Below are 54439 nucleotides of genomic sequence, written 5' to 3' on the forward strand. Positions count from 1 at the left end.
CGCGCCTATCAACGCCTTGATGGCGTCGATCTCCACAATGCTCACCGGGTTGGGGGCAGAGACTACGCGGCGGAAGCCCTTTCCCGGCTCCTCGATCACATAGTTCCCCTTCTTGCGCTCCTCGTTCGCCTCCTCGGCTGTCATGTAGCGGCCCAGCACCTTGGTGGGCGTGTAGAAGGCCTCGTCGTAGGGATCTACTGTCACCTGCGTCAGTATGGTGCTGACGGTACGGTAAATGCCCCTGTTCAGGAGCGCCTCCCGGATCGCGTTCTGAAGGTCATATCCGATATACCCCTGGCTCATGGCTGAGCACACAGACATGGGAGCCGGCGTGTAATCCTGGTGCACCTTTCCAAACTCATTCATAGCTGTGTGGATCATCCCCACCTGGGGTGCGTTGCTGTGGGTGATGGCTACCTGGTATCCCTCCTCGATCAGATCCGCGATGGATACCGCCGTCCTCCTCACGGCCTCCTTCTGCTCCGGCAGCGTGATCCCCAGCGCTCTGTGTCCTAATGCAACTACTACTCTTTTTTTCATCGCTCTTTCTCCTTTACGCCTCTATGACTTTTCAGACCTCTGTTTTGTCTGTCTTTTGTAGTAAATATAAGGAAATTATATTATTTTTTCACAGAAAATGCAATGGATTTTACACGTCAAACATAGTCTTTAGAAGTCTCTTCCCCGCCTCCGTCTCAAAAACGGCGGAAAGACCGTGTGTGAGGGCCTCCCGGGACATTTTCTCCTCGTAGCCGTTGACCAGGAAATCCGCCTCCAGAAGGATCCGGTAATCCGCGCCGTCCACCCCTGTGTAGGTGTGGTGATGTCCCACCAGATAGCAGATCCGCTCCCGGTCCGCCTCCCCGTAGCCCAGTTCGTCCAGCAGCCTCCCGGCCTCAGCCGGCCCCTCCTGCTCCTGCAGCTTTCCGTTGGAGTACCCGTACTTTTCCTTTGCCGGGCGGATGCCTATGTCGTGCACAAGAGCCGTGGATTTCAAAAGAAACAAGGTGTGTTCATCCAGTCCCTCCGCCTCACCGATCATCTCCGCAAATGCGTACACCTTCAGGAAATGCTGGATCTGCTCCGGGCATCCCCTGTAAAATTCCACCATCTTCTCCTTCAGCGCCTGTATTTTATCCAAATCCATATTCCTCTTCATATGCCTGTCCATCTCCTTTTCTTCCCGCAGCGCCGGCCCTCATCTGCCGGCCTGCCATCTTCCGCTTAAATATTGACAGAAGTATTCTATCATAAATTCATCTTGATTTCTTCCCCTGAAGTGGTATAATTTCCTTATGGGGCATTAGCGCAGTTGGGAGCGCGCCACATTCGCATTGTGGAGGCCACGGGTTCGAATCCCGTATGCTCCAGGACAAAAAACGGAGCTCCGGTATCAGACCGGCAGTTCCGTTTTTTATATTTTCTTTATTTTCCCACTTTATATCTACGATCATCCATGACTATCTGGCAGCCGGTTTTGGGCCGCCTTGTTCTGCCCCTCGCACATTCCGGCAGTCCTCCGCATAGATTAAAGCAGCGGCGCCATGCAGCCGCCTCAAAAAAACAGCGGAGGTAATCTCATGGAACAGATCGTTCAATATATCAAGCCGGAGCTTCTCATAGTATCTGTCATCCTGTATTTCATCGGCATCTGGCTCAAACAGGCGCAGACCGTCAAAGACAAGTATATCCCCCTCATTCTGGGCGGGCTTGGCATCGCTCTGTGCGCCGTTTGGGTCCTGGCCACAAGCCCTCTGCGCACCGGACCGGAGATCGCCATGGCCGCATTTACTGCCATTGTCCAAGGCGTGCTGGTAGCGGGGCTTTCCACCTACGTCAATCAGATCATCAAGCAGGCGGGAAAGTAGAGCAGACAAAATCCCAGAAGGCCCCGGCGGCCTGGGGAAGCATCTGGTATCGGCGCTTCACCATATAGAGCCGGGACTCCTTCCTGGGCTCCACAATGGTCTTGTACACGATCCCATCGCCCCCTGTAAAATACCGGGCGGAGCCGGGGCAGATGGCAATGCCCATGCCCCGCTCCACCATGGGCAGCATGGAGGCGGAGGAATTGTAGTAGCAGAGGATCTCCCTGTCCTGGGCAATCTCGTTGAACCAGTGGTTGATCTCCTCCTGGAGGGAGGCCCGGACAGGGACCATCAGCGTCTCTCCGCCGAGCCGCTCCAGGCGCACCTCGTCCCCTGCCTCCCCGGCCAGAGGATGGTTCCGGCTCATGGCCGCCACCCAGGGCTCGCTCCGCAGAAAAATCTGCTCGCACTGCTCCATATAGACCGGCGCCCTCACGATCCCCACATCCGCAAGGCCCCGCTCCAGCTTGTCCCGGACCTCGTCGCTGTTTCCGCACCAGATCTGGAAATGCACCTGGGGATATTCCCTGTGGAACGCCTCCACCATCTCCGACAGAAGCCCAATGCCGAAGGACTCCGCCGCCGCCACGGAGACAAGTCCGTGGACGGTGCCGCCAAATTTCCCGAGCTGCTCCTTCGTCTTCTCCATGAGCTCTATGATCTCCTCTGCCTGCTGCTTGAGGAACCTCCCCTCCTCTGTCAGCTGTATCTCTTTTTTTCCACGCAGAAACAAAGTGACACCCAGCTCCTCCTCCAGAAGCCGGATCTGCCTGCTCAGAGGCGGCTGGGCGATGCACAGCTTTTTTGCCGCCTGGGTAATATTTCCCTCCTGCACCACCGCAAGGTAATACTTCAAAGACTTTATATCCATCTGCCTCTCCTTTCTCCCTGCCAAACGGGCCGCACCTTTCCCATACTTTTTTTATATGTTTATTCATATATTATATGTATTTTTATATATGTATGCAATATGCTATAATACACAGGACAGCGGTTTACACCGCATTTTAGAAAATCTTTATTCAAATGGTGAACACAGATGGAAAACAAGAAAAAATATGAAACTCCCCTTCATTATATGATGGCCTTTGTAGGCGGTTTTTTCGGGGTCTATGCGATCCTGAGCTTCTGCGACCTCTTCGGAAATGCCCAGACTGCCAATATGATCTACTTTGTGACCGACCTTCTCGGCCATGATTTCGCGGACGCCTGTCTGCGGCTGGGCGGCGTGCTCCTCTTTATGGCTGCCATCGCCCTGACAGTATGGCTTCCCAGACACAGCTCCATCAACCTTCAGGTGGCCAGCATTTTCCTGGACGGGGCCGCAGCAGTCCTTATCGGACTTTTTCCCATGGACATCCACCCGGTTCTGGCTCTCTACCCCTTCTTCTTCGCCACCGCCTTCCAGTGGAACAGCTTTAAGGGGGCAAAGGGCTTTGCCAGCTCCACTTTATTTTCCACCAACAACCTGAAACAGTTCACAATGGCTGTCACGGAAGTCTTCTTAAATAAAGATAAAACCCACACGGTAAAGGCAAAGTTCTTCGGATGTACTCTGCTCTCTTTCCATGTGGGTGTGGCCTGCTCCTTTGCCGCCAGGTCGCTCATCGGGCCAAGGAGCATCTGGTGCGCCCTGCTGCCCCTGGGCATCGCTCTGTACACCGTATGCCTGGCAAATGAGTGGCTTCCTCTGGCTGTGACAGAGGGCGCAAAGGAACAGGGATAGGCAGGCAAGACGCCTTCCTTTCTCTTTCTGTCATGCCATGTCTCCATTCTACATCAGACTGGCATTTTCCCAGTGCAAAAGGCTCCCGCCACATCCGGCAGGAGCCTTTCCATTTCTTAATATAATTCTGCGATATGTTCAGTACTACAGCTGCAGCACCCCGAAGATCACCGCTGTCAGCACGACCACCGCGTTGGTCACGGTCTGGATGGGCACTGCCTTCTTGCAGAAGTGCTGTACCTCCGTCTCCGTCAGCGCGCAGCCAGTGTATGTGGATGAGTTGGTCGGCGTGGAGCTGGTAGCCAGTGACAGGTTGCAGACAAAGGGTGCGATGACTGCCACGGCCGGGATCCCAAAGCCTGCCCCGATGGAAATGAAGATCGGGTACAGTGCGTTAAAGATCTGGAAGGGGATCACGTATATGATCACCACGCACAGGAGCAGCAGGATGATGTGGATGTAGCGGAGCAGGAACTCAGGGCAGAACTGCATGAGCGCGTCTGAGATAGCTCCCACCATTCCGGTGTTGTTGAACACAGCCTGATACACGTTGATGGCGATCAGCATGATGAGGATATTCAGGTACATGGGGCCCACCTTGGCGAATATCTCGCCAAAGTTCTTCGGGTAGTTGAGCATGGCGGTCACAACCGTGGCCACGATGAACACGAAGTAGGGCGCAATGCCGAACACGCCAAGGGCCACCAGGGCGATCACAAAGATGATCAGGTTGACCCAGAAGAGCTTCGGGCGAAGGTTCGGGTTCTCCTCCTTCTTCTCCTCAGCGGTCTCCACCTCAGCCACTGCCTGGAAGGTTCCCACACGTTTCTTGTGCTGCAGGCCAAAGTAGATCCACTGGAGGATGATGGCCGGGATGAAGCACAGGCCCCAGGGCATGGAGGCTGCCGCCAGCTCATTGGCGTCCAGCCCTGCGGAGGAGGCTGTGTAGGCCATGCCGATGCCCCACGGGATGAAGCACAGGGCGGACATAGCTGTCTGGGCGATGATGAAGGCCGCCTCCCTGTCAAAATCAAATCTCTTGTACAGAGGCACAAGGATGGGGAAGGTGATCAGGTAGGCAGGTGTGAAGTTACCTGTCAGGATGCTGAAGCCGCCGATCAGGGTGGTCAGGATCATGATCACGATGACGTTCATCTTGTGTCCCAGCTTTGTCGTCACTGCCGTTACGATAGTGTCAAACACGCCCGCCTCTGTCAGCATCTGGAAATACAGAAATGCGAACAGAAGCATGAAGCCTGCCGACTGCATCATGGATGAAAGCTGCTCCACAACAAAGGTGCTGGTCTCCTCCACGCTGTGTCCCAGGATGAGGGCACAGACAATGGGCACGATGAGAAGCACAAAGTTAAAGGGAACCTTTTTCGTTATAACTGTGGCCACCACGATCAAGATCAGAATAATGGCCATTAACAATATTGTATTCATTTTCTACCGCCCCTCCTGTTTATCTGCCGGTATGTTTCCGGATAAATCCTTCCACAATATCCATATTTTTCTCTGTCCAGAAAGCAATATCCCCGTGGCCCGCGTTTTCCACAAGGTACAGGGTCACGTCCTTGCCCTCCTCCAGAAATTTCTTGTACAGCCGCACGCTCTGATTGTAGGAGACCATATCGTCCGCGATCCCGTGCATCATCAGGATCGGCGGGATCTCTTTGTCTGCCCTGACATAGTTTGTCAGGATGACCGGGCCTGAGAGCTCCGGGTGCTCGTACACATTGTTGCCGCCGATGAGCATGCCCTCCGGGCTGTCCGCCTCGCCCTGGTTGGGAGTGGTGGGGAAATCGCCCTTCTGGCAGATATCGGTCACGCCGTAGAGATCCACGATGGCCTTCACGCCGCAGGACACCTCCGGGTAGATCCCCCCGTCCAGGCAGTCGTCATCTGCGGTGAGTCCTGCTGCCAGAGCCGTGTGTCCGCCGCTTGAGTCACCCATGATCACAATGTTCTCCGGATCAATGTGGTACTCCTCTGCGTGCATCCTGAGGAAGCGCACGCCCGTCTTGGCGTCCTCCACCGGCGCCGGGTAGGAAGCCAGAGAGCTCTCTCTGTACTGGAGGATGGCCGTCACATAGCCCCGCTGGGCCAGCCTTGCCATCACACCCAGGCGCTTGTAGTTGTCCTGCTTCATCCAGGCAGATCCCTGTACATACAGGACTGCCGGGTAGGTGTAGCCTTTGTCCGGCTTCATCTCCGGCACGATCATCTGCAGAGTGCGCTGTATGCCGTCCTTTTCCATGTAGCACACATCATGCTTGTAGATACCGTATACCTCTGTGCCGTCCGCCTCCAGATAATGCACGTCCTCCATAGTGGGGAGCGCCGCCTTGAAGGCTTCAAAATCCATGCTTTTTACTTCTTCGCGCGTCATTTTCTCCATTCCTTTCTCTTCATATTTTTCTTTTCTTATGTCTCTCTTTTGTGTCGCACCTTCTTGATATTGTTAATTTTATAACTATCTCCAACTTTCATGTCAATCTGTTTTCCATTCTCATAATCTATAGAATTTCGCTTAAACCGAAAATTTTTGTTTGTATTTTCTATAATTTCACAATTTCTTCCCCTCCCTGCGTCTTGTTTTATTCACAAAAAAACACAACCTGGAAGTAACTTCCAGGTTGTGTCCTGTCCGCTCTGACCGGAAAAGGAGTCCCTATTTCTCTTCAAGAGGAATAAAGATCTTGAAATAATTCCAGTCGTTCCCGTTCTCGTCAAAGGTGATCTTCAGCCGGATCCCAAAGGCCTCCGATGGCGTGCCGGGCCAAAGCAGTCTGTAATAGCGGCCGATCTCCTCCGCCATGGTCCCGTCCGACACATAGGGGCCGGTGATCTTCAGATAGATCACAAAGGCTCTGCCTGCCGGGACATAGCGGTAGCCCTTCTTCTCCCGGATCCACTCCCGGTCCTCCCCGGGAAAGATGCCCATGCCCCAGGAGTAGCCCCTCTTTTCCCCCCGCAGGTACTCCCTCTCCATGTGCACAGTGGTCTTGCTCACAGGCAGAAGGGTGGACAGGTTGAGCCCGTCCGCCTCCAGATAGTCTCCGCCGTCATAGTCCAGCTCCTTTGTCTGGGAGCGGAAATAGAAATCTCCACACTCCTCTATATACCATTTTCCCAGGCGTCCTTCCAGCTCCCGGATCTCCCTGCGGAAAATCTCCAGCCTTCTCTTCTGCTCTGTAAGGGCACGGATCTCCTCCTCGATCTGGCTCTCCCGCTCATCCAGAAGCTCATCCAGCCGCCGGTCGCCGGCCTCCTTGACCAGCTCCTTTGTCTCCTTCAGGGGAAAGCCCATATTTCTGTATTTCACACACTCGTAGATGTCCGTACAGATCCGCATGTCGTAGGACCGGTAGTTGGAGCTCTCCTTCCGGTTGGAGGAGAGAAGTCCGATCTTCTCATAATATTTAATTGTGTGGGCGGGGATGCCGGTAAATTTTGACAGCGTCCCTATGGTCTTCTCGCTCATTTCTCTTCCCTCTTACGAAATTCCCTTCATGGTCAGCTGGATCCGCTTTTTCTTCAGGTCCACACTCATGACCTTCACATCCACAATATCCCCTACGCTGACCACCTCCAGGGGATGCTTGATAAACTTCTTGTCCGTGATCTGGGAAATATGGACCAGCCCGTCCTGGTGCACGCCAATGTCCACGAACACACCGAAGTCAATGACGTTCCTGACAGTCCCCTTCAGGACCATGCCCTCCTTCAGATCCTTCATCTCCAGCACATCCGTGCGCAGGATGGGCTTTGGCATCTCGTCCCTGGGATCCCGTCCCGGCTTCTCCAGCTCCTTCACGATGTCCCGCAGGGTAGGCTCGCCGATGCCAAGCTCCCCGGCCAGCTTCCCGTAGTCCCGGATGGTGAGGGACAGACCGGTCAGCCTTCCCCCGGCCACATCCTCCGGTGTGAAGCCCTGCCGGCTCAGCAGCTCCCCGGCCGCCTGATAGGTCTCGGGGTGGACCGCCGTTGCGTCCAGGGGATTGTCCCCTCCTGTAATACGCATAAATCCGGCGCTCTGCTCAAAGGCCTTTGGCCCCAGCTTCGGCACCTTCAAAAGCTGCCTTCTGTCCGTAAACCGGCCGTTTTCCTCCCGGTAGGCCACAATATTCTTCGCGATAGCGCCGCTGATGCCTGATATATAGGCAAGAAGCGGCGCAGAGGCCGTGTTCAGATCCACGCCCACTCTGTTCACGCAGTCCTCTACCACACCGGAGAGGGCGTCGCTCAGCTTCTTCTGGTTCATGTCGTGCTGGTACTGGCCCACGCCGATAGACCTGGGATCGATCTTCACCAGCTCCGCCAGCGGATCCTGGAGTCTCCTGGCGATGGAGGCGGCGCTCCTCTGCCCCACATCGAACCTGGGGAACTCCTCGGAGGCCAGCTTGCTGGCCGAGTACACAGAGGCGCCAGCCTCGCTGACAATGACGTACTCCACCTTCTGGGGGATTTCCTTCAGAAGCTCCACGATAAACTGCTCCGACTCCCTGGAGGCGGTGCCGTTCCCCAGGGAGATCAGGGAGATATTGTACTTGGGGATGATCTTTTTCAGCAGATCCTTGGAAGCCTTTATCTTCTGGGGCGTGGTAGGCGCCGTGGGATAGATCACCGTAGTGCCGATAACCTTGCCTGTCGGATCCACCACCGCCAGCTTGCAGCCCGTCCGAAAGGCCGGATCCCAGCCAAGCACCGTACGTCCTGCGATAGGCGGCTGCATGAGGAGCTGTTCCAGGTTCTTCCCGAACACCCGGATGGCCCCGTCCTCCGCGCTCTCTGTCAGCTCGCTTCGTATCTCCCTCTCGATAGCAGGGGCGATGAGCCTCTTATAGCTGTCCTCCACCGCTTCCCTAAGCACCGGGGAGGTGTAGGGGTTGTCCCTGTGTATGGTCTTCTTCTCCAGATACCGGAGGATGTCCTCCTGGGGCGCCTCGATCTTCACGGTGAGGAATTTTTCCTTCTCCCCCCTGTTGATGGCCAGGATCCGGTGCCCCGCCAGCTTTGTCACCGGCTCCTCGAAGTCATAGTACATCTCGTACACAGACTCCGCCTCCTCGTCCTTCGCCTTTGACACCAGCCTGCCCTTCTGCCTTGTCAGCTTCCGGATATGGCTTCTGTAGTCCGCGTCGTCAGAAATATTTTCTGCGATGATGTCCCTGGCCCCGGCGATGGCCTCCTCCGGGGAAGCCACCTCCTTTTCCGGATCCACATACTTTTGCGCCTCCCTCTCCAGAGGCTCCTTTGCGCTCTGCAGACTGATGAAGGCCGCCAGGGGCTCAAGCCCTCTCTCCTTGGCGATGATGGCCCTGGTCCTTCTCTTTGGCCGGTAGGGGCGGTACAGATCCTCCACCTCCACCATGGTCTGCGCGGAGAGGATCTGCTTTTTCAGCTCCTCCGTCAGCTTGCCCTGCTCCTCGATGGTGGACAGGACCTGCTCCTTTTTCTCCTCCAGCCCCCGCAGATACTGGAGCCTCTCGTGGAGAGTCCTAAGCTGGGTGTCGTCCAGGGTGCCGGTGGCCTCCTTTCTGTAACGCGCGATAAAAGGGATGGTGTTCCCCTCATCGATCAGCTTTACAGCGGCATCCACCTGCCATCTCTTCACTCCCAGTTCCTCTGTGATCTTCTGATTAATGTCCATTCTCCTGCTATTCCTCATTTCCTATCATATATCAGTCAAAGCTGCCCGGCGCCAGCCCCAGGGGAACCGGCCCGTCAGGCATGTATAATATGTATTATACCGGAAACAGGACAGACGCGCAACGAGAGACAAAATACCGAGTTCACTCTGTTTTCTTGAAACTGCCCCGGAAATATGCTATGATACAAAAAAGAAACAGTATCACACAAAGGGGATTTATTAATATGGGAGAAACACAGGAATTATCCAGACAGCAGCAGAAGTCAAAGGAGACAAAGGACCGGATCTTCCAGGCCGCAAAGACCATCCTTCGCAAGAAGGGCTACGAGGGGCTGTCCATCAAAAATATATGCGAGGAGGCCGGCGTGTCCAATGGCAGCTTCTACCACCACTTCAAGACAAAGGACGACCTTCTGTCCTACTACATCGAGGAGCAGCCCAGCGTGGACGCGGACTGCCTGGATCTGCCCGCCAACGCGGAGGAGGCCAAGACAGCCATCATACACGTCTATCTGAATTACGTGAAATACTGCCGGGAGCTGGGCCTGGACTTTGTGTCCAACTACTACACGCCAAAAAACCAGTCCCTGAACCCGGACATCCGGACCGAGCGCCCCTACCCCATCGTCACGGTTCAGAATTATCTGCAGCGGGCCCTGGAGGCCGGCGCGATCCAGCTGAAGTATCCTCTCGAGGCAGTCACAAGCGACATCCGCACCATTGTCATCGGCGTGGTGTTCGACTGGTGCCTGAAGATAGGGAAATCTGACTTTGAGGGCAATATGCGCCGTCTTCTCACCACCTACCTGGATGGACTTTTCTGAAATGCATAGTACATAATCCGGCCCCGGCTCCTCATGGCAGCCGGGGCTCTTGCTTTCCCCTGATCCCCGTGATATGATGGGGGCAGACGCCGGCACAGAACACGAAAAGTGCCGGGCAAAGGAGTTATCGATTATGCTGATCATCAGAACAATGGAGAAAAAAGACGAGGCAGTCATCCTGGAAATGATGAAGGACTTTTACAACAGTCCCGCCTGCCTTCACACAGTCCCGGAAGAGAACTTCCGGCGTACACTGGCAGAGGCCGTGGCAGGAAACCCCTGCGTCAGAGTCCTGATCCTGGAGGAACAGGAAGTCAATGACCCACAGGCGGAAGCTGTCACCCTGGGCTATGCCCATTTCACCGTTTCCTGGAACAACGAGGCCGGCGGAGAGCAGATCTGGTTTGACGAGCTGTATCTGAAAGCCGAGGCCAGGGGAAAGGGCTGCGGCACAAAGGTCTTCCGGTGGATCGAGGAGCACTATCCGGATGTAAAGCGTATCCGTCTGGAGGTCACAAAGGAGAACACCCGGGCTATCTCCCTGTACGAGAGGCTGGGATACGGGGAACTCCCCTACTATCAGATGTGCAAGGACTTTTAGTAACACAGGAGCAGGCGCCCTCTTTGGGGGAGGACGCCTGCTCCTTTCTGTCCCTTCCGGCAGATCTGCCACATATTAAATGTACAGCTCGCACTCCTTCCTCTCAGAGCACGTTTTTTTCAGCATAGCGCCCACGGCGGCCAGCATGACGCCGCTCACCTTCCGGGCGGAGTGAGGACAGACGGATACGCAGCGCATGCAGGAAATACAGGCCTTGCTGTCCACGTTTTTGGGGTCATTCTTATCAATGGCCTGCACCGGACATTTCGCAGCGCACAGGCCGCATTTCACGCAGTCCTTTGTGGGCTTCGGCGTCATGCCGGCTCCGCCCTCCTTCTTGTAGGGGCGATTGCCCGGAACCGCCGGCTCTGAGGCGTCTCCTGCGTCCAGCTTCTCCCGGATCTTCCCTCCAAAGCCCTGCAGCTGCTCCTTGTCCTGTGCATCCGGACGGCCCGCCGCGAACTGCCGGGCAATGGAGTGCTCCGCCACAGCGGCCACCGCGGCTGTCACGCGAAAGCCCGCCTGCTTTGCGATATCCTGCAGTTCAACCAGGGTATCCTCGTAAGCCCGGTTGCCGTACACGCAGACAAGAACCGCTCTTGCGCCATTCCCTCTGATGGCCCCAAGTCTCCCGGCCGCTGTCCCCAGCACACGTCCGCCGTAGGACGGAACTGCGATCACCGCCACATCCTCTTCCTCCAGAGAAATGCCGGAGAAATCTGCCCTGCTGTCTGTCAGATCCACGCTCTCTGTCTCTTTGGCCAGCTCTCCCGCCAGAATATCCGCTGCCTTCTTCGTTCCTCCTGTGGGGCTGAAGCAAATCTCATAAAGTTTCATCTCACATCTCCTCCTGTCAATCTCTTACACTTGCAAATCCGCTTCAAAATGTATAAAATAAGATAATGTAAATTGAACATTTACATCTTTGTACAGTATAGCACAGGCCAGATGTAAAATCAACATTTACACCCCCCCCTGTCCCTGTTACAGGAAGCTATATGAATGCCAATGAACAACACCGTTTTAATTATGGAGAGAGGATGGAAAGATGCAGATCAGCATGAAATGCTCCGTGGCAGTACACTGCCTGATTTTTATATATGAAGCGAAGGGAAAGGCCAGGGTGACAAGCACTCTGCTCTCCCAGAGCACAGGCTGCAACCCGGTGGTGATCCGCAATGTGTTCAGCGCCCTGAAGAAAGCCGGGATCATCACCGTCGCCCGGGGTGCCGGAGGCGCCGAGCTTTGCATGTCCCCCGCCGACATCACACTATACATGATCTACCAGGCTCTTGAGCCGGACGGCCTCTCCTCCCTCATCGGGATCCATCCCTGCGCGGACCGGAAATGTCCGGTCGCCCAGAACATCCACCTGGTTCTGCAGGGTCCCTACCAGGAGATTGAGGAAGCTATAAAAAAGACAATGAAGGGAATCACCCTGGAGTCCATGATCGAGGATTTTCACAGGAGGGTGGAGGAGCCGGACTCCTGATCCTCCCGCACCTCCGCTGTGATCCCCCTGTGCTCCACAGAGGTGGAGAACACGATCAGCGTCTTGGTCCGCCCAAAGCGCTGCAGCTCCCCGATAAACTGATCCAGCTCCACTGTGCTGGGGAAGAGCACCTCCAACACCATGGAATAGTCCCCGGTGACGCAGTTGCACTCGATCACATTGGGACAGGCCTTCGCAAAGGGATAAAATTCCTTTTTGTCCTCAGGCACCACCTCCAGATTGATCAGCGCCTTGATGTGATACCCCAGAGCGACCGGGTCGATCTGGGCGTGGTAGCCAGTGATAAATCCTTTTTCCTCCATCTTCTCTATTCTGGCGGACACGGCCGGCGTGGAGAGGTAGACCTTATTGGCTATCTCCTTCAGGGGCGTCTTCGCGTTCTCCTGCAGAATGTCCAAAATCACCTTGTCTATTGCGTCCAGCTTGTCATTTTTCATGCGCTCTCCTCCTGTTCTCTGTCCTGCCGTCAGCATACAGCCGGGATCTTCCCCGCAAAATAAAAAAGGCGTATCCGCACTTCCCCCGCGGACACACCCTTGCGTCTCAAATTCATGTTGCTGTCAGATTTTATATTTTTATACGCCAAGCATAGCACCGGCGCGCTCTCCTGTCAATCGGGCTTTGATTTTAAGCTCCACCTTTCAGGTTTAATTTTTTTAAGTATCAAGCGTCAGATTGTTTCAAAGTAAAACATTTTCAGTAAAAAAAGTAAATCTTTCTCGTTGTTTTCTCCCCCCATTGACTCCTGATTTTCAAAGTCTTACCATTTTTTTCAGTTGATGCGCAGCAGCAAAAAGCAGTGAAGGAGAAAAAACATGTCACATACATACGATCCCTATACCAATGTAATCGACACCATGACCAAGGCAATGGAGCTGGGACACATCGACCAGTCCATGTTTGAGATCCTGAAAAATCCCCAGCGGGAAATCAAGGTATATCTACCTGTAGAAATGGACGACGGCACGGTCCGGGTCTTCGAGGGATACCGGGTACAGCACTCCAATATCCGCGGCCCCTTTAAGGGCGGCATCCGCTATCACCAGAACTGCGATTTAAATGAGGTGAAGGCCCTGGCAACATGGATGACCCTGAAGTGCGCGGTCGCCGACATTCCCTACGGCGGCGCCAAGGGCGGCATCCAGGTGGATCCCCACACCCTCTCCAGAAGAGAGCTGAGAAACCTGACCCGGCGGTACACCTTTGCCATCGCCCCCATCATCGGGTCCGACACAGACATCCCCGCTCCCGACGTGAACACCAATCCCCAGACCATGGCCTGGCTGCTGGACACCTACAGTCAGCTGAAAGGGCATCCCTGTCCCGGCGTGGTGACCGGCAAGCCTGTGGAACTGGGCGGCTCAAAGGGAAGGAATTCCGCCACCGGCCGGGGCGTGGTCATCAGCACCAAGCTCCTCCTGGCACAGCAGGGACGCGGACTTGCCGGTACCACCGTCGCCATCCAGGGGATGGGAAATGTGGGCGCCAATGCGGCCCGCATCTTCTACCACAGGGGCGTGAAAGTGATCGCCATCAGCGACATCTCCGGCGGTCTCTACTGCGAGGATGGACTGGATATCGACACCATCTCTGTCTTTCTGGATCAGGAGGGCGCTCTTCTGAAGGATTACAGCGCGCCGGGCATCCGGCATATCTCCAACGAGGAGATCCTGACCTGCAAGTGCGATGTGCTCGTTCCCGCCGCCCTGGAAAATCAGATCACAGCGGAAAATGCCGGCAAACTGAACTGCTCCTTCATCGTGGAGGCCGCCAACGGCCCTACCACCGAGGAGGCGGACGCCATCCTGGAAAAGCGGGGCATCACCCTCATACCGGATATCTTCGCCAACAGCGGCGGCGTCATCGTCTCCTACTTTGAGTGGGTGCAGAACATCCAGGAGCTGACCTGGGACCGTGACCAGGTAAACGAAATGCTGGAAAAGCTCATGACCCGATCCTTCCAGAGCCTTCTGGACGTTGTGGATGAGTGTCACTGCACGCTCCGCATGGCGGCCTACATCGTGGCCCTGCGGAAGCTGGTCACAGCAGAAAAGATGAAGGGGATCTTTCCGTAAAAAGATCCCCTTCATCTTTACCCGTCCTGTTTATCCTTCCGCGTACTTCCTGATGCTGGACGCATTGGTCAGCTTCTCCACCCCGTTCTCTCCGATCACCACCAGAGTCGGCGCGGACATGATCCGGTACTTCTTTGCCAGGTCTTTGTGCTCCTGGGCATCCACCACCCTGTACTCGATGTGGGCCTCCTCCAGCGCCTGCTTTGCGATGGCGCAGTTGGGGCAGGTCCTGGTAGTGAAGAGCAGCTTCACAGGGGCCGCCAAAGCTTCGTAATTCTCTCCCGCTGTCGTTTTTTCTTCCATCTCTCCCTGCATCTCATCCCCCTGGTCATGGGCGTGGAAATGAGAGTGGCTCAGGTCGTAGACCTTTCTGTCCCTGAACTCCTGGGCTTTTCCGTCGTTCCAATTCTGCACCGGGCGGTAGTAGCCGGTGATGCGGCTGTAGACCTCCGTCTTCTGTCCGCACTCCGGGCAGGTGTAGTGCTCGCCCGCAATGTAGCCGTGATCCTTACAGATGGAGTAGGTGGGGGACAGTGTATAGTAGGGGAGCTTATAGTTCTCCGCAATCTTTCGCACCAGGGCCGCCGCCGACTTCCAGGAGGGAAGCTTCTCTCCCAGGAAGGCGTGGAAGACGGTTCCCGAGGTGTACAGCGTCTGCAGCTCATCCTGGATGTCCAGGGCATCGAAAATGTCCTCTGTGTACCCCACCGGCAGATGGGTGCTGTTGGTGTAGTAGGGTGTCCCGTTCCCCTCCGCCGCTGTGATGATGTCCGGGAACTGCTCCACATCATGCTTGGCAAACCGGTAGGCCGTGGACTCCGCCGGGGTGGCCTCCAGGTTGTAGAGGTCGCCGTACTCCTCCTGGTAGCTTGACAGGCGCTCCCGCATGTGGTTCAGTACCCGCTTGGAAAATTCCTGGGTCTCCGGGTGGGTCATGTCCTTTCTGATCCACCTTGCGTTCAGCCCCGCTTCGTTCATGCCCACAAGGCCAATGGTGGAAAAATGGTTCTCAAAGGTGCCCAGATACCGCTTTGTGTAGGGGTAGAGCCCTCCCTCCAGGAGCTTTGTGATAACCGTTCTCTTCACGTGGAGGGATCTGGCGGAGATATCCATCAGGTGGTCCAGCCTCTCCATGAACTCCTCCTCATTCTCCGACTGGTAGGCAAGCCGTGGCATGTTGATGGTGACCACGCCCACAGAGCCTGTGCTCTCCCCGCTGCCGAAGAAGCCGCCGGATTTCTTGCGCAGCTCCCGCAGATCCAGGCGGAGACGGCAGCACATGCTGCGCACGTCGCTTGGCTCCATGTCGCTGTTGATGTAGTTGGAGAAATAGGGTGTGCCGTACTTGGACGTCATCTCAAAGAGAAGCCGGTTGTTCTCCGTGTCAGACCAGTCAAAGTCGCTGGTGATGGAGTAGGTGGGGATGGGATACTGGAAGCCCCTCCCGTGGGCGTCCCCCTCGATCATGATCTCAATGAACGCCTTGTTAATCATGTCCATCTCCTTTTTGCAGTCCCCGTAGGTGAAATCCATCTCCTTTCCGCCCACGATGGCCGGCAGGTTCGCCAGGTCGTCCGGCACCGTCCAGTCCAGGGTGATGTTGGAAAAAGGCGCCTGGGTTCCCCAGCGAGAGGGCGTATTGACACCGTAAATAAAGGACTCTATGCACTTTTTCACACCCTCGTAGTCCAGGTGATCCGTCTTTACAAAGGGCGCAAGGTAGGTGTCAAAGGAGGAAAATGCCTGGGCTCCGGCCCACTCGTTCTGCATGATGCCGAGGAAATTCACCATCTGGTTGCACAGCACGCTTAAGTGCTTTGCCGGGGAGGAGGAGATTTTTCCCGGAATTCCTCCCAGCCCCTCCTGGATCAGCTGTTTCAGGGACCAGCCCGCGCAGTAGCCGGTCAGCATGGACAGGTCGTGGATATGGATGTCCGCGTTCCTGTGGGCCTGTCCGATTTCCTCGTCGTAGATTTCCGAAAGCCAGTAGTTGGCTGTGATAGCTCCTGAATTGCTGAGGATGAGTCCCCCCACAGAGTAGGTGACCGTGGAGTTCTCCTTCACCCTCCAGTCGTTGATATTGACATAGTTATCCACGATCTCTTTGTAGTTCAGCATGGTGGAATTCAGATTGCGGATCTTCTCCCTGTTCTTCCGGTAGAGAATGTAGGCCTTGGCCACGTCCGCGTAGCCCGCCTGGACCAGCACCCGCTCCACACTGTCCTGGATCTCCTCCACCTGGACAAGCCCCTCTCTGATCTTTGGCTCAAAATCCGCCGTCACCTTCAGCGCCAGCATATCGATGATGGTGGGATGATACTGCTTCTTTTGTGCCTCAAAGGCCTTTGTGATGGCCGCGCTGATCTTGGCTATGTCAAAGTCTGCGATCTGGCCGTCTCTCTTTACAACCTGGTACATGTGACAACCTCCCCTTTTTATCTGTTTGGCTTCGCTCAATTTTTTCGTTCCGACCTCTTTATCATAGCATCACAGTCCAGCGCAGTCAACAAAAACAACAATATATTGTGTTGTATTTTCCCTGTCACGCACAATATATTGTTGTTATGTATTCTTTACGTAATAGTCACACTCCCCGGAGCTGCGCGGTTTTCACGTACTTTTTGACGATCTCCAGCGCCTGGAGGAGGATTTTTTTGTCGTAGGCGTGGAGGCCGGGAGCGAGTACATGCCCGGAGTCCACGAACTGCTGGAGGAAATACTGGTCTGCCCCCTCGATCCATTTTCCCATGGCCTCAAAGTCCGCTCTCTGGTGGAACTCACGCACTACTGTGGTGCGGAACTCATAGGGAATGTCGCCGCCCATGAGGAGGCGGATGCTCCTGTCAATCCGCTCCACATCGCACAGGGGCGCCCCCGCAGTCCTTCCGTAGTGCTCCGGCGAGTTCTTCAGGTCCATGGCCACATAGTCCAGAAGTCCCTGCCCCGCCAGGTACTCCAGTCGGTCCGGCAGGCTCCCGTTGGTGTCCAGCTTGACGCAGTATCCGAGAGAGCGCACCTCCCGGATAAATTCCTCCAGATCCGGCTGCAGGAGGGGTTCTCCCCCGCTTATGCACACTCCCTCCAGTATGCCCTGCCGTTTTTTCAGGAACCGGAAAATCTCTTCCCCGGCTACAGTCTTCTCCGCCTCTCCTGTCACCAGATCCCTGTTGTGGCAGAAGGGGCACCGGAAATTGCATCCCCCGGTAAAAATCGTGCACGCCACCTTGCCCGGATAGTCCAGAAGGGTCAGCTTCTGTATGCCGCAAATGACCATGACCTGTCGCCTCCTCCTCATATTTATGCACTACTATAGCATATTTTTTTCAAATGAGGAATGACAAAAACCGGAATGAGGCTTATAATGGAGCGTATATCATGAAATGACTGAAGGAGGAGACTACATGGACAAAATCAGAAAACAGATCCTTCTCACACTTGAGACAAACAGCAGGATCGACCTAAGCGAGCTGGCCGTGCTTCTGGGCACCGATGAGGTGACCATCGCAAACGAGGTGGCGGCCATGGAAAAGGAACATATCATCTGCGGCTATCACACACTGATCGACTGGGACAGAGCGGGCGAATCCCTCGTCAACGCCCTCATCGAGGTGCGCGTCACCCCCCAGAGGGATCAGGGCTTTGACAAGGTAGCGGAGCGCATTTACAACTACCCGGAGGTCTCCGCCGTGTACCTCATATCCGGCGGCTACGACCTGCTTGTGACCATCGAGGGCCGCACCCTGCAGGAGATCTCACATTTTGTCTCCGGCAAGCTGTCCCCTATCGACGAGGTCATCAGCACTGCCACCTATTTTATTCTGAAAAAATACAAAGACCACGGAACCGTCCTGGCAAAACCATCTAAAGGAGAAAGGATGCTGATCACACCATGACAAGAAACCCATTATCTAAAAAAGCCACTGCCCTGGCTCCCTCCGGCATCCGGAAGTTTTTCGACATTGTGAGCGAGATGGAGGACGCCATCTCCCTGGGCGTAGGGGAGCCTGATTTTGACACCCCCTGGCGAGTCCGGGAGGAGGGTATCTACTCTCTGGAGAGAGGGCGCACCTTCTATACATCCAACGCGGGGCTCAAAGAGCTGAAGGTGGAGATCAGCCGGCACCTGGAGCGGACCATCCATGTAAACTACGATTACAACAGTGAGGTGCTGGTGACCGTGGGGGGAAGCGAGGCCATTGACCTGGCCTTTCGGGCTATGCTGGATCCCGGGGACGAGGTGCTCATCCCCCAGCCAAGCTATGTGTCCTACCTGCCCTGCGCCGTGCTGGCAGACGGAGTTCCTGTAACCATCCCCCTGCAGCACAAAAACGCCTTCAAGCTGATACGGGAAGAGCTGGAGACAGCCATCACACCCAGGACGAAGATCCTGGTCCTCCCCTTCCCCAACAACCCTACCGGCTCGGTCATGACCCGGGAGGATCTGGAGCCCATCGCGCAGGCTGTCATCGAGCACGACCTCTATGTAGTCTCCGATGAGATCTACTCTGAACTGACCTACAACGGAGCGCACTGCTCCATCGCATCTCTGCCGGGCATGCGGGACCGAACCCTGGTCATCAACGGCTTCTCCAAAGGCTTTGCCATGACCGGCTGGCGTCTGGGCTATGTCTGCGGACCCGCTCCCATCGTAGAGCAGATGACCAAGATCCACCAGTATGCCATCATGTGCGCTCCCACTACCAGCCAGTACGCAGCTGTGGAGGCTCTGCGAAACTGCGGCAGGGACGTGGAGCAGATGCGGGAGTCCTACAACCAGAGACGCCGCTTCCTTATGAACGAGTTCCGGAAGATGGGGCTGGAGTGCTTTGAGCCCTATGGCGCCTTCTACGCCTTCCCCTCCATCCGGGAGTTCGGCATGACCTCCGAGGAATTTGCCACCCGCCTACTCCAGGAGGAAAAGGTGGCCGTCGTGCCGGGGACTGCCTTCGGCGACTGCGGAGAAGGGTTCCTCCGTATCTCCTACGCCTACTCTCTGGCGGATTTAAAGGAAGCCCTCGGACGGCTGGAGAAGTTCGTCAGCCGGCTGCGGGGATAATTTACACCCTCATCCTCCGCACAGACATCCGGAACAGGAAAAGTCCCGCCACAAACACAACCGCCAGCACGGACACGCCCAGGTTGGTGCTGCCTGTAAGCTGGGACACCACGCCCACAAGGGTGGTGCCGATAAAGGACGCCCCCTTGCCGCAGATGTCCAGAAGGCCGAAGTACTCACCGGACTTTTCCGGCGGGATCAGCTTGGCAAAGTGGGATCTGGACAGGGCCTGGATGCCGCCCTGGAAGAGTCCCACGCAGACCGCCAGGATCCAGAACTGGAACTGGCTCTCCATGAACAGGGCAAAGATGGCGATGCCTGTGTAGGCCAGGATACAGACTGTGATCAGGTTTGCAGAAGGATACTTCTTTGTCAGCTTTCCAAAGGCAATAGCCGATGGGAAGGCCACGATCTGGGTCACCAGGAGAGCCAGGAGGAGCCCGGTGGTGTCAAGTCCGAGAGCCGTCCCGTATGCCGTGGCCATGTCGATGATGGTGTAGACTCCATCAATGTAGAAGAAGTAAGCCACCAGGAAAATGAGGATCTTCCTGTCCTTTGCCAGCTCCTTCAGAGTGCGCCACAGCCGGCCAAAGCTCTCGCTGACCATGCCCGGCTCCTTCTCCACATAGTGGATCTGGCGGTATTTCCGCAGGAGCGGTGTGGTGGCCAGGAACCACCAGACCGCCACGATGAGGAAGGAGATCCCCATGGCCGTCTGCATGGAGAGCCCCAGGCTCCCGGCTCCCAGCACGATCCCCAGGCTGACGATGAAGGGGATACAGCTTCCGATATAGCCCCAGGCATAGCCCTGGGAGGAGACATCGTCCAGCCTGTCCTTCTCTGTCACGTCGTGGAGCATGGAGTCGTAGAACACAAGGCTGGAGGAATATCCGATCTTGGCGATCACAAAGATGACCAGGAAGCTCAGCCAGGTGGCGGCGATGCCCATGGCCACGCACCCGATCACTCCCACCAGAAGGGTAGCCAGAAAGACCGGCTTCTTGTAGTTCTTCGTGTCCGCCACAGCGCCGAACACAGGCCCGATAAAAGCCACCGCCAGGGTGGCCACGGAGGCTGCGTACCCCCAGTAGGCCAGATATGTAACAGAGGACAGCCCCGCCTCCTCTGCCAGGTAGTTAAAATAGATGGGAATGATGGTGGACACAAGCAGGGTGAAGGCAGAGTTGCCCACGTCGTACAGGATCCACGCCTTTTCCAGGGATGTATATTTCTTCATTTTCCGTTCTCTCCTTTTGCACAGCGCGGTCCATGCCGCCCTGTTCTCATAAAATTACATCTATACAAGTATACCCCCGGTTTGTCAATTTGCAAACAGAAAAAAGTTAAGTTCCTGTAAAGTGTTTCTATTTTTTTACAGGTATGGTATAATGAATCAAATTTACGTACTGATTGTAAAGGGTGACACCTGAGCAAAAAGGCGCATTTACAAATGGACAAGCGGGAGTATTTTATACTTTTTTAGTCTGCGCCTTCGGGTGCAGACTATTTTTATGCCGCAGAGGACAGACAGGAGGATTATGGACACTGAGACACTGATCGACAAACTGCACAGGGAGCGGGCCCTCTCCGGGGAGGAGTGGGTCCGGGTCATTGACGGGCGCACCCCGGAGACAGCGGAGTATCTCTTTGGCCTGGCCCGGCAGGTGCGGCAGGCCGTCTACGGGAAGGATGTCTACATCCGGGGACTCATCGAGTTCACCAACTACTGCCGGAACGACTGCTACTACTGCGGCATCCGAAAGAGCAACTCTCACGTCCAGCGCTACCGGCTGTCCCAGGACCAGATCCTGGACTGCTGCCGCCAGGGCTATGAGCTGGGATTTCGCACCTTTGTGCTCCAGGGCGGGGAGGATGGCTGGTTCACAGACGAGAGGATGGTCTGTCTCATCCGGAGCATCAAGGCCGGATTTCCGGACTGCGCGCTGACCCTCTCCATCGGCGAGCGGGGGCACGACTCCTACCGGGCCTTTTTTGACGCCGGAGCGGACCGCTACCTGCTGCGCCACGAGACCAGCAGCAGCGACCACTACGCAAAGCTCCATCCGCCGTCTTTGAGCGCCGCTCACAGGAAGGCCTGCCTCCTGGACCTGAAGTCCATCGGCTACCAGGTGGGGGCCGGCTTTATGGTGGGCTCCCCCTTCCAGGAAACCCGGCACCTGGCACAGGACATGCTCTTTCTGAAGGAGCTTGGGCCCCACATGGTAGGCATCGGCCCCTTCATCCCCCACAGGGACACGCCCTTTGCCGGGGAAGAAGCGGGCTCGCTGGAGCTGACGCTGTACATGCTGGGTCTTCTGCGGCTCATGCTGCCGGACGTCCTTCTGCCTGCCACCACCGCCCTCGGCTCCATCCGAGACGGAGGGCGGGAGCTGGGCATTCTGGCAGGGGCCAACGTGGTCATGCCCAACCTGTCCCCCAGGGATCACAGGAAGGACTACTCCCTCTACGACAACAAGCTGAACACTGGCGCCGAGTCCGCAGAGGGACTGGCGGATCTGTCCCGGCGCGTGGAGCAGACCGGCTGCCGCATTGCGGTCTGCCGGGGCGACTGGCGTCCCTGCCCTGATCAGGAGTAAATAAAACCCGCCCCACAGGGGAGGATTTACAGCAAGGAGGATTTTAAAAATGTATGATGTAAATTCCACACATCCGGACGACTTTATCAACCACCAGGAGATTTTGGAGACGCTGGCCTTTGCGGAGGAGAATAAACACAATGAGGCCCTCATAGACGAAATCCTGGAGAAAGCCAAAAAGAGAAAGGGGCTCTCCCACAGGGATGCCGCCGTTCTGCTGGACTGCGACATTGAGGAGAAGAACCAGGAGATCTATCGGCTGGCAGAGCAGATCAAGAAGGATTTCTACGGCAACCGCATCGTCATGTTTGCCCCCCTCTATCTGTCCAACTACTGCATCAATGGATGCACCTACTGCCCCTACCACCTGAAGAACAAGCACATCCCCCGCAAGCAGCTCTCACAGGAGGATATCCGGCGGGAGGTCATTGCCCTCCAGGATATGGGACACAAGCGCCTGGCCCTTGAGGCTGGCGAGGATCCGGTACGCAACACGATGGACTACTACCTGGACAGCATCAACACTGTCTACAGCATCAAACACAAAAACGGCGCTATCCGCAGAGTCAACATCAACATTGCCGCCACCACAGTGGACAACTACCGTCTCCTCAAGGAGGCCGGCATCGGCACCTACATCCTCTTCCAGGAGACCTACCACAAGGAAAGCTACCTTGAGCTCCACCCCACAGGCCCCAAGCACGACTATGACTACCACACCACAGCCATGGACCGGGCCATGGAGGGCGGGATCGATGACGTGGGCATCGGCGTCCTCTTTGGTCTGGATAAATACCGGTATGAGTTCACCGGCCTTCTCATGCACGCGGAGCACCTGGAGGCTGCCTTCGGCGTAGGCCCCCACACCATCAGCGTGCCCCGCCTGCGGGATGCGGACGACATCGATGCCAGCTCCTTCAAAAACGGCATTGACGACGAGACCTTTGCCAAGATAGTAGCCTGCATCCGCATTGCCGTTCCCTATACCGGCATGATCATTTCCACCCGGGAGAGCAAAAAGTGCAGGGAGAGGGTTCTCCACCTGGGCATCTCCCAGATCAGCGGCGGCTCCCGCACCAGCGTAGGCGGCTACTGCGAGCCGGAGCCGGAGGACGCACGGTCCGAGCAGTTCGACGTGATCGACAGCCGCACCCTGGACGAGGTGGTTCGCTGGCTCATGGAGATGGACTACATCCCCAGCTTCTGCACAGCCTGTTACCGGGAGGGCCGCACCGGCGACCGCTTCATGTCCCTGTGCAAGAGCGGACAGATCCAGAACTGCTGCCATCCCAACGCCCTCATGACACTGGAGGAGTACCTGATGGATTACGCCTCCCCGGAGACAAAGGCTATCGGCGACCGGCTCATTGACCGGGAGATCCAGAACGTGCCAAACCCCAAGGCCCGGGCCGTGGTGGAGGAAAATCTCCGCCTCATCCGCGAGAACAACCGGCGGGATTTCCGCTTCTGACCGGTTCCCTCAGCAACTGGAAACACTGACAGAAGAACCTTACAGGAGGAGAAATATGAGCTTAAACAACACCCCTTCCGCCGAGCGGACACACATCGGCATCTTCGGACGGCGTAACGCCGGCAAATCCAGCCTCATCAACGCCCTCACCTCCCAGAGCCTGGCCATTGTATCGGACATCAAGGGCACCACCACCGACCCGGTGACAAAGGCCATGGAGCTGCTGCCCTTAGGGCCTGTAGTGCTCATCGACACGCCGGGCCTGGACGACACGGGAGAACTGGGGAAATTGCGCATCCAGAAGGCCTACCAGATGCTGAACAAGACCGACATCGCTGTCCTGGTGGTGGACGGCCCCGCCGGACTGACAGAGGAGGACCGGCAGATCCTTGCCCGGATCCAGGAGAAACACATTCCCTGCCTGGTCGCCGTGAACAAAGCGGATCTCCTCCCGGAGACAGCCGAAGCTTCTGCTGCCCTCAAAAACAACATAGCCAGTCAGGCAGAAGCCCCGTCAGGAACCGCTGTCTCTGCGCTGCCTGTCAGCGCGAAGACCGGCCAGGGGATACAGGAGCTGAAGGAGCGGATCGCTGCCCTGGCGCCAAAGGAAGATGAGAGCCGGCGCATCGTGGGAGACCTTCTCTCCCCCATGGATCTTGTCTGTCTCGTCATCCCCATCGACAAGGCTGCCCCCAAGGGCCGGCTCATCCTGCCCCAGCAGCAGACCATACGGGACATCCTGGACACAGGAGCTCTTGCCCTGGCGGTGCGGGACACGGAGCTTAAGGCGGCGCTGGAGGGAAAGGACGGAAAGCCGGGCCTGACGCCCAGCCTCGTCATCACCGACAGCCAGGCCTTCGCCTACGTCTCCTCGGTGGTGCCCCCGGAGATCCCCCTCACCTCCTTCTCCATCCTCTTTGCCCGGTACAAGGGCAATCTAAAAGCCCTGGCAGAAGGCGCCAGGGCTCTGGATACACTGAAAAAAGGAGACCATGTGCTGATCTGCGAGGGCTGCACCCACCACAGGCAGTGCGGGGACATCGGCACGGTCAAGCTGCCCGCCCTCATCCGGCGGCACACCGGCCTCACAGGTACGGAGGATCTGTCCTTCTCCTTCACAAGCGGGACGGAGTTCCCGGAGGATCTGTCCGGCTATCGGGTAATCATCCACTGCGGCGGCTGCATGCTGAACGAGCGGGAAATGAAATTCCGGATGGCCTGCGCAAAGGACACCGGCGTCCCCATGACCAACTACGGCATCGCCATCGCCCACATGAACGGGATACTGGAGCGGAGCCTGGCTCCCCTTGCGGGCAGTCTCTGACAGGCTCCGGCAGGGCGCTGACTCTAGTAGGGCATCAGGCCCCGCATGATGGCGCCGAAGGACGCGAGGAACATGACCACACCGATCACAAGAATATAGGCGCTGATCCCCAGAAGGGCGAGCAGCGTCTTTCTTTTTTCCCTGGGGAACAGTCCCCGGTCATATCCGGGCTGCCCCCTGTGGATCAGATAACGGCCAATATAGATGAGGAAGGGCGCTCCGCAGGCGTACAGCATATAGACCGCCACGGTAAAAAGGGGCAGATGGCTCGACATAGCTGTCTGCACCGCCTCTATGTCCCCTGTGCTCTCCTGCACCGGCATGAGGGACAAAAGCCCCAGAAGCAGCACCGGCACCGCGTTATTGACAAAGTGGAAGAGCATACTGTAAAACAGGTTGTCCGTCTCCACCAGAAGATACCCCAGGGCCACGCCCAGGATAGCGGTGGGGATCATTCTCCACACACTGCCGTGGAAAGCGCCGAACACCACAGCCACGATGAGGATGCCGGCCCACTTGCTCTTCATGCCCCGCAGACAGCCAAGAAAGCCTCCCCGAAAGGCCATCTCCTCGCAAACGGCAGGCGTCAGGGCCACCAGGAACAAGGCCAGCAGCACAGGGACGCTCACCACAATATCCTGCACACCCTGGCCGGCCCCCAGCACCTCCTGGGGAAAGAAGTAGGACACAAGCATGGTCACAGCCATAGCCGCGAGGAAGGTGCCAAGCCACAGGATCAGCGTGCCCGCCACCTTGGAGGCCCGGGGCCATTTAAAGGGAAAGACTCTCCGCAGGTCCGCCCGGAACAGGGCCGCCAGAAGGACTGCCAAAAGAGCCAGCAAAAGCTCGTGGAGCAGGGTGCCCCACACCCCGAACCACAGGCCCAAAAATCCGCTCACCACAAAGATATCCAGCGCAAATGCAAGTACAAACAGGACGGCCATCCAGGGCCTTAAATGTCTTTTTTCCATAATAAAATAATCCTCTTCTTTCTTCTGTTCTGCTGTTTCTGTTGTTCCGTCAGATTCTAGTGAAAAATTATATTGTAGAGCATCAGGAGCATGATCAGGATGACAAGAGCCTTGCCGAACACAGCCCCCCTGCCATACTCGTCAAACACCCTGTTTTCCTCGAAAATCCCAGGATCGCTCTTTCTCTCCTTCCACTGGAAATCATCCATATAGTGCTTCCAGCCGGTTCTGTCCGTGTATACCGTCACCTCCGGGGACGCCAGATAGCGGTGGATGGGGCGGCTGTAGGCAGGGCTCTCGATCCGGTTTACAACCCCTGTCACCGGGTCCGGCACCTCCGCCTCCAGCACATAGTACCTCCGGTACCTGGTCCTGTGATGGCTGTCCTCATAGGGTGCGCTCTTCATGATGACATTCACGATCCGGCCTCTGGCTGCATTGCCGAACTCCCTGATCTCCCGTCCCTGCCTGCGGTAAAACAGAGCCCTCCTGACGCCCTGCACCGCGGTGAACACAGGAAGAAGCCCGGCCACCAGAAACAGAAGATAAGCGCTCTGAAATCCGCCGCCCGCGATGCCCCGCATCAGGCCCGCATACCAGACCAGTACGAAAATAATGGTAAAAGCGGTTCCTCTCATTTCCTCCTGGGCCGGACGTATCCTTTTTCTGAACATAACCTTTTCCCCTCTGGCAGAGCACGCTCTGCCGCCCTTCCTATTATGTATACAATTTTCTTTAATATAGCACCCCGGAAGAGGTATGTCAAGAAACCATACGCCTTGCCTGCTGCCATTTTTCGCGGTATAATCTTGAATGGCGGAGCATCCCTTTAAAGAAATGCTCCCACACAAAGGAGAAAACCATGTATACCTTCATCATAAACCCTGCCTCCCGCTCCGGCCTGGGCCGGCAGGTCTGGGAGAGCCTGGAGCCGATCCTCAGGGAGCGGGGCGTTCCCTACAGGGCGTATCTGACCCGCTGTCAGCGCCACGCTACCCGTCTGGCCCGGGAACTCACGGCGGACGGGAAGATCCATACCATCGTGGTCCTTGGGGGAGATGGCACAGTAAACGAAGTCATAGGCGGCATACAGAACCTTTCCGCCACCACGCTGGGCTATATCCCCGTCGGCTCTGGAAATGATTTCGCCAGATTTTTCCGCTTCCCCTCCGATCCAGGGGAGGCTCTGTCCCTCGTACTGGATCCCCCGGCGTACGCGGATATGAATATAGGAAATATTGTATACAGCGGGCACAGCAAGCGCTTTGCGGTCAGCGCCGGACTCGGCTTTGACGCGGCAGTCTGCCACCAGGCGGTGATCTCCCGGCTGAAGCCGGTCCTGAACAGACTGCACCTGGGCAAGCTGACCTACGCGCTGATCGCGCTGGACAGGCTCCACTTCCTGCGGCCTGCCAGGGTCACTGTCACACTGGATGACGGGTCTGCCCGCACCTTTTCGGACACGCTTTTTGTGGCGGCCATGAACCACCCCTACGAGGGCGGAGGCTTTAAATTCTGCCCGGACGCGAACCCCTGCGATGACAGGCTGGACGTCATTGCGGTGTCCGGCATATCCCGCCTTAAGGCGGTGTTCCTTTTGCTCCTGGCGCAGAAGGCCGCCCACACGAAAGCCTCCGGCATCTGCATCCGCTCCTGCAGGCAGATCCACATCGAGAGCGACACGGCCCTCCCCGTCCACACCGACGGAGAGCCTGTGTTCCTTCAGCGGCAGATGGATATCTCCCTGCTGCCGGAGCGCCTGCGGGTCATCGTGCCCGGAAGAGCGTCCTCCCGCTCCTGAAACTGAAGACAACGCACCAAAAGAAAGGAAGCCTGAAATACCATGTCCATCTATCTTCTGATCTTCATCGCCCTGCTGGCGGCCGGGGCGGCCCTGTATCTCTTCTCCATCTCCCCCCGCCGGTCCCGGCTGCAGGAGATGCGCAGGTTCATGAAGACCAAATTTGCCCACCGGGGCTACCACTGTGCGGCCAGGAAAATCCCGGAGAACTCCCTGGCCGCCTTCAGGGCCGCCCTGGACTGCCACTACGGCATCGAGCTGGACGTGCACCTGACAAAAGACGGCCAGGTGGCCGTCTTCCACGACGACACGCTTGAGAGGGTCTGCGGGGTTCCCGGCTCCGTGGAGTCCCACACCTACAGCGAGTTAAAGCAGCTGTTTCTCCAGCACACGGCCGAGCGGATCCCTCTTCTTGCCGACGTGCTCTCCTGTGTAGACGGGCGGGTTCCCCTCCTCATCGAGCTAAAGCTACCCGGCAGATCCATGAAGCTCTGCGAGAAGACCTGCGAGCTCCTGCAAGGCTACAAAGGCCCCTGCCTGATCCAGTCCTTCAACACGCTGGGGCTTCGCTGGTTCCGACTCCACGCGCCCCACATCCTGAGAGGCCAGCTGTCCTCCAACCTGACGGCGGACGACGACACGGCGCCCTACATCCTGCGGTTCCTTGTGAAGCACATGCTGTCCAATTTCCTGGGCAGGCCGGACTTCATCTCCTATAAGCTGAAGGATCTGCCGGAGCCAGGCGTCTGGCTGTGCCGGGTCCTCTTCCGGACGCCTGTCGCAGTGTGGACGCTGAACTCTGAAAACGCCATGAGAAGAGGTATTTCCGGGTATGAAATGCAGATTTTTGAAAAAGAAGCTGAATTTTATTAAGAAACAGTGAAGCGCCTTGTTGAATAATTTTTTTCGTGTTATAATCCGATTGAACTGGAAATATAACTTTTATATGGAGATCATGCATCAGATCGGAAGGACGTATCAATATGTTTGAAAAGGCAAAAAACTTCATTAAAAAGTACCGTCATGCCTGGGTACTGCTGTACGGCTTCATCTACATGCCCTGGTTCCTCTGGCTGGAGAAGCATGTGCGCCGCGGCTATTACCTGATCCACTCTCCGCTGGATGACTATATACCCTTTGTGGAATATTTCATTATTCCGTATTTTCTCTGGTTTGTGTTTATCGCAGTCACAGGGGCCTACTTTTTCCTGACGGACAGACGGGGTTTTTACAGGATGTGTACGTTCATGTTTTCAGGCATGACCATATTTCTTATCATTTGCACCATCTTTCCCAACGGTCTGGCTCTCCGGCCGGAGACCTTCCCGCGGGACAATATATTCACGGACGCGGTGAGATGGCTGTACCAGACAGACACCCCCACCAACGTGCTGCCAAGCATCCACGTCTTCAACTCCCTGGGCGCGGCCTTCGCCATCGGGCACAGCCACGCTCTTCGGAAAAAACAGTGGGTACAGCCTGCGGCTTACGTGCTGGCAGGACTCATCATCCTGTCCACCATGTTCCTGAAGCAGCATTCTGTGACAGATGTATTTGCAGCCATGGTTATGGCAGGCGTAATCTACTCTTTCGTGTATGTGCCTGCCGGGAAAAAGGCTCCAAGCCTCTCCCATCAGCCAACATAAACGCAGGCATCCCTTGCGGTAAAGGGATGCCTTTGCTATAATTTATTATAATAATGCTTACTTTAAGGAGGAATAATTATGTACGCAGAATTTACAGATAACCTTGTAACAGGAAATGAGATGATCGACTCCCAGCACAAGGAGCTCATCGAGAAGATCAACGCGGTGATGGAGAGCTGCGAGCAGAGTAATGACAAGGCTGTTGCTGTCAAGACGCTGGACTATCTGGAGGACTACACAAACTATCACTTCTCCGCTGAGGAGCAGCTTCAGAGAGAAATTGATTACCCCGGCTTCCAGAAGCACAAGGAGCAGCACGACATCTTCAAGCAGACCATCGCTGACCTGCAGGACATGCTGCAGGAGGAGGAAGGCCCCTCACCGGCTTTCGTTGCCAAGGTGCAGGAGAAGGTAATCGAGTGGCTCTATGTACACATCCAGGGATTTGACCGTTCTGTAGCTGAGTACAAATTCATGCGTGAGAACAACGAACGCCTGTAAACCGCAAAGGGGAGTCTTACCGATGAAAAAGATACAGGGCCTTCTTGTTCTGGTGGCGGCCATCGCCCTCATTGCCGTGGGCTTTCTGGCCTCTCGACTTCTGGAGAGCGGCCCGGAGGTGACTGTCAGCGCTACTTCCATCGAGGAACGGCTGACCCGCTGCAGCTCCCTCACCACCGCCCGCCTGGAATACAGAGGGCTTGTCAAATACGAGGAGGGTGACATCCCCCTCATCAATAAAAAGGCTTTTTCCATGATCTACGACGCCCAGATCAGTGCGGGCATCGACCTTGAGAACGCCCAGGTGGAGATCAGCGGCCGTGATATCAGCATTACCCTCCCGGAGCCTGCCGTCCAGGACATCACCATCGACCCGGACTCCCTGGAGTTCTACGATGAGCAGTTTGCTCTCTTCAACTGGACCGACAGGGAGGACACGGTAAAGGCCATGGACTATGCCATGGAGGACGCCCAGGCCAAGGCCACGCAGACCGACATCCTGGCCCAGGCCAAGAAGCAGGCCCAGACCGTGATCGAGACCCTTCTGGCTCCGGTCACAGAGGACGGCGGCTACACGCTGCACATCCAGTAGCCCCCTGCCATGTGTCAAATCGTATCAAGTAAATGTTGTTCTAAACTAAAAGCTTTCGCAGACACCTCTGCGAAAGCTTTTATATTTCCCGTATCATCCTGTCTCATTCCCTGTATCTCTCATTTCCCAGCCGGATCTTCAGATACCCGGCGTACTTCTCAAAGGCGGAGGGGATGGCGTACTCCTCCTGGGCGGTCCTTGGATGGATAAAGATCATCTCCTCCCGACAGGACTTCTCCAGCTCATCCACCTGCACCAGGTAGCCCACCATGTCCCACTCCACATGGCTGAAGATATGCCGGGCTTCACCCAGCTTCTTCACCCGGACAGGGACAAGGCCGATGTCCTTGCTGTAGGCCACCGCCTCCTCCATGGTCAGGTGACCCTCCACGTTGGGGAGCTCATAGAGCCCTGCCAGAAGTCCCTTTGACGGGCGCTTTCGGATGGCTGCCGTGTCCCCGTCCCGGAAGATAAAGACAGTCCTCTTCTCCACCCGGCGTTTCTTTGCCTTTGTCCGCACCGGCAGCTCACTCTGGATTCCCTCTCTCTTTGCCCGGCACAGGTGGGCCAGGGGGCACTGGACGCACTTTGGCTCTCCGCCCGGGAGACACACCAGCGCCCCAAGCTCGATGAGCCCCTGGTTGAAGTCGCTGGCCGCGTCGGCGGGGATCACCTCCTGCAGCTCCTCCTCCGTCTTCCGCTTCACAGAGGCCTTCATGATGTCCTCCCTGCTGCCCAGAAGCCGGGAGACCACCCGCAGCACGTTCCCGTCCACCGCAGGCCGGGGAAGCCCGTAGGCAAAGGCGCTGACAGCCCCCGCCGTATAGCTCCCGATTCCCGACAGGGAAAGGATATCCTCATACCTGTCCGGGAACACACCCCCGTACTCCTCCATGATCTGACGGGCCGCCTTCTGCATGTTCCGCACCCGGTTATAGTAGCCCAGGCCCTCCCACAGCTTCAGCAGCACGTCCTCCGGCGCCTCCGCCAGCGCCTTCACGTCCGGCAGTGCCGCCAGGAACCGCTCGTAGTAGGGCTTCACCGCCTCCACCCGGGTCTGCTGCAGCATGATCTCAGACACCCACACCCGATAAGCGTCCGGGTGCTCCCGCCAGGGGAGCTCCCTTTTATTTTTCCGGTACCAGTCCACCAGAGGCTTCCGGATTTCATAGAGGATCCTCTCCCCCAGCACCACAGGCACTTCCCTCCGGATGGAGATGCTCTCTTGCTCCACATGGCAGTCCCAGGCTGTCACCCGCACGCCTGCCGCCGCCGCTTTCTTAAGAGCCTCCCCGAAGGCGGGGTGGGTGTCCATGTTGGGCGTAAAAAAGTCCACCCCCTCCATCTGCACTACAAAAAAGACGACAGCCTCCCAGCCCTCCTTGACTGCGGCGGACAGCTCCTCCATGTGCTTCACCGCCCGCTCGCTGGGTGCGTCCGGGAAGCGCACCACGCCGTCCTCCTCCAGAGTGACTCCCTTCACCTCGATGAGGATCTTCCGCTCTCCCGCCTCGGCGTACAGATCGATTCTGGAATTTCCAAAGGTGTACTCCGGCTTCAGATAGGTGATCCCGGGCAGAAAGGCGCGGCCCTCCTCTGTCTCCTCCAGCCACTCCCTCACAAGAGCGTTGGGTATCTGGGAGTCCATGTTGATGAGCCGTTCTCCCTTCCACACGGCGATCAGATCCCACTGTGTCTTCCTCTGGGGGTTATCCGACTTCTGCACACAGACCCTGGCGCCGGGCACAAGAAGCTCCGCGCATCTGCCTGTGTTCTTCACATGAACCGTCTCTTTTACGCCCTCTATCTCCACATAGGCGATGAACCGGTTGGGCCGCTCAAGGAATGTTCCTTCCTGTATTCTCTCGTATCTCATACTCTGTCACGCCATCCTCTCAAGAAATCCGGGCAGGTCACGGAGATTCTTCAGCTCCCCGTCTATCTTTTCTTCCAGCTCCTCGCCCGCTCCCGTCAGGTCCGGCACCATGACCACATTGCAGCCGGCCCCCAGAGCTGAACGAAGGCCGTTGGGGGCGTCCTCCACGGCCAGACACTCCTGGGGCTTACAGCCCACCTGCCGGCAGGCGTACTCGTACACGTCCGGATAGGGCTTGCCCCTCTCCACCATAGTGGCGCACACGAGCCTGTCAAACCACTCTATGATCCCCGTCTCCGTCAGATACTGCCGGGTCCTCTCCTCGTCCGTGGCGGTCACCACGGCCAGCAGGTATCCGGCCTCCTTCAGGGCCTTCAGGGTCTCGTCCACAAAGGGCTTCTTCTCCACCCCGTGCTCCTTCAGATGCCGGCTCATCAGCTCTTTGCGCCGCTTTCTGATCCCCCAGTAGTCCGCCTCCTCCCCAAAGCGCTCCGCAAACCACCGGCTGGCGTAACGGCTGGCAAAGCTGCGCAGCATGCAGGAGTCCTCCACCGTCATCTCCACCCCGTGCTCCCGGGCGGCCTGCCGCCAGAACCGGGTCAGGTATTTCTCCGTGTCGATCAGCGTGCCATCCATATCAAACAGGACTGCTCTTATCATACTATCTGCCTTCCCTTCCATAAAATCTATTCTATTGTCCACGTTTTCCCGCGCAATGTCAAATGGTTTGTCTACTAGAAAGCGGATATACACTCCGAAAAATGTATATCCGCTGCATTTTTTCTATTCAGGGAACCTTTTAAAGCACCTTTGACAGGAATTCCCGGAGTCTTGGCTCTTTCGGATTTGTAAAGAACTCCTCCGGCTCTGCCTCTTCCCGGATCTGTCCGGCGTCCATGAAGATCACTCTGGTTCCCACCTCCCGGGCAAAGCCCATCTCGTGGGTGACCACCACCATGGTCATGCCGTCTCTCGCGAGCTGCTTCATCAGATCCAGAACCTCTCCCACCATCTCCGGGTCCAGGGCGGAGGTGGGCTCGTCAAAGAGCATCACATCCGGCTCCATAGCCAGAGAGCGCACGATGGCGATCCTCTGCTTCTGTCCTCCCGAGAGCTGGGACGGATAGGAATGGGCCTTCTCCTCAAGGCCAACCAACTGCAGGAGCTCCATGGCCTGCTTCTCGGCCTCCTCCCTGCTCTTCTTCAACACCTTGATGGGAGCCAGCGTGATGTTCTCCAGAATGGTCTTGTGGGGGAACAGATTAAAGTGCTGGAACACCATGCCCATCTTCTGGCGGTGCTTGTCTATATCCACCTTCTTGTCCGTGATATCCACACCTTCAAAATAGATGTGTCCGCTGGTGGGAACCTCCAGAAGGTTCAGGGATCGCAGAAAGGTGGACTTTCCGGAGCCGGAGGGCCCCACGATGACCACCACTTCCCCCTTGCGGATCTCGCTGGTGACGCCGTTCAGCGCGTGGAGAGCGCCTCCGAACACCTTATGTACATCTTCGACTCTTATGAGCACTTCTCCGTTAGTGATCACTGTTTCTCAGCCTCCTTTCAAGCAGACTTACCAGCCTGCTGAATATCAGCACCATGACGAGATAGATCAGCGCCACCGCGATGAGAGGCATGAACGCGTCATAGGTCCTGCTCCGGATGATGTCGCCTCCCTTTGTGAGATCCTGCAGGGCGATATAGCCGGATACAGAGGTCTCCTTCAGAAGGGAGATAAACTCATTTCCCAGCGCCGGCAGCACGTTCTTAAACGCCTGGGGCATGACTATATAGAACATGGTCTGGCGGTAATTGAAGCCAAGGCTCCTGCCCGCCTCAAACTGCCCGTTGTCAATGGACATGATGCCGGATCGGAAGATCTCCGCCACGTAGGCTCCGGAGTTGATACCGAAGGCCATAACCGCGACCACGACCTTGCTGATCGTCGTACTTCCGAATATGACAAAGTAGATGATCAAAAGCTGTACCACCACCGGGGTTCCCCGGATCACGGTCAGATAGACATTGCACAGCACATTTAGTATCTTCAGCTTTCCCGTTCGGTCGTGGGTGGAGCGCACAATGGCCACCAGAAATCCAAGGACAATGCCCAGGATGACGGCGCACAGCGTGATCTGCAAAGTCACGATCAGGCCGTCTGTCAGATACTGCCACCGATTGTCCGTTATAAAATTATTTACAAATTTTGACTGCAAATCCTGCAACATCTCTTACACCTTTTCTTCCCTATTCAGCGTCAGCTTCGCTGTCCGCGGAGATATATTTTGCGATGATCTCATCCAGCTTGCCAGACTCCTTCAGAGTAGCCAGCGCATCGTTGATCTTATCTACCAGCTCTGTGTTGTCCTTGGCAACCGCGATAGCGTAGTCCTCCTCGGTAAATGCCTCGTCCAGGATCTTCAGCCCCTCGGACTCTGCCACGAACTCCTTGGCCGGCTCGCCGTCGATGATAACCGCGTCGATCTTGTCCTGCGTCAGGGCCTGCACAGCCTCAAATCCCTTGTTGTACTGCTCTACTGTGGCATCCTCGATATCTGTGGCGTAGAGGTCGCCTGTCGTTCCAAGCTGTACGCCGATGGTCTTTCCGACCAGATCGTCCGGTCCGGTGATGTCGCTGTCCTCTTTTACGATAATCACCTGTGTAGCGTGAGCATATGTATCTGTAAATGCCACGCTCTCCTCACGATCCGGTGTAACGGTCATGCCGGCAGCTCCGATATCTGCCTTTCCGCTTGTGACAGCCGGAATGATAGAGTCAAATGCCATATCCTCTACCTTCAGCTCCATGCCAAGCTCCTCGGCAATGGCTGACGCAATGTCCACGTCAATGCCCACAACCTCGTCTCCCTCGTGGTACTCGTAGGGCGGGAACTCCGCGTTTGTGGCCATGACAAGTGTGTCGTCACCGCTGTCCTCTGATCCGCCCTCAGAGCTTCCTCCGCAGGCAGCCAGTCCCATTGTGCACACAGCGACAAGCAGCATGCTTAAAACTTTTTTCATCTTCATAATTCTTTCCCTCCAGAATATATTTTTTCATTATTAATGCATAAAGATACACGTCAGTAAATATTCTAACATGTCCAGAATAAAAAACAAGTGGCTTTTTCTATATAATCTATAGAAAAAACCACCAGTTTTTTATGCAATGATCATCTGAACGATAGCCGCGATAATGATGACCGCGCCGAGAGCGATCCTGTAGTAGCCGAAAACCTTGAAATCATGCTTCTTGATATAGCCCATCAGGAACTTGATCGCCACTATGGACACGCCAAAGGATACTACGCATCCAAGAAGCAGCAGCCCCGCCTCCTTCGCTGTGAAGGAGAGTCCAAAGCCGATCAGCTTCAGGAAGCTGGCTCCGAACATGACCGGTATGGCGAGAAAGAAGGTAAACTCCGCAGCCACGCCCCTGGAAATGCCGATCATCAGCGCGCCCACGATGGTAGCCCCGGATCTGGACGTGCCGGGAATGAGGGCCAGCATCTGGAACACACCGATCCAGATCAGCATCTGGACGGACAGCTCCGATATCTTGGTCACCTTCGGGCGGACATGCTTGTTCCTGTTTTCCACTATGATAAAGAGGACACCATATACGATCAGCATCACCGCCACAGGAAGCGGCTTGTAGAAGATGGCGTCCAGGTAATCGTTGAACAGAAGTCCCACCACTGCCGCCGGAACAGAGGCGATCAGCACCTTGATCCACATCTGCCAGGTCAGCAGCTTCTGCTTCTTCGTCTTCTTCGGCGAGAAGGGGTTCAGCTTGTGGAAGTAGAGCACCACCACCGCCATGATGGCGCCCAGCTGGATGACCACGTTAAACATCTCCATAAAGGCATCGCTTAAGTTCGGCTGCAGGAGATCTCCCACAAGGATCAGATGACCGGTGCTGCTGACCGGAAGCCACTCGGTAATTCCCTCCACAATGCCCAGGATTATGACTTTGATAATATCTAACATATGCTATCTCCTTTTAAATTTTATCATGCTCCTCATTCTGCCGCAGATCCCGCAGAACGTACTTCTCAATGGCCGCCGCGGCTCCCTCCCGGTCGTTGGAGAGAGTGATCACATCCGCCGCTGCCTTCACCTCATCTGTGGCGTTTTCCATGGCCACGCCAAGGCCCGCCTCCCTGAGCATGGCAATGTCGTTGGAGCCGTCCCCCACTGCCATGATCTCCTCCCGGCGTATGCCCAGGAGCTCTCCCAGGATCAGAAGACCTCGGCCCTTGTTCACGCCCTTTGCGTTTACTTCTATATTATTGCTCAAAGCGCCTGTTATTTCAATATCCGGGACCTCTTTTTCTACCTCCTGCCAGGCCTTTTCACGCTCCTCCTTTGTGCGGAACAGAGCATGGACCTTGTCGGTGGGTGCCTTGCGCTCCTCGAACATGGCCATCACATCCTCCACCGGGCATCTGGAACCTGCTATATAACGGGCCATGGGCGCTTTGGGCACGTACTCATCGATGCGCTTCAGCTTCTCCTCATCTGCATATCCCACGCCGTCATAGTAAATCTCCATCAGAGCGTCATAGCGGCTACATATCTCCAGCACCCTGCTCCCTGTCTCGTAGGAGACAAGGCCTTCGTAGATCACCCTGTCCTCCTTCAGATCCACGATCCGTGCTCCGTTGGAGGCCACCGCGTAGCGCACCCCCGGAAGCTTAAGCACCTCCTCCGGGATGCCTGTCAGCGGCCTGCCTGTGGCCGGGAGCACTGTGACTCCTCTGTCAATAGCTTCCAGCAGAACCTCCTTTGTGTGCTCTGTCAGTTCTTTCTCCGTTGTGAGAAGGGTGCCGTCCATATCCAGCCCGACCATTTTTATCCTGTATCCCTTAGTGCTGCACTTCGTCATATGCCAGTAATTCCTTTCCTTCTTTCGTAAAGACCATCAGGCTTCTGCTCACCCTGTCCTGGCTCCTCTCGTAGGCCTCCCTGCCAAATTCGATCATCCTGGCAAGCTTCTCCTCGTCCCCTGCCGGCACAAAGAGCACCATGTCCTTTGAAGGCGCCATGATCACCAGGTCATCATCCAGCTTCTGCACGCACACATCCCATATATGCCGCAGGCACAGGGAGCTGGCCTCGTGGTGTCCGTCCGCCAGGACGGCGTATCCCCCGTACCAGGTATGGCCAAAGACAAATTCCACGTCCCGGGCCAGGTTCTCACACGCCCTGTAGTAGAGCTTCTCTATATCGCAGTCCGGCGGCAGCATATTGTCCTTTATGATCTCATATGCGTCCTCCCCCCTCTGTATGACCAGAAGCACCGTGAGATTTCCAACAAAAGAAATCAGAGGCGTGTCCTTCTCGGAAATATTTTTCCCGTTCAGGGCATGGCTGTCACGCAGCTCCTCCTTCACCCAGGGATAAATCTTGTCCTCTATATTTTCCATTCTGTATTTTTCTTCTTCGTATTTTTTCATAAACTCCGCTCCCTCCCGGATCTGTTCTATTCTATAAAATTATTCTTAAATCATCATAACAAAATTTGCGAAATAAAGCAATTTGTTGTATAATAGTTAGACGTTCGGATATATAAAAATTTGTAAGCGGACGTGCGGAACTCGCCGAGAGAAAGGAAATGTATATATGATGAGTACGAAATTCAAGCGCATGCTGCGGGCCGGCGTTGTGGCCGGATGTGTCGCAGCCATGGGGTGTACCGGCACTCTGGTATACGCAGAACCTTCTACGGAAGAACTGGAACAGCAAAAGGGCGCCCTCGAGGACGAGGTTAACAGCCTGAACGAGGAACTGAATAGTCTCAGCAGCGATATAGAGAAACTCTCCACCAAGATGGAAGAAACCGAAGCTGCTATGGAAGAAACCCAGAAACAGATGGATGAAGCACAGAAGAAAGGCGAGGAACAGTACGAAGCCATGAAGCTCCGCATCAAATATATGTACGAGGCGGGGGACACCACATTCCTTGAGCTCCTCTGCTCAGCGGAAGACATGGCAGATTTCCTGAACAAGACAGACTTTGTTCAGAATGTAAGCGAATACGACCGGGAGATGCTCAAGGAGCTGGAGAATACCCAGAACGAGATCAAAAAGCAGGGAGATGCCCTCAAGGAGCAGCAGACATCCCTGGCAGATATGGAGGAGGAGCTGAACACAAAGCAGGCAGAGCTTGAGCAGCAGATTTCCGACAAATCCGATCAGATCTCAGAGTACAGCAGTCAGATAGAGAAGGCAAAGGAGGCGGAAGCGCTGCTTGCTCAGCAGAGGGCAGCGGCACAGGCGGCAGCCCAGCAGCAGGCACAGCAGGCGGCGTCAGGAAGCTCAGGCAGCGGCCAGACAGGAGGCGGCAGCGTTTCCACAGACGGCAAGCAGAGCCTTGGCCGTTTCCGCATCACCCATTACTGCCCCTGCTTCTACTGCACAGGCAGCTGGGGCGGCAGCCACACGGCAAGCGGCACAGTTCCCACAGCGGGACGGACCATTGCAGTGGATCCGAGCGTTATTCCTCTTGGCTCACAGGTTATTATAAACGGACATGTGTACACCGCTGAGGACACCGGCGGCGCCATCAAGGGAAATGTGATCGACATTTTTGTAAACGACCACTCCACGGCACTGGCATGCGGCGTCTATTACGCGGAGGTGTATCTGGCAAACTAAAAAGAGCAGTCAATAGACAGAAGGCGCCCCTTTCGGAGCGCCTTCTCTTTGTGAGAAAAACTTATGAGAAAAACTATTTGCCGTAATAGCATTTGAGATAGATTTCTTTCATTTCCTTCATCAGCGGATATCTCGGGTTTGCACCTGTACACTGGTCGTTGAAGGCCTGCTCTGTCATCTCATCCAGAGTGTCAAGGAAGTACTTCTCGTCAATGCCATACTCCTTGATGGACTTCTTGATGCCGATCTTCTCCTTCAGATCCTCCAGTCTTGCGATGAAGTCGTCGAATACCTCTTTATCTGTGTTGCCCTTGCAGCCTGCGTAGCGTCCAAGCTCTGCGTAGTCTGCCAGTGCATGTGGATACTGATACTGTGAGAATGTTCCCATTCTTGTCGGAACTTCCTCTGCGTTGTATTTCATAACCTCTGTCAGGATCACAGCGTTTGCGATACCGTGCGGCAGGTGATGGAAAGCGCCCAGCTTGTGAGCCATGGAGTGGTTCAGGCCAAGGAACGCGTTTGCGAACGCCATACCAGCCATGCAGGAAGCGTTGGCCATTGCCTCGCGGGCCTTCGGATCCTTCGCACCGTTCTCGTATGCGGACGGCAGGTTGTCAAATACCATCTTGACAGCCTTCATGGAGAGACCCTTTGTAAAGTCTGTAGCCATGATGGATACGTAGGACTCGATGGCATGTGTCATAACATCGATACCGGATGCACATGTCAGTCCCTTGGGCTGTGTCATCATGTTGTCCACGTCCACGATTGCCATGTCAGGCAGGAGCTCGTAGTCAGCGATAGGCCATTTTACGCCTGTTGTCGCGTCTGTGATGATGGCGAAAGGTGTCACCTCGGAACCTGTACCGGAGGATGTGGGGATGGCTACAAAGTAAGCCTTCTCGCCCATCTTCGGGAATGTGAATACCCTCTTGCGGATATCCATGAAGTCCATGGCCATGTCAGCGAAGTCTGCTTCCGGATGCTCGTACATTACCCACATGATCTTGCCGGCGTCCATTGCGGATCCACCGCCCAGAGCGATGATGGTGTCGGGCTCGAAGGCCTTCATCTGCTCCACGCCCTTCTGTGCGCACTGCAGTGTCGGGTCCGGAGCTACCTCGTAGAAGCATGTATGCTGAATACCCATCTGGTCCAGTTTTTCCTCGATCGGTTTCACGTAGCCGTTCTGATACAGGAAAGTATCTGTTACGATAAATGCTTTCTTCTTGTGCATGATGGTTCCCAGCTCGTCCAGGGCAACCGGCATGCAGCCTTTCTTAAAGTAGATCTTTTCTGGTGTTCTGAACCACAGCATATTCTCTCTCCTCTCGGCCACTGTCTTGATATTGATGAGATGTTTTACTCCAACGTTCTCTGATACGGAGTTTCCGCCCCAGGAACCGCATCCAAGAGTAAGGGATGGCGCAAGCTTGAAGTTGTACAGATCACCGATACCGCCCTGAGAGGAAGGTGTGTTGATCAGAATACGGCAGGTCTTCATTGCAGCAGAGTGCTTTGCGATCTTCTCTGTCTCGGAGGGATCGATGTACAGCGCTGATGTATGGCCGTATCCGCCGTCCTCTACCAGCTTCTCTGCCTTCTCGAGAGCCTCGTCAAATGTCTTTGCCTTGTACATGGCAAGTACAGGAGACAGCTTCTCGTGAGCGAACTCCTCGGAGATGTCCACGGACTCAACCTCGCCGATGAGGATCTTTGTATTAGCCGGAACCTTCACCCCTGCCATCTCCGCAATCTTCACGGCTGACATTCCGGGGATCTTGTTGTTCAGCTTGCCGTCGATGATGATGGTCTTGCGGACCTTGTTCAGCTCATCGCCGGGCTTCAGGAAGTAGCATCCGCGGTAAGCGAACTCTTTCTTTACTTCCTCGTAAATGCTCTCCAGAACGGTCACAGACTGCTCGGAAGCACAGATCATACCATTGTCAAATGTCTTGGAGTGGATGATGGAGTTTACTGCGTTCTTGATGTCAGCTGTCTCGTCGATGATGACCGGTGTATTTCCAGGTCCAACGCCCACTGCCGGTTTTCCGGAAGAGTATGCTGACTTCACCATTCCAGGACCGCCTGTCGCAAGGATCAGGTCAGAGTCCTTCATAACAGTTGTTGTCAGCTCCAGTGACGGAGCATCGATCCATCCGATAATTCCCTCAGGTGCTCCTGCCTTTACAGCGGCATCCAGAACAACCTTAGCAGCCTCGATCGTACATTTCTTTGCAGCCGGATGGGGGCTGATGATGATCGCATTTCTTGTCTTCAGACAGATCAGTGTCTTGAAGATTGCTGTAGAAGTCGGGTTTGTAGTCGGAATAACAGCGGCTACCAGTCCCACAGGCTCAGCGATCTTTTTGATGCCGTAGGCCTTGTCCTCCTCGAACACGCCGCAGGTTTTTGTGTGCTTGTATGCATTGTATGTATACTCAGCCGCATAGTGGTTCTTGATGACCTTGTCCTCTACAAGACCACGTCCTGTCTCCTCCACTGCCATCTTTGCAAGGGGGATACGCATCTTGTTGGCCGCCATAGCTGCCTCAAAGAAAATCTTGTCTACCTGCTCCTGTGTGTAGGTGGCAAATACCTTCTGGGCTTCTCTCATTGCTTTCATCTTTGCTTCGAGAGCTTCCACGCTGTCGATAAATGTTGGTACCACCGCTTCTTCTTTCTTTTTAGCCATTTTGGTTTCCTCCGTAAATAGTTTTTCGTTGTTTTTCTTCAACCTGGGTTTAGTATACAGGTTCGTTAAATATTTGTCAATAACTTTTTGATATTTTTTTAACAAATATTTCTCTCTCTGTTTTTTCAATGACTTTGCTTCTTTTTTCCACTGCCCTCCTTTATCGTTCGCTCTTCGTTTCAGTGAGTGTATTCTATCATATTTTATCTGATTTGTAACTACTATTTCAAAAAGTATATTATTTAACAATAAATTAACTGTAAATAATTAGCTCTTTTCACGAACTTTGACACAACTATAACAATTTATATTCCCCATTGCCCCCTCTGATCTGGACAGAACTGAGCAGGGCAGCTGCAGCATAAAAAAAAGAGTTCCACTGGAACTCTTTTTTAATACCTGTCTAATGATTTTCCGATCAATCTCTTATACGAGCTCGATCAGAACCTCCATAGCAGCGTCACCTTTACGCTGACCAATCTTGATGATTCTTGTGTAACCACCGTTGCGGTCTGCATACTTCGGCGCGATCTCGTCGAACAGCTTCGCTACCATATCGATCTCTTTTGTATTTTTCTTTCTTCCGGCTGCTGTCTTCGGAACCTCTGTCACAGGGCACAGAACCTTCAGCATCTGACGTCTTGCGTGAAGTCTGGAAGGCATATCCTTCTTGATCTTCTTCTCTACTTCGTCATATACTGTCACTTTCTTTCCGTCTACAACTTCCTTTACTCTCTTGCCGTCTTTGTCCTTGCGGGCAACCTTGGCCTTAACAGTAACCTCCTCGAAGTTGTCCTTCTCCTTTACTGCCATAGCGATCAGGCCCTCTGCGATCTTGCGGATCTCTTTAGCCTTTGCCTCTGTTGTACGGATCTTGCCGTTGTTTAAGAGAGCTGTCACCTGGTTTCTCAGTAATGCTTTTCTCTGGCTTGATGTTCTGCCAAGTTTTCTATATTTTGCCATTTTTCTTCTCCTCCAATATTTAACATCTGGTTATGCATCTTCGGGCTTACTAGCCAAATGCCGCCGCCACGCATCTTTGGGCTTACTGGCGGCTGGGCGTGGGTTGTGGTTATATATGACATATAACACATATCTAACGGGGATTAAAGAGCTAGTTCTTCGAACTAGAACTCGAGCGTCGCCTGACGGCTCACTCTCGCTAAGTGCTCACACCTTACTCCTCTCCCTGCTTTTAGCGGAACCTGCTCGAGCTTACGCTCGATCAGTATCGCCAGGGCTCGTCGTTTTACTCCTCGCCTTGACTCAGCTCAAGACCGAGTTCTTTTAATTTTGCCAGCACTTCCTCCAGGGATTTGCGTCCCAGGTTGCGGACCTTCATCATGTCCTCAGGTGTGCGGTTTGTCAGCTCTTCCACTGTGTTGATGCCGGCGCGCTTCAGACAGTTGTAGGAGCGCACGGAGAGCTCGAGCTCGTCAATGCTCATCTCGAGAACCTTCTCCTTCTCGTCATCCTCCTTCTCGATCATGACCTCAGCGGCCTGTGCCACCTCAGAGAGATCGATAAACAGCTTCAGGTGCTCGCTGAGAACCTTTGCGGCAAGGCTGACTGCCTCGTCCGGATGAAGTGTGCCGTTTGTCCACACATCAAGTGTCAGTTTGTCAAAATCTGTGATCTGGCCCACACGGGTATTCTCAACCGTAAGGTTCACTCTCTCAACAGGTGTGTAGATAGAGTCAATGGGAATAACCGCAATGGGAAGATCCTCATTCTTGTTCTTATCTGAACTTACATATCCTCTGCCCTTTGTGATAGTCAGTTCCATGTAAAGCTTGCTGTCCGCGCCGCCGTTCAAAGTGGCGATGACAGTCTCCGGATTCATGATCTCAATGTCTGAGTCCGCCTGTATATCAGCACCAGTTACGACACCCTCACCTTCAAACTCAATGTAGGCTGTCTTTGGTTCGTCTGTCTCAGATGTATTTTTAATAGCCAGAGATTTCAAATTCATGATGATCTCTGTCACATCTTCCTTCACACCCGGGATAGAACTGAATTCATGCAGCACACCGTCGATCTTCACCTGGCTGATGGCAGCTCCGGGAAGAGATGAGAGCATGATCCTTCTAAGAGAATTTCCAAGTGTTGTACCGTAGCCTCTCTCAAGAGGCTCTACTACAAATCTTCCATATCTCTTATCTTCTGACATTTCTGTAATTTCGATATTCGGTTTATTGAAATCAAACACTATATAGTCCCTCCTTATGGGCTGATAATTTTCTGAGGGTTAATTACTTTTCTAAATTAATTATTTAGAATACAACTCGACGATCAGCATCTCGTCTACAGGAACGTCAATCTCATCGCGTGTCGGAAGTTCTTTTACAGTTCCCTTCAGAGCCTCGTGGTCTACTTCGATCCATGCAGGTACAAGACGTCCGCCTGTCACCTCGATGATATCTTTGTATCTCTGGGAACCTTTGCATTTCTCTTTGATCTCGATCACATCGCCTGCCTTAACAAGGTAAGAAGGAATGTTTACCTGCTTCCCGTTAACCAGCACATGCTTGTGGTCTACGATCTGTCTTGCCTCGCGGCGTGTTCTGGCAAGCCCCATGCGGAACACTACATTGTCAAGTCTTGTCTCAAGCAGAACCATCAGGTTTGTACCTGTCATGCCCTTCTGCTGTTTTGCCTTCTTGTAGTAGTTTCTGAAAGGCTTCTCAAGAACGCCGTAGATGAATTTTGCTTTCTGCTTCTCGCGGAGCTGCAGTCCGTACTCACTCATCTTTCTGTTTGATCTCTTTAACTGTCTGTTAGACTTTTTATCAATTCCTAAATAAACTGGGTCCATGCCAAGTGAACGGCATCTTTTAAGAACCGGAACTCTGTTTACTGCCATGTTTTCGCTTTCCTCCTGATTTCTTGGGATATTGAAATCCAATTCACTGTTTCTGTTGTTAATATCTTAATTAATCCTGAAACACAATCCGAAGACTAGACTCTTCTGCGTTTCGGCGGACGGCATCCGTTGTGGGGAACCGGTGTTACGTCTCTGATGCTTGTAACGTCAATTCCACATGCCTGAAGGGCACGGATTGCTGCCTCTCTTCCCGAACCAGGTCCTTTTACCATAACATCTACTGTCTTTAAGCCGTGTACCAGAGCTGCCTTTGCTGCTGTCTCAGCTGCCATCTGTGCTGCATACGGAGTAGATTTCCTTGAACCTCTAAATCCCAGACCACCAGCACTTGCCCATGACAGAGCATTTCCCTGTGCATCTGTTAATGTTACGATTGTATTGTTAAAAGATGACTGGATATGTGCTTGTCCGTGTTCAACGTTTTTCTTGACACGTTTCTTTGTCACTTTTTTTGTAACTTTCTTTGCCATTTAAACTAACCTACTTTCTTGAAATTTGCGTTGTTTTCGATTGATAAGGTAGTTCAGGCCTTCGGCCTGAACAAAGAAATACCAAAACACTTTCATCGTGGAGGTAGTTCGCTCAACTAAGCTCAAGCTGCACTCTTCGAGTTTGCTTTCGCTAAGGTTCGCGAACGGCCTCGCGCTGGAATTCGGGCTTCGCTATTGCTCGCCCTCATTAAGCTGCTTTCGGCCTATTTCTTTTTATTAGCAACTGTTCTCTTAGGACCTTTTCTTGTTCTTGCGTTTGTCTTTGTCTTCTGTCCACGAACCGGGAGTCCTTTTCTGTGACGGATACCTCTGTAGCATCCGATCTCCTGTAATCTCTTGATGTTCAGCGCGATCTCTCTTCTCAGATCACCTTCTACCATCTGTGTCTCATCGATGACTGCGCTGATCTTCTTTACATCGTCGTCTGTCAGATCTCTGCAGCGGATGTCCGGATCAACTCCTGCTTCTTTCAGAATACGTGTTGCGCTCGGTCTTCCGATACCGTAAATATAGGTCAGTCCGATTTCTACACGTTTGTCTCTTGGTAAGTCTACACCTGCAATACGAGCCATGTGATTTTCCTCCATTTGATCTTTGTTGTTTAATATTGTCCTAAATTGAGGCTGCGGGCACTGGATTTTTTCCTGTTCCCTACCGGAACGCAGTAATGTTCCGATATCCCAGCCCAGGCGTGTCGGTATTCACGCCCTTTCCGGCAGCCGACATACCATCGGCTAATGACCGCCGGTATTGTAAGCAATATACTAGAAACCCCTGTGGAATATCCACGCTCTGTCGGTGTTTCATGTATATTAAATAGTATGAGCACTGCACACACACCCTGGCGTGTCATACTATCAGCCGCCCAAATTAACCCTGACGCTGTTTATGCTTTGGGTTCTCGCAGATAATGCGAATGCTTCCTTTTCTCTTGATTACTTTGCATTTCTCGCAAATTGGTTTTACTGATGATCTAACCTTCACGTCAAATCCTCCTTTCATCCATTGCCTGCTTGGTTCCGAGGCGCTTTTTCCGGAAATCCCGTAACAAGGCATAAAAATCCCCGGGAAATGCGCCTATATAGTATAGCACCGCGTTTCAGGCAAGTCAATAGATTTTCCCGTTGTTTCTAAGATAATTTACAGCTTTTTACTTGTCTCTCCAGATGATCCTTCCCTTTGAGAGATCATAGGGTGACAGCTCCAGTGTCACTTTGTCTCCCGGCAGGATCTTGATAAAATTCATACGCAGCTTTCCGCTGATATGAGCCAGCACCTGGTGGCCGTTCTCCAGCTCCACCTGGAACATTGCGTTTGGCAGTTTCTCTACTACAGTTCCTTCGATTTCGATAACGTCAGCTTTTGACATGTCTCCTTAATCCTCCTGTTTTCCTTTTTCCTGGTTCAAGTAGTTTCTAAGTATTCTCTTTACGGCCACATCGTCAAGCGCGGCCTCCCCGCACCTGACGCAGACAGGCTGTACATGCTTCTTTTTCTTCTTTTTAGGATGATCCACTGTCCGGAGCCTGCCGTCTGCCAGATAAACATATGCGCTGTCGCTTCCTATTATAACATATATTTTTCCCGCGTCATGCCCCGCCAGTGACCTGGCCATCATTCCCGCCTTATACCTGTCCATTCTGCTTCCTCTCTTCATATGCTGACAGGGACAGGAGCACCGGCTCGCCCTTGGTGATCAGCACCGTGTTCTCATAGTGGGCAGACAGGGAATGATCCTTTGTGACAACCGTCCAGTCATCATCCAGCCATTCCACCTCCCATGTTCCCATATTGATCATGGGCTCAATGGCCAGCGTCATGCCCTCCTTGAGGAGGACACCCTTTCTTCCCTGTTCATAATTTGGTATCTCCGGCGACTCGTGGAGATTGGTGCCGATCCCGTGGCCGCACAGGTCTCTCACCACGCCGTATCCGCGCTCCCCCGCATATCTTCCGATGGCAGAGGATATATCAAATAGATGATTGCCCTCTTTTGCGTACTTTATACCTTCAAAAAAACATTCCCGGGTCACATCGATCAGCCTCTGCGCTTCCTCACTGATGTGGCCGATGCCGTATGTCCTGGCCGCGTCAGAATGGTATCCTTTATAGATGACGCCGGCGTCCAGGCTCACGATATCGCCCTCCCGGATAAAGCGGTGGGGACTGGGTATACCGTGCACCACTTCGTCATTCACAGACACGCAGATGGATGCCGGATAGCCGTTATAATTCAGGAAGGAGGGCACGCAGCCGTAGCTGCGTATCAGCTCCTCCCCGATCCTGTCTATATCCTTGGTGGTCATTCCCGGATGAAGCTCCTTTGCCAGTTCGTTGTGGACAGTCTCAAGGATCCTGCCCGCTTCCGTCATAAGCTCGATCTCTCTGGGTGATTTTATCGTGATCGACATCCCTTTACGCTCCTAAAATATCTACAATTGCCTGGAATACGTCGTCGATATCCACAGTGCCGTCCACTGTCTTCAGGATACCTGCCTTTGTATAGTAGTCGATCAGCGGCTGTGTCTGCTCGTGGTACACGTTCAGTCTCTTCTGCACGGTCTCCGGCTTGTCGTCGTCCCTCAGGATCAGCTCTCCGCCGCACACATCACAGATGCCTTCCTTCTTTGTGGGGGCATACTCTACATGATATGTAGCTCCGCAGCCCACGCAGGCTCTTCTTCCGCCCATGCGGCGGACAATGTTCTCATCCGGCACGTCTACATCGATGGCATAGTCCACTTTCTGTCCCATCTTTGCCAGCGCCTCTGTGAGGGCCTCAGCCTGGGGAATCGTCCTCGGGAAGCCGTCCAGTACATAGCCGTTTTTGCAGTCATCCTGGTTCACACGGTCCACTACCAGATCCACGACAAGCTCATCCGGCACGAGAAGTCCCTGGTCCATATATGTCTTGGCCTTCTTTCCAAGCTCTGTACCGTTCTTGATGTTCGCCCTGAAGATGTCACCGGTGGAAATGTGGGGGATCCCATACTTCGCGGCGATTTTCTTTGCCTGGGTTCCCTTCCCGGCTCCAGGCGCGCCTAACATAATAATCTTCATATGTTACTTCCTCCTTATAGCATTTTAACCCGCGAAAATTTTTTCCGCGAGTTTAAAACTGAAGCATGCCCGGCTTGTATGCCAGCGATGCAAAAATGCATCCTGGCAGTTCGCCTCAGGCACAGCCCAAAGGGGCTTAACTATTTAAAAATCCTTTATAATTGCGTACCAGCATCTGTGACTCGATCTGCTTGATCGTCTCAAGTATGACACTGACAATAATGATCAGTGACGTGCCGCCGAAGGAGACATGAGCCCCCAGCCAGCCGTTGAAGAAAATTGGCACGATCTGTACAAGGATCAGTCCACATGCGCCGATAAAGATGATGTAATTTAAGATCTTCGTGAGATATTCAACTGTCGGTTTTCCCGGCCGAATACCGGGAATAAATCCGCCGCTCTTCTTCATGTTATTTGCTATCTCCATCGGGTTAAAGGTGATGGATGTGTAGAAATAAGCAAAAAATACGGTCAGGATGATGTACACCACCAGTCCCCATGAATACTGGAGCTGCTGCGGATTACACCAGTTTGACTGGTTCAGCCCTCGGAGGATCTCACTTCCAATGCCATCCCCGTCGCCCTTTCCAAGGAAGGTCGCGATCAGAATGGGAGTCTGCATCAGTGAGGAGGCGAAGATGATCGGGATCACGCCCGCTGTGTTCACGCGGAGCGGAATGTATGTGGACTGTCCGCCAAACATTCTACGTCCCTGCATTTTCTGTGAATACTGCACAGCGATCCTTCTCTGTCCATCCTGCAGGAAAATGACGAAAACGACAAGCGCCAGGATAATCGCAAGGATGATCAGCGCTGCCAGTCCGCCGGATGCAAGACTCTTTCCTTTTACAAACTGTTCATAAAGAGTAGCCATATCGCTGGGGATACGGGAAATAATGTTGATCACAAGCACGATAGAGATACCGTTTCCGACACCCTTTTCCGTGATCCTCTCGCCGCACCACATAAGGAAGGCGCTTCCGGCTGTCAGTGTCAGCACGACGATAGCCGCATTGACAAAGTTAAACTCTTTGAGAAGTCCCTGACGTCCAAATCCAACTGCCATAGCTGTTGACTGGATCAGTGACAGGACAACAGTCAGATAACGGGTGATAGCCGCAATCTTTTTTCGTCCGTCTTCCCCATCCTTATGCATCTCCTCCAGCTTCGGAATCGCAATGGTCAGAAGCTGCATAATGATGGATGATGTAATGTATGGTGTGATGCTCAGAGCAAGTACGGACATCTGTTCAAAGGAACCACCGGTGATGGCGTTAAAGAAGTTAAACGCCTCACCAGTGTTCTGCGCAAAGAAGTCCTGGATGAAATCCGGATCCACACCAGGTGTGGGCAGCTCAGATCCGATCCTGATCACGATCAGCATCATGAACGTGTACAGGATTTTCTTTCTGACATCAGCGATCTGAAATGCCCTTCTCACTGTCTTAAACATTAGATCACCTCTGCTTTTCCACCAAGAGCCTCTATTTTAGCAGCCGCACCTGCGCTGAATGCATTTGCCTGAACTGTAAGTTTCTTTGTCAGTTCACCATTTCCAAGGATCTTTACGCCGTCCCTAGGATTTTTTACAATGCCCTTCTCGATGAGTGTATCTACAGATACAACAGCATCGTTGTCGAACACCTCCAGAGCGCTCACATTGATACCAACAATTGTCTTGCTGTTTCTGTTTGTAAAGCCTCTCTTCGGTATTCTTCTATATAATGGCATCTGTCCACCTTCAAAACCTGGTCTTGTGCCGCCAGAACGGGCCTTCTGTCCCTTGTGTCCCTTGCCGGCTGTCTTGCCGTTTCCGGAGCCATGTCCACGTCCTCTTCTGAAGTTGTTGCTCTGTTTTGCCCCGTCAGCAGGTCTTAAATTTGATAAGTCCATTATGACACCTCCTTACTTCTCTGAATTTACGCTTCTTCTACCTTTACTAAATGCTGCACCTGCTTTACCATGCCTCTTGTAGCTGCATTGTCCGGTAAAACAACTGTCTTGCCAGTCTTCTTAAGTCCCAAAGCCTCTACTGTCTTCTTATGCTTCGGCACAGCACCGATTGTAGATTTTACTAAAGTAATCTTTAAATCTGCCATTTTTATCTGCCTCCTTAGCCTAAGATTTCCTCGACGGATTTGCCGCGGAGCTTGGATACCTCTTCAGGTGTCTTTACTTCCTTTAATCCCTCGATTGTAGCAAGAACTACGTTCTGTTTATTGTTGGAACCAAGAGATTTTGTACGGATGTTCTTAATTCCTGCCATCTCGATAACGGCACGGGCCGGACCACCGGCGATCACTCCGGTACCGTCCGGAGCTGTCTTCAGAAGCACGGAAGCGCTTCCGAATTTGCCGATCTGATCATGTGTGATACTTCCGTTTTCATCTAATGCCACAGTGATCAGCTTCTTTGTAGCGTCCTCTTTTCCTTTGCGGATGGCTTCCGGGATCTCGGCTGCCTTTCCTAAGCCTGCGCCCACATGGCCGTTTCCGTCTCCGACAACAACAAGAGCTGTAAATCTCATGTTTCGTCCACCCTTAACAACCTTGGTTACACGCTTAATTGACACTACTTTTTCATTTAATTCTAACTGACTAGCATCAATACGTTCCTGTTTCATGTGTGTTCTCCCTTCCTAGAATTCCAGTCCAGCCTCACGAGCTGCGTCTGCAAGTGCCTGGATCTTTCCGTGATATACAAATCCGCCTCTGTCGAATACGACTTCCTTGATGCCCTTCTCAAGAGCCTTTTCTGCGATCACTTTACCCAGAGCAGCTGCTGCTTCAACGTTATTGGTCTTCTCAAGGTTTGCTTTCACATCTTTCTGAAGAGTGGAAGCTGCAACCAGAGTGTTCCCTGCTACGTCGTCAATAATCTGTGCGTACATGTGATTATTGCTTCTGAATACGGCTAAACGTGGGCATTCAGGTGTACCGCTTAAACGGTTACGTAACTTTCTGTGCTTTTTAACACGTACTTCTGTTCTTGATTTCTTGCTAACCATTTTCACACTCTCCTTATTTATTTCTTACCAGTCTTACCAACTTTACGTCTGATCACTTCGTCAGCATACTTGATACCTTTGCCCTTGTATGGCTCCGGTCTTCTCTTGTCTCTGATCTCAGCCGCATACTGGCCAACTTTCTCTTTGTCAATTCCCTGGACAGTGATCTTGTTCTGACCCTCCAGAACAGTCTCAACGCCTTCAGGATCGATCATTTCTACCGGGTGAGAGTATCCTAAGCTGAGTGTCAGCTTATTTCCCGCTTTTGCAGCCCTGTAACCAACACCGTTTACCTCGAGGACCTTTTTGTATCCTTCGGTAACGCCAACAACCATGTTGTTGATCAGTGTTCTTGTAAGGCCGTGAAGGGATTTCATCTTCTTCAGATCGTTCGGTCTTGTAACGATGATCTGATCTCCCTCCTGCTTGATCTCCATTTCAACCGGAAGCTCTTTCTCAAGAGTTCCCTTCGGACCCTTTACGGTCACTTTGTTATTCTCTGCAATCTCAACAGTTACCCCTGCCGGGATTGTGATTGGCAGTCTTCCTATACGTGACATACCATGTCCTCCTTAACTTAAATTCTCGGAGCAGATGCTTTAGCCTGCTCTGTTTTCAGTCACATTGAGCACTTAGCGAGGTTTTTTACGAGCCTAGTGGCCGTAGTCTTTCCTCTTCCCCGCATGCTCATTTATTCTAAGGATGTTCTTCTCGCTTCGCTCGAAGAACGGCCTTCTCACTAGGTTCAAGCTTCGCCCTGCGGCTTGCTTTCACCAAGTGTTCAGTGCCTACCAAACGAAAGCCAGAACTTCTCCGCCTACGCCCAGTTTTCTTGCTTCTTTGTCAGTGATCACACCCTGGTTTGTGGAGATGATCGCTGTTCCCAGTCCGCCGAGAACCTTGGGAAGCTCCTCGCTGCTTGCGTACACGCGGAGACCCGGCTTGGAAATTCTCTTCAGTCCGGAGATAACCTTCTCATTCTTATCTGCGCCGTATTTTAATGTCACACGGATTGTCTTGAACGCACCGTCTTCTACGATCTCATATTTTGTGATGTATCCCTCATTGTATAAGATGTCAGCGATAGCAACCTTCATCTTGGATGCGGGGATGTCTACTGTATCGTGTTTTGCAGTGTTCGCATTACGAATTCTTGTAAGCATATCTGCAATAGGATCACTCATAGTCATGGATTGCTTCCTCCTTTACCAACTTGCCTTTTTCACACCCGGGATCTGTCCTTTGTATGCCAGTTCGCGGAAGCAAACACGGCAGATACCATATTTTCTCAAATATGCGTGCGGACGACCGCAGATCCTGCAGCGGTTGTATTCTCTTGTGGAGAATTTCTGCTTGCGCTGCTGTTTGATTTTCATTGCTGTCTTAGCCATAATTTACCTCCTTATTTTGTAAACGGCATGTTGAACTGTCTTAACAGCTCGCGAGCCTCTTCGTCTGTCTTCGCAGTTGTGACAAAGATCACGTCCATACCTCTCACCTTGTCAACCTTGTCGTACTCGATCTCCGGGAAGATGAGCTGCTCTTTGATACCAAGAGCGTAGTTACCTCTTCCGTCAAACGCGTTCGGGTTTACACCTCTGAAGTCACGCACGCGGGGAAGGGCAAGATTGATGAGACGGTCAACGAACTCATACATCTTCTCTCCTCTTAAGGTAACCTTGCATCCGATCGGCATACCCTCTCTGATCTTGAAGTTTGCCACAGATTTCTTTGCCTTACAGATGACAGCCTTCTGTCCTGTGATCTTTTCCATATCAGCAATCGCTGACTCTAAAACCTTGTGATTGTCTTTTGCCTCGCCTACGCCCATGTTGATAACAACCTTGTCGAGCTTCGGCACTTCCATGATATTTTTATAACCGAACTTTTTGTTCATCGCATCGATGATCTCGTTCTGGTACTGTTCTTTCAGTCTGCTCAAAGCACTGGACCTCCTTCCTCAACAATTAATCGATTACTTCGCCCGTTGACTTTGCAACGCGGACTTTCTTGTCGCCATCCATCTTGAACCCTACTCTTGTAGCTTTTCCCTTATGGATGTACATTACGTTAGAAATATCAATAGGTCCTTCCTGATGAACGATACCGCCATTCTGATTGGAAACACTTGGCTTTGTGTGTTTTGTCAGCATGTTGATACCCTCAACGAGAACTGTACCGTCTTTCTGATTAACAGCGATGACCTTGCCTTCCTTGTCCTTGTCTTTTCCGGCAATGACCTTTACCATGTCGCCCTTTTTGATCTTCATAGTTGACATCTTATTCTCGCACCTCCTTAAAGTACTTCCGGAGCCAGGGAAACGATCTTCATAAACTGTTTGTCACGAAGCTCCCTTGCAACGGGCCCGAAGATACGGGTTCCTCTTGGGTTTTTGTCTTCTTTGATAATTACAGCAGCATTCTCGTCGAAACGGATATAGGAACCGTCTTTACGGCGAGTACCTTTTACAGTACGTACGACTACAGCCTTCACTACGTCGCCTTTTTTTACAACGCCGCCTGGTGTTGCATCTTTAACAGAAGCAACGATCACATCGCCGATGCTCGCATATCTTCTTGTGGAACCGCCAAGCACACGGATGCAGAGTAACTCTTTAGCGCCTGTATTATCTGCTACTTTCAGTCTGCTTTCTTGCTGTATCATGCAGGTTTCCCTCCTTATACTATTTCACTTTTTCCATGATCTCGACAAGTCTCCATCTCTTATCCTTGGACAGCGGCCTTGTCTCCATAACCCTTACCTTATCGCCGATGCTGCACTCGTTTGCCTCATCGTGGGCTTTCAGTTTATAAGTTCTCTTTACGATCTTTCCGTAAAGTGGATGTTTTACATTGTCTTCAACAGCAACCACGATCGTCTTGTCCATCTTGTTGCTGACTACCTTACCAACACGTGTCTTCCTAAGATTTCTTTCCACAGTGTTACTCCTTTCTCTGCTTTATATGAGGAAGCCATCTCCGGCCGGGCAATGCCCAACGGACCGCTCTTCCTACTCAGCCTTAGCCAGCTCTGTAATGACAGTCTGGATTCTTGCGATGTTCTTTCTTACTTCTTTAATTCTGCTGGTGTTGTCCAGCTGGTTTGTTGCGTTCTGGAACCGTAAGTTGAAAAGCTCCTTTTTAGCAGCTACTAATTCTTCGTTCAGCTCTGCAGCTGATTTTGTCCTTAAATCTTCTACAAATGCATTAATTTTCACTGTTATCACCGCCTTCTAAGTCTGCGCGAGAAACGACTTTACATTTACAGGGTAACTTGTGTGTTGCAAGGCGAAGAGCTTCTCTTGCCACTTCCTCAGGTACGCCTGCGATCTCGAACATTACGCGTCCCGGCTTTACAACTGCTACCCAGTACTCCAGGGTACCTTTACCGGAACCCATACGTGTTTCAGCTGGTTTCGTAGTTACTGGTTTATCTGGGAATATCTTGATCCATACTTTACCGCCACGCTTGATGTAACGTGTCATAGCGATACGGGCAGCCTCGATCTGGTTTGATTTGATCCAGCAGGGCTCTGTTGCAACGATA

The 54439-nt window shown here is 53.7% G+C and carries 64 protein-coding genes and 1 tRNA gene (2 of these 65 only partly in view); 18 read left to right on the plus strand and 47 right to left on the minus strand.

Annotation, left to right across the window (positions count from 1 at the left end; all coding sequences use genetic code 11):
- Window positions 1-540, minus strand: the 5' portion of a protein-coding gene (gene arcC, locus H7U36_RS02245; RefSeq protein WP_033125651.1) for a carbamate kinase. It extends 390 nt beyond the left edge of the window; only the first 540 of its 930 coding nucleotides appear in the window; the start codon lies at window positions 538-540; the stop codon falls past the left edge of the window.
- Between the two features lie 109 nt (window positions 541-649).
- Window positions 650-1147: an HD domain-containing protein gene (locus tag H7U36_RS02250; protein ID WP_243426671.1), complete on the minus strand. Its 498-nt coding sequence runs from the start codon at window positions 1145-1147 to the stop codon at window positions 650-652.
- Between the two features lie 150 nt (window positions 1148-1297).
- Here H7U36_RS02250 and H7U36_RS02255 point away from each other — a divergent pair.
- Both H7U36_RS02255 and H7U36_RS02260 read left to right on the plus strand, forming a co-directional pair.
- A tRNA-Ala gene (locus H7U36_RS02255) sits at window positions 1298-1370 on the plus strand.
- Between the two features lie 210 nt (window positions 1371-1580).
- On the plus strand, window positions 1581-1868 hold the full coding sequence (locus H7U36_RS02260) for a phage holin family protein (protein WP_033125650.1): 288 nt from the start codon (window positions 1581-1583) through the stop codon (window positions 1866-1868).
- Here the strand turns inward: H7U36_RS02260 and H7U36_RS02265 are convergent.
- Window positions 1849-2724 (minus strand): LysR family transcriptional regulator, encoded by an 876-nt coding sequence (locus H7U36_RS02265; protein WP_243426672.1) that lies wholly within the window; start codon window positions 2722-2724, stop codon window positions 1849-1851. The genes H7U36_RS02260 and H7U36_RS02265 overlap by 20 nt on opposite strands.
- 222 nt (window positions 2725-2946) lie before the next feature.
- Here H7U36_RS02265 and H7U36_RS02270 point away from each other — a divergent pair, with 222 nt between their 5' ends.
- A complete protein-coding gene (locus H7U36_RS02270; protein WP_205155650.1) occupies window positions 2947-3594 on the plus strand; it encodes a YoaK family protein in 648 nt (215 codons plus the stop codon).
- Window positions 3595-3738: 144 nt separating this feature from the next.
- Here the strand turns inward: H7U36_RS02270 and H7U36_RS02275 are convergent, their stop codons facing one another.
- The 4 genes from H7U36_RS02275 to H7U36_RS02290 all read right to left on the minus strand — a co-directional run bounded on the left by H7U36_RS02275 (window position 3739) and on the right by H7U36_RS02290 (window position 9250).
- On the minus strand, window positions 3739-5040 hold the full coding sequence (locus H7U36_RS02275; protein WP_138302845.1) for an SLC13 family permease: 1302 nt from the start codon (window positions 5038-5040) through the stop codon (window positions 3739-3741).
- 19 nt (window positions 5041-5059) lie between these two features.
- The gene (locus H7U36_RS02280) at window positions 5060-5962 is read right to left on the minus strand and encodes an alpha/beta hydrolase (RefSeq protein WP_243426673.1); all 903 of its coding nucleotides are present in this window, start codon (window positions 5960-5962) and stop codon (window positions 5060-5062) included.
- A 306-nt stretch (window positions 5963-6268) separates the two neighbouring features.
- The gene (locus tag H7U36_RS02285) at window positions 6269-7081 is read right to left on the minus strand and encodes a helix-turn-helix domain-containing protein (RefSeq protein WP_033125646.1); all 813 of its coding nucleotides are present in this window, start codon (window positions 7079-7081) and stop codon (window positions 6269-6271) included.
- Window positions 7082-7093: 12 nt separating this feature from the next.
- A complete protein-coding gene (locus tag H7U36_RS02290) occupies window positions 7094-9250 on the minus strand; it encodes a Tex family protein (RefSeq protein WP_205155651.1) in 2157 nt (718 codons plus the stop codon).
- Window positions 9251-9474: 224 nt separating this feature from the next.
- Between H7U36_RS02290 and H7U36_RS02295 the strand changes: the two genes are divergently transcribed.
- A complete protein-coding gene (locus H7U36_RS02295; RefSeq protein WP_033125644.1) occupies window positions 9475-10074 on the plus strand; it encodes a TetR/AcrR family transcriptional regulator in 600 nt (199 codons plus the stop codon).
- 133 nt (window positions 10075-10207) lie between these two features.
- Window positions 10208-10675, plus strand: coding sequence for a GNAT family N-acetyltransferase (locus tag H7U36_RS02300; RefSeq protein WP_205147735.1), 468 nt, complete (start codon window positions 10208-10210; stop codon window positions 10673-10675).
- 75 nt (window positions 10676-10750) lie between these two features.
- On the opposite strand, the gene H7U36_RS02305 is transcribed toward H7U36_RS02300, so the two are convergent.
- Window positions 10751-11512: a 4Fe-4S binding protein gene (locus H7U36_RS02305; RefSeq protein WP_205155652.1), complete on the minus strand. Its 762-nt coding sequence runs from the start codon at window positions 11510-11512 to the stop codon at window positions 10751-10753.
- Between the two features lie 211 nt (window positions 11513-11723).
- On the opposite strand from H7U36_RS02305, the gene H7U36_RS02310 reads away from it, so the two are divergent.
- Window positions 11724-12167 (plus strand): Rrf2 family transcriptional regulator, encoded by a 444-nt coding sequence (locus tag H7U36_RS02310; RefSeq protein WP_033125641.1) that lies wholly within the window; start codon window positions 11724-11726, stop codon window positions 12165-12167.
- On the opposite strand, the gene H7U36_RS02315 is transcribed toward H7U36_RS02310, so the two are convergent.
- A complete protein-coding gene (locus H7U36_RS02315) occupies window positions 12137-12610 on the minus strand; it encodes an Lrp/AsnC family transcriptional regulator (RefSeq protein ID WP_033125715.1) in 474 nt (157 codons plus the stop codon). The two genes, H7U36_RS02310 and H7U36_RS02315, sit on opposite strands and share 31 nt — an antisense overlap.
- Before the next feature lie 393 nt (window positions 12611-13003).
- Here H7U36_RS02315 and H7U36_RS02320 point away from each other — a divergent pair, with 393 nt between their 5' ends.
- On the plus strand, window positions 13004-14263 hold the full coding sequence (locus tag H7U36_RS02320) for a Glu/Leu/Phe/Val family dehydrogenase (RefSeq protein ID WP_033125640.1): 1260 nt from the start codon (window positions 13004-13006) through the stop codon (window positions 14261-14263).
- A 30-nt stretch (window positions 14264-14293) separates the two neighbouring features.
- On the opposite strand, the gene H7U36_RS02325 is transcribed toward H7U36_RS02320, so the two are convergent.
- Together H7U36_RS02325 and H7U36_RS02330 are read right to left on the minus strand one after the other, a co-directional pair.
- A complete protein-coding gene (locus H7U36_RS02325) occupies window positions 14294-16681 on the minus strand; it encodes a ribonucleoside triphosphate reductase (RefSeq protein ID WP_191493883.1) in 2388 nt (795 codons plus the stop codon).
- Between the two features lie 166 nt (window positions 16682-16847).
- Window positions 16848-17537 (minus strand): anaerobic ribonucleoside-triphosphate reductase activating protein, encoded by a 690-nt coding sequence (locus H7U36_RS02330; protein WP_033125638.1) that lies wholly within the window; start codon window positions 17535-17537, stop codon window positions 16848-16850.
- A gap of 127 nt (window positions 17538-17664) precedes the next feature.
- Here H7U36_RS02330 and H7U36_RS02335 point away from each other — a divergent pair, with 127 nt between their 5' ends.
- Together H7U36_RS02335 and H7U36_RS02340 are read left to right on the plus strand one after the other, a co-directional pair.
- Complete coding sequence (locus H7U36_RS02335) at window positions 17665-18156, plus strand: Lrp/AsnC family transcriptional regulator (protein WP_033125637.1); 492 nt, start codon at window positions 17665-17667, stop codon at window positions 18154-18156.
- Window positions 18153-19319 carry an aminotransferase class I/II-fold pyridoxal phosphate-dependent enzyme gene (locus H7U36_RS02340; protein ID WP_205155653.1) on the plus strand — a complete coding sequence of 389 codons (1167 nt, stop codon included), beginning with the start codon at window positions 18153-18155 and terminating at the stop codon, window positions 19317-19319. Before H7U36_RS02335 ends, H7U36_RS02340 begins: the two co-directional genes overlap by 4 nt.
- A gap of 1 nt (window position 19320) precedes the next feature.
- On the opposite strand, the gene H7U36_RS02345 is transcribed toward H7U36_RS02340, so the two are convergent.
- Window positions 19321-20556: an MFS transporter gene (locus H7U36_RS02345; RefSeq protein WP_205155654.1), complete on the minus strand. Its 1236-nt coding sequence runs from the start codon at window positions 20554-20556 to the stop codon at window positions 19321-19323.
- A gap of 301 nt (window positions 20557-20857) precedes the next feature.
- On the opposite strand from H7U36_RS02345, the gene hydE reads away from it, so the two are divergent.
- The 3 genes from hydE to hydF are packed head-to-tail and all read left to right on the plus strand — an operon-like array spanning window position 20858 to window position 24711.
- Complete coding sequence (gene hydE / locus H7U36_RS02350) at window positions 20858-21916, plus strand: [FeFe] hydrogenase H-cluster radical SAM maturase HydE (RefSeq protein WP_330637005.1); 1059 nt, start codon at window positions 20858-20860, stop codon at window positions 21914-21916.
- A 49-nt stretch (window positions 21917-21965) separates the two neighbouring features.
- Window positions 21966-23387, plus strand: a complete 1422-nt coding sequence (hydG, locus tag H7U36_RS02355; protein ID WP_033125633.1) for a [FeFe] hydrogenase H-cluster radical SAM maturase HydG — start codon at window positions 21966-21968, stop codon at window positions 23385-23387.
- A gap of 55 nt (window positions 23388-23442) precedes the next feature.
- Window positions 23443-24711 (plus strand): [FeFe] hydrogenase H-cluster maturation GTPase HydF, encoded by a 1269-nt coding sequence (gene hydF / locus H7U36_RS02360; RefSeq protein ID WP_191493953.1) that lies wholly within the window; start codon window positions 23443-23445, stop codon window positions 24709-24711.
- 23 nt (window positions 24712-24734) lie between these two features.
- Here hydF and H7U36_RS02365 read toward each other — a convergent pair whose 3' ends face one another.
- Window positions 24735-25682: a type II CAAX endopeptidase family protein gene (locus H7U36_RS02365; RefSeq protein ID WP_138302838.1), complete on the minus strand. Its 948-nt coding sequence runs from the start codon at window positions 25680-25682 to the stop codon at window positions 24735-24737.
- 56 nt (window positions 25683-25738) lie between these two features.
- Window positions 25739-26356, minus strand: coding sequence for a hypothetical protein (locus tag H7U36_RS02370; RefSeq protein WP_033125613.1), 618 nt, complete (start codon window positions 26354-26356; stop codon window positions 25739-25741).
- Window positions 26357-26544: 188 nt separating this feature from the next.
- On the opposite strand from H7U36_RS02370, the gene H7U36_RS02375 reads away from it, so the two are divergent.
- The 5 genes from H7U36_RS02375 (at window position 26545) to H7U36_RS02395 (ending at window position 30222) form a co-directional block, all read left to right on the plus strand.
- On the plus strand, window positions 26545-27483 hold the full coding sequence (locus H7U36_RS02375) for a diacylglycerol/lipid kinase family protein (protein ID WP_033125612.1): 939 nt from the start codon (window positions 26545-26547) through the stop codon (window positions 27481-27483).
- 42 nt (window positions 27484-27525) lie between these two features.
- Window positions 27526-28356: a glycerophosphodiester phosphodiesterase gene (locus H7U36_RS02380; RefSeq protein WP_033125611.1), complete on the plus strand. Its 831-nt coding sequence runs from the start codon at window positions 27526-27528 to the stop codon at window positions 28354-28356.
- Window positions 28357-28466: 110 nt separating this feature from the next.
- On the plus strand, window positions 28467-29129 hold the full coding sequence (locus tag H7U36_RS02385; RefSeq protein ID WP_191493955.1) for a phosphatase PAP2 family protein: 663 nt from the start codon (window positions 28467-28469) through the stop codon (window positions 29127-29129).
- 78 nt (window positions 29130-29207) lie between these two features.
- Window positions 29208-29630, plus strand: coding sequence for a bacteriohemerythrin (locus tag H7U36_RS02390; protein ID WP_033125609.1), 423 nt, complete (start codon window positions 29208-29210; stop codon window positions 29628-29630).
- 22 nt (window positions 29631-29652) lie between these two features.
- Window positions 29653-30222 (plus strand): DUF4230 domain-containing protein, encoded by a 570-nt coding sequence (locus H7U36_RS02395; protein WP_033125608.1) that lies wholly within the window; start codon window positions 29653-29655, stop codon window positions 30220-30222.
- Window positions 30223-30325: 103 nt separating this feature from the next.
- On the opposite strand, the gene mutY is transcribed toward H7U36_RS02395, so the two are convergent.
- From mutY to H7U36_RS02435, 8 genes are all read right to left on the minus strand, one after another.
- Window positions 30326-32098, minus strand: a complete 1773-nt coding sequence (gene mutY / locus H7U36_RS02400) for an A/G-specific adenine glycosylase (protein WP_205155656.1) — start codon at window positions 32096-32098, stop codon at window positions 30326-30328.
- A gap of 6 nt (window positions 32099-32104) precedes the next feature.
- Complete coding sequence (locus tag H7U36_RS02405; protein WP_205147724.1) at window positions 32105-32758, minus strand: HAD family hydrolase; 654 nt, start codon at window positions 32756-32758, stop codon at window positions 32105-32107.
- Between the two features lie 139 nt (window positions 32759-32897).
- Window positions 32898-33644, minus strand: coding sequence for an amino acid ABC transporter ATP-binding protein (locus H7U36_RS02410; RefSeq protein ID WP_205155657.1), 747 nt, complete (start codon window positions 33642-33644; stop codon window positions 32898-32900).
- Window positions 33634-34326, minus strand: a complete 693-nt coding sequence (locus H7U36_RS02415; protein WP_191493767.1) for an amino acid ABC transporter permease — start codon at window positions 34324-34326, stop codon at window positions 33634-33636. The genes H7U36_RS02410 and H7U36_RS02415 overlap by 11 nt, the downstream gene beginning before the upstream one ends.
- A 19-nt stretch (window positions 34327-34345) precedes the next feature.
- Window positions 34346-35125 carry a basic amino acid ABC transporter substrate-binding protein gene (locus tag H7U36_RS02420; protein WP_191493766.1) on the minus strand — a complete coding sequence of 260 codons (780 nt, stop codon included), beginning with the start codon at window positions 35123-35125 and terminating at the stop codon, window positions 34346-34348.
- Window positions 35126-35257: 132 nt separating this feature from the next.
- Window positions 35258-36085: an undecaprenyl-diphosphate phosphatase gene (locus H7U36_RS02425; protein WP_033125602.1), complete on the minus strand. Its 828-nt coding sequence runs from the start codon at window positions 36083-36085 to the stop codon at window positions 35258-35260.
- 13 nt (window positions 36086-36098) lie between these two features.
- Entirely contained in the window at window positions 36099-36983 is an 885-nt protein-coding gene (locus tag H7U36_RS02430; RefSeq protein ID WP_243127122.1) for a Cof-type HAD-IIB family hydrolase, read from the minus strand.
- Window positions 36964-37554, minus strand: a complete 591-nt coding sequence (locus H7U36_RS02435) for a hypothetical protein (protein WP_033125600.1) — start codon at window positions 37552-37554, stop codon at window positions 36964-36966. Before H7U36_RS02435 ends, H7U36_RS02430 begins: the two co-directional genes overlap by 20 nt.
- Before the next feature lie 166 nt (window positions 37555-37720).
- Between H7U36_RS02435 and H7U36_RS02440 the strand changes: the two genes are divergently transcribed.
- Window positions 37721-38755, plus strand: a complete 1035-nt coding sequence (locus H7U36_RS02440; RefSeq protein ID WP_205155658.1) for a 3D domain-containing protein — start codon at window positions 37721-37723, stop codon at window positions 38753-38755.
- 73 nt (window positions 38756-38828) lie between these two features.
- Here H7U36_RS02440 and adhE read toward each other — a convergent pair whose 3' ends face one another.
- The 25 genes from adhE to rplP all read right to left on the minus strand — a co-directional run.
- On the minus strand, window positions 38829-41450 hold the full coding sequence (gene adhE / locus H7U36_RS02445) for a bifunctional acetaldehyde-CoA/alcohol dehydrogenase (protein WP_033125599.1): 2622 nt from the start codon (window positions 41448-41450) through the stop codon (window positions 38829-38831).
- Window positions 41451-41876: 426 nt separating this feature from the next.
- Window positions 41877-42413: a bL17 family ribosomal protein gene (locus tag H7U36_RS02450; protein ID WP_033124799.1), complete on the minus strand. Its 537-nt coding sequence runs from the start codon at window positions 42411-42413 to the stop codon at window positions 41877-41879.
- Window positions 42414-42699: 286 nt separating this feature from the next.
- Window positions 42700-43659 (minus strand): DNA-directed RNA polymerase subunit alpha, encoded by a 960-nt coding sequence (locus tag H7U36_RS02455; protein ID WP_033124798.1) that lies wholly within the window; start codon window positions 43657-43659, stop codon window positions 42700-42702.
- 60 nt (window positions 43660-43719) lie between these two features.
- Window positions 43720-44313 carry a 30S ribosomal protein S4 gene (gene rpsD / locus H7U36_RS02460; protein WP_033124797.1) on the minus strand — a complete coding sequence of 198 codons (594 nt, stop codon included), beginning with the start codon at window positions 44311-44313 and terminating at the stop codon, window positions 43720-43722.
- Window positions 44314-44408: 95 nt separating this feature from the next.
- Window positions 44409-44804, minus strand: a complete 396-nt coding sequence (gene rpsK / locus H7U36_RS02465) for a 30S ribosomal protein S11 (RefSeq protein ID WP_033124796.1) — start codon at window positions 44802-44804, stop codon at window positions 44409-44411.
- Window positions 44805-45028: 224 nt separating this feature from the next.
- Entirely contained in the window at window positions 45029-45397 is a 369-nt protein-coding gene (gene rpsM / locus H7U36_RS02470; RefSeq protein WP_138302836.1) for a 30S ribosomal protein S13, read from the minus strand.
- 298 nt (window positions 45398-45695) lie between these two features.
- Window positions 45696-45809, minus strand: coding sequence for a 50S ribosomal protein L36 (gene rpmJ, locus H7U36_RS02475; RefSeq protein WP_003022746.1), 114 nt, complete (start codon window positions 45807-45809; stop codon window positions 45696-45698).
- 166 nt (window positions 45810-45975) lie between these two features.
- On the minus strand, window positions 45976-46194 hold the full coding sequence (infA, locus tag H7U36_RS02480) for a translation initiation factor IF-1 (protein ID WP_004607275.1): 219 nt from the start codon (window positions 46192-46194) through the stop codon (window positions 45976-45978).
- A 6-nt stretch (window positions 46195-46200) separates the two neighbouring features.
- Window positions 46201-46464, minus strand: a complete 264-nt coding sequence (locus H7U36_RS02485) for a KOW domain-containing RNA-binding protein (RefSeq protein ID WP_138302835.1) — start codon at window positions 46462-46464, stop codon at window positions 46201-46203.
- A complete protein-coding gene (gene map / locus H7U36_RS02490; protein WP_205155659.1) occupies window positions 46451-47236 on the minus strand; it encodes a type I methionyl aminopeptidase in 786 nt (261 codons plus the stop codon). The genes H7U36_RS02485 and map overlap by 14 nt, the downstream gene beginning before the upstream one ends.
- A 4-nt stretch (window positions 47237-47240) precedes the next feature.
- Window positions 47241-47885, minus strand: coding sequence for an adenylate kinase (locus H7U36_RS02495; protein WP_205155660.1), 645 nt, complete (start codon window positions 47883-47885; stop codon window positions 47241-47243).
- A 136-nt stretch (window positions 47886-48021) separates the two neighbouring features.
- Window positions 48022-49338, minus strand: coding sequence for a preprotein translocase subunit SecY (gene secY, locus H7U36_RS02500; protein ID WP_033124791.1), 1317 nt, complete (start codon window positions 49336-49338; stop codon window positions 48022-48024).
- Window positions 49338-49778: a 50S ribosomal protein L15 gene (rplO, locus tag H7U36_RS02505; RefSeq protein WP_033124790.1), complete on the minus strand. Its 441-nt coding sequence runs from the start codon at window positions 49776-49778 to the stop codon at window positions 49338-49340. The genes secY and rplO overlap by 1 nt, the downstream gene beginning before the upstream one ends.
- Window positions 49779-49804: 26 nt before the next feature.
- Window positions 49805-49984 carry a 50S ribosomal protein L30 gene (rpmD, locus tag H7U36_RS02510; protein ID WP_191429323.1) on the minus strand — a complete coding sequence of 60 codons (180 nt, stop codon included), beginning with the start codon at window positions 49982-49984 and terminating at the stop codon, window positions 49805-49807.
- Window positions 49985-49998: 14 nt separating this feature from the next.
- Complete coding sequence (rpsE, locus tag H7U36_RS02515; protein ID WP_033124788.1) at window positions 49999-50508, minus strand: 30S ribosomal protein S5; 510 nt, start codon at window positions 50506-50508, stop codon at window positions 49999-50001.
- Between the two features lie 15 nt (window positions 50509-50523).
- Window positions 50524-50892 carry a 50S ribosomal protein L18 gene (gene rplR / locus H7U36_RS02520; RefSeq protein WP_033124787.1) on the minus strand — a complete coding sequence of 123 codons (369 nt, stop codon included), beginning with the start codon at window positions 50890-50892 and terminating at the stop codon, window positions 50524-50526.
- Window positions 50893-50909: 17 nt separating this feature from the next.
- Window positions 50910-51452: a 50S ribosomal protein L6 gene (gene rplF, locus H7U36_RS02525; protein WP_191429324.1), complete on the minus strand. Its 543-nt coding sequence runs from the start codon at window positions 51450-51452 to the stop codon at window positions 50910-50912.
- A 228-nt stretch (window positions 51453-51680) separates the two neighbouring features.
- Window positions 51681-52082, minus strand: coding sequence for a 30S ribosomal protein S8 (rpsH, locus tag H7U36_RS02530; protein WP_138302833.1), 402 nt, complete (start codon window positions 52080-52082; stop codon window positions 51681-51683).
- A 15-nt stretch (window positions 52083-52097) separates the two neighbouring features.
- The gene (locus H7U36_RS02535) at window positions 52098-52283 is read right to left on the minus strand and encodes a type Z 30S ribosomal protein S14 (protein ID WP_016220062.1); all 186 of its coding nucleotides are present in this window, start codon (window positions 52281-52283) and stop codon (window positions 52098-52100) included.
- A gap of 11 nt (window positions 52284-52294) precedes the next feature.
- On the minus strand, window positions 52295-52834 hold the full coding sequence (gene rplE, locus H7U36_RS02540) for a 50S ribosomal protein L5 (protein WP_033124784.1): 540 nt from the start codon (window positions 52832-52834) through the stop codon (window positions 52295-52297).
- Window positions 52835-52859: 25 nt separating this feature from the next.
- The gene (rplX, locus tag H7U36_RS02545) at window positions 52860-53171 is read right to left on the minus strand and encodes a 50S ribosomal protein L24 (RefSeq protein ID WP_033124783.1); all 312 of its coding nucleotides are present in this window, start codon (window positions 53169-53171) and stop codon (window positions 52860-52862) included.
- A gap of 17 nt (window positions 53172-53188) precedes the next feature.
- Window positions 53189-53557 carry a 50S ribosomal protein L14 gene (gene rplN, locus H7U36_RS02550; protein ID WP_033124782.1) on the minus strand — a complete coding sequence of 123 codons (369 nt, stop codon included), beginning with the start codon at window positions 53555-53557 and terminating at the stop codon, window positions 53189-53191.
- A gap of 19 nt (window positions 53558-53576) precedes the next feature.
- A complete protein-coding gene (rpsQ, locus tag H7U36_RS02555) occupies window positions 53577-53831 on the minus strand; it encodes a 30S ribosomal protein S17 (protein WP_033124781.1) in 255 nt (84 codons plus the stop codon).
- A 72-nt stretch (window positions 53832-53903) separates the two neighbouring features.
- Entirely contained in the window at window positions 53904-54110 is a 207-nt protein-coding gene (rpmC, locus tag H7U36_RS02560; protein ID WP_138302832.1) for a 50S ribosomal protein L29, read from the minus strand.
- Window positions 54100-54439: the 3' portion of a 50S ribosomal protein L16 gene (rplP, locus tag H7U36_RS02565; protein WP_033124779.1), read on the minus strand. Its footprint extends 98 nt past the window's final position; only the last 340 of its 438 coding nucleotides appear in the window; its start codon lies beyond the right edge, outside the window — the gene reads right to left on this strand; it ends in the stop codon at window positions 54100-54102. Before rplP ends, rpmC begins: the two co-directional genes overlap by 11 nt.

The organism is Faecalicatena fissicatena, assembly GCF_016900595.1.
In the GTDB taxonomy this organism is placed as follows: domain Bacteria; phylum Bacillota; class Clostridia; order Lachnospirales; family Lachnospiraceae; genus Claveliimonas; species Claveliimonas intestinigallinarum.

Coding starts and splice junctions, on each gene's coding strand:
- H7U36_RS02250 (WP_243426671.1), bottom strand. CDS start 1,147: ATGGATTTGGATAAAATACAGGCGCTGAAGGAGAAGATGGTGGAATTT.
- H7U36_RS02260 (WP_033125650.1), top strand. CDS start 1,581: ATGGAACAGATCGTTCAATATATCAAGCCGGAGCTTCTCATAGTATCT.
- H7U36_RS02270 (WP_205155650.1), top strand. CDS start 2,947: ATGATGGCCTTTGTAGGCGGTTTTTTCGGGGTCTATGCGATCCTGAGC.
- H7U36_RS02275 (WP_138302845.1), bottom strand. CDS start 5,040: ATGAATACAATATTGTTAATGGCCATTATTCTGATCTTGATCGTGGTG.
- H7U36_RS02280 (WP_243426673.1), bottom strand. CDS start 5,962: ATGGATTTTGAAGCCTTCAAGGCGGCGCTCCCCACTATGGAGGACGTG.
- H7U36_RS02285 (WP_033125646.1), bottom strand. CDS start 7,081: ATGAGCGAGAAGACCATAGGGACGCTGTCAAAATTTACCGGCATCCCC.
- H7U36_RS02290 (WP_205155651.1), bottom strand. CDS start 9,250: ATGGACATTAATCAGAAGATCACAGAGGAACTGGGAGTGAAGAGATGG.
- H7U36_RS02295 (WP_033125644.1), top strand. CDS start 9,475: ATGGGAGAAACACAGGAATTATCCAGACAGCAGCAGAAGTCAAAGGAG.
- H7U36_RS02300 (WP_205147735.1), top strand. CDS start 10,208: ATGCTGATCATCAGAACAATGGAGAAAAAAGACGAGGCAGTCATCCTG.
- H7U36_RS02305 (WP_205155652.1), bottom strand. CDS start 11,512: ATGAAACTTTATGAGATTTGCTTCAGCCCCACAGGAGGAACGAAGAAG.
- H7U36_RS02310 (WP_033125641.1), top strand. CDS start 11,724: ATGCAGATCAGCATGAAATGCTCCGTGGCAGTACACTGCCTGATTTTT.
- H7U36_RS02320 (WP_033125640.1), top strand. CDS start 13,004: ATGTCACATACATACGATCCCTATACCAATGTAATCGACACCATGACC.
- H7U36_RS02325 (WP_191493883.1), bottom strand. CDS start 16,681: ATGTACCAGGTTGTAAAGAGAGACGGCCAGATCGCAGACTTTGACATA.
- H7U36_RS02330 (WP_033125638.1), bottom strand. CDS start 17,537: ATGGTCATTTGCGGCATACAGAAGCTGACCCTTCTGGACTATCCGGGC.
- H7U36_RS02335 (WP_033125637.1), top strand. CDS start 17,665: ATGGACAAAATCAGAAAACAGATCCTTCTCACACTTGAGACAAACAGC.
- H7U36_RS02340 (WP_205155653.1), top strand. CDS start 18,153: ATGACAAGAAACCCATTATCTAAAAAAGCCACTGCCCTGGCTCCCTCC.
- H7U36_RS02345 (WP_205155654.1), bottom strand. CDS start 20,556: ATGAAGAAATATACATCCCTGGAAAAGGCGTGGATCCTGTACGACGTG.
- hydE (WP_330637005.1), top strand. CDS start 20,858: ATGGACACTGAGACACTGATCGACAAACTGCACAGGGAGCGGGCCCTC.
- hydG (WP_033125633.1), top strand. CDS start 21,966: ATGTATGATGTAAATTCCACACATCCGGACGACTTTATCAACCACCAG.
- hydF (WP_191493953.1), top strand. CDS start 23,443: ATGAGCTTAAACAACACCCCTTCCGCCGAGCGGACACACATCGGCATC.
- H7U36_RS02365 (WP_138302838.1), bottom strand. CDS start 25,682: ATGGAAAAAAGACATTTAAGGCCCTGGATGGCCGTCCTGTTTGTACTT.
- H7U36_RS02370 (WP_033125613.1), bottom strand. CDS start 26,356: ATGTTCAGAAAAAGGATACGTCCGGCCCAGGAGGAAATGAGAGGAACC.
- H7U36_RS02375 (WP_033125612.1), top strand. CDS start 26,545: ATGTATACCTTCATCATAAACCCTGCCTCCCGCTCCGGCCTGGGCCGG.
- H7U36_RS02380 (WP_033125611.1), top strand. CDS start 27,526: ATGTCCATCTATCTTCTGATCTTCATCGCCCTGCTGGCGGCCGGGGCG.
- H7U36_RS02385 (WP_191493955.1), top strand. CDS start 28,467: ATGTTTGAAAAGGCAAAAAACTTCATTAAAAAGTACCGTCATGCCTGG.
- H7U36_RS02390 (WP_033125609.1), top strand. CDS start 29,208: ATGTACGCAGAATTTACAGATAACCTTGTAACAGGAAATGAGATGATC.
- H7U36_RS02395 (WP_033125608.1), top strand. CDS start 29,653: ATGAAAAAGATACAGGGCCTTCTTGTTCTGGTGGCGGCCATCGCCCTC.
- mutY (WP_205155656.1), bottom strand. CDS start 32,098: ATGAGATACGAGAGAATACAGGAAGGAACATTCCTTGAGCGGCCCAAC.
- H7U36_RS02405 (WP_205147724.1), bottom strand. CDS start 32,758: ATGATAAGAGCAGTCCTGTTTGATATGGATGGCACGCTGATCGACACG.
- H7U36_RS02415 (WP_191493767.1), bottom strand. CDS start 34,326: ATGTTGCAGGATTTGCAGTCAAAATTTGTAAATAATTTTATAACGGAC.
- H7U36_RS02420 (WP_191493766.1), bottom strand. CDS start 35,125: ATGAAGATGAAAAAAGTTTTAAGCATGCTGCTTGTCGCTGTGTGCACA.
- H7U36_RS02425 (WP_033125602.1), bottom strand. CDS start 36,085: ATGTTAGATATTATCAAAGTCATAATCCTGGGCATTGTGGAGGGAATT.
- H7U36_RS02430 (WP_243127122.1), bottom strand. CDS start 36,983: ATGACGAAGTGCAGCACTAAGGGATACAGGATAAAAATGGTCGGGCTG.
- H7U36_RS02435 (WP_033125600.1), bottom strand. CDS start 37,554: ATGAAAAAATACGAAGAAGAAAAATACAGAATGGAAAATATAGAGGAC.
- H7U36_RS02440 (WP_205155658.1), top strand. CDS start 37,721: ATGATGAGTACGAAATTCAAGCGCATGCTGCGGGCCGGCGTTGTGGCC.
- adhE (WP_033125599.1), bottom strand. CDS start 41,450: ATGGCTAAAAAGAAAGAAGAAGCGGTGGTACCAACATTTATCGACAGC.
- H7U36_RS02450 (WP_033124799.1), bottom strand. CDS start 42,413: ATGGCAAAATATAGAAAACTTGGCAGAACATCAAGCCAGAGAAAAGCA.
- rpsD (WP_033124797.1), bottom strand. CDS start 44,313: ATGGCAGTAAACAGAGTTCCGGTTCTTAAAAGATGCCGTTCACTTGGC.
- rpsK (WP_033124796.1), bottom strand. CDS start 44,804: ATGGCAAAGAAAGTTACAAAAAAAGTGACAAAGAAACGTGTCAAGAAA.
- rpsM (WP_138302836.1), bottom strand. CDS start 45,397: ATGGCTCGTATTGCAGGTGTAGACTTACCAAGAGACAAACGTGTAGAA.
- infA (WP_004607275.1), bottom strand. CDS start 46,194: ATGTCAAAAGCTGACGTTATCGAAATCGAAGGAACTGTAGTAGAGAAA.
- H7U36_RS02485 (WP_138302835.1), bottom strand. CDS start 46,464: ATGGACAGGTATAAGGCGGGAATGATGGCCAGGTCACTGGCGGGGCAT.
- map (WP_205155659.1), bottom strand. CDS start 47,236: ATGTCGATCACGATAAAATCACCCAGAGAGATCGAGCTTATGACGGAA.
- H7U36_RS02495 (WP_205155660.1), bottom strand. CDS start 47,885: ATGAAGATTATTATGTTAGGCGCGCCTGGAGCCGGGAAGGGAACCCAG.
- secY (WP_033124791.1), bottom strand. CDS start 49,338: ATGTTTAAGACAGTGAGAAGGGCATTTCAGATCGCTGATGTCAGAAAG.
- rplO (WP_033124790.1), bottom strand. CDS start 49,778: ATGGACTTATCAAATTTAAGACCTGCTGACGGGGCAAAACAGAGCAAC.
- rpmD (WP_191429323.1), bottom strand. CDS start 49,984: ATGGCAGATTTAAAGATTACTTTAGTAAAATCTACAATCGGTGCTGTG.
- rpsE (WP_033124788.1), bottom strand. CDS start 50,508: ATGAAACAGGAACGTATTGATGCTAGTCAGTTAGAATTAAATGAAAAA.
- rplR (WP_033124787.1), bottom strand. CDS start 50,892: ATGGTTAGCAAGAAATCAAGAACAGAAGTACGTGTTAAAAAGCACAGA.
- rplF (WP_191429324.1), bottom strand. CDS start 51,452: ATGTCACGTATAGGAAGACTGCCAATCACAATCCCGGCAGGGGTAACT.
- rpsH (WP_138302833.1), bottom strand. CDS start 52,082: ATGACTATGAGTGATCCTATTGCAGATATGCTTACAAGAATTCGTAAT.
- H7U36_RS02535 (WP_016220062.1), bottom strand. CDS start 52,283: ATGGCTAAGACAGCAATGAAAATCAAACAGCAGCGCAAGCAGAAATTC.
- rplX (WP_033124783.1), bottom strand. CDS start 53,171: ATGTCAACTATGAAGATCAAAAAGGGCGACATGGTAAAGGTCATTGCC.
- rplN (WP_033124782.1), bottom strand. CDS start 53,557: ATGATACAGCAAGAAAGCAGACTGAAAGTAGCAGATAATACAGGCGCT.